We start from the raw sequence: 55,551 nt of genomic DNA, 5'->3' as shown, positions 1-55,551 counted from the left end.
GAGCACCAGTTCGCCTGGCTCCTCGCCCTTGCTCACGGTGACGCCGTGCAGTTCCAGCAGGCCGCGCACGACCCGTACGTCGCGGATCTCGGGGACGTTGCGCAGACGGCTCGGTTCGCTGCCGAGCAGTGCGGCGACCATGGCCTTGGGCACGAGGTTCTTCGCGCCGCGGACTCTGATCTCGCCCTCCAGCGGGGTGCCGCCGTGGACAAGGAGTACGTCGTCAGTGCCGGTCATGGGCCTCGCGTTCCAGGATGAAGAAGAGCAGGGGCACAGGGAATGGTAATGGCCGCTTACCCGCGTCGTATCCGTTCTCCCCCGGCGCGGACGGGCTCCGGCGCGCTCCGGGCGCCGCCCCGGCACGCACCGTCCCCGCGCCGTTCCGGAACGTCATGCGGGGTTCGACTCCCCTCCCGGGCCCCGGGTGCGGGATCATGGGGGGCATGACCGAGGTGTCCTCGCTCACCGGGCGGCTGCTCGTCGCGACGCCGGCGCTGACCGACCCGAACTTCGACCGTGCGGTGGTGCTTCTCCTCGACCACGACGAGGAGGGCTCGCTCGGCATCGTCCTGAACAGGCCGACCCCCGTCGACGTCGGCGACGTGCTGGAGCCATGGGCCGCGCTGGCGGGAGAGCCCGGCGTGGTCTTCCAGGGCGGGCCCGTCTCGCTGGACGCGGCGCTCGGCGTCGCCGTCATCCCCGGGGCCGAGGGGCCGTTGGGGTGGCGGCGGGTGCACGGCGCCATCGGCCTGGTGGACCTGGAGGCGCCGCCGGAGCTGCTCGCCGCCGAGCTGGGCTCGCTGCGGATCTTCGCCGGTTACGCCGGCTGGGGGCCGGGCCAGTTGGAGAACGAGCTGGAGGAGGGGGCCTGGTACGTGGTGGAGTCCGAGCCCGGCGACGTCTCCGCGCCCGACCCGGAGCGGCTGTGGCGGGACGTACTGCGCCGCCAGCGCAGCGAGCTGGCGATGGTGGCCACGTATCCCGACGACCCCTCGCTGAACTAGCCCCGCGCCGGTCCCCCGGACGTGCCGGGTCCCGGTGCCCCCGGGGGCGGTCGCAGTACCCTTGGGCCCCATGAGCACTCCTGAGCCCGAGCGCGGGACGGGCACCGGCACCCTCGTCGAGCCCACCCCGCAGGTGTCCCACGGCGATGGCGACCACGAGCGCTTCGCCCACTACGTCCAGAAGGACAAGATCATGGCCAGCGCGCTCGACGGGACCCCCGTCGTCGCGCTCTGCGGCAAGGTCTGGGTCCCGGGGCGCGATCCGAAGAAGTACCCGGTCTGCCCCATGTGCAAGGAGATCTACGAGTCCATGGGAGCCGGCGGCGGCGACAAGGGCAAGGACGGCGGCAAGAAGTGACGCCGCCCCCCGGCGGCCCCTCCCTTCCTCCCGTCTCGCCCTGACCCGCCCCGCACAGGGCCCGTTCACCTCCTCCGGCGGTCCCCGGAGCGCATCACGGTGCGCTCCGGGGACCGCCGCGTTGTCGGGGGTGTTCCGGCCGTCCTCCGGCCGTGTTCCGGGGCGAGCGGGCGCGTCGCGCGGTCCGGGGCGGGGGCCGCGGAGCGGCCGGAAGTGGTCGAGACCTCTTGTCGGCCGCCGCGGGTGCCCCTACTCTCCTGCGGAGTTGTGCGGAACGAAACGTGCGTTGCACGTCGTGCAACGACACTCTCCTGGGGGTCGCCCATGAAGTTCTCCGCCCGCGCCGCCGCCCTGACGGGGGCGCTCCTCCTCGCCGCCTCCGCCGCCACCGCCTGCGCCCCCGCCACCTCCGGCGGCGGGGGCGCGGGCGGGGACAGCAGGAGCGGCACGGTGCGCGTGTGGCTCTTCCGCGAGGTGAACAACGGGCCCAAGGAGCGGATCGTCGAGGACGTCGTCCGCGCCTTCACGAAGCGGCACGAGGGCGTCGAGGTCGACGTCCGGTACATCCCCGTCGACAGCCGCGCCGAGAGGATCAGGGCGGCCTTCAACGACCCCTCCTCCGCGCCCGATCTGATCGAGTACGGCAACACCGACACCGCCGGATACGTCGCCGACGGCGGACTGGCCGACATCACCGGGGAGTTCGGTGCCTGGGACGAGGCGGACGACACCGACCCGACCGCCCGCCGGTCGGTGACCGTGGACGGAAAGGTCTACGGCGCCCCCCTCTCCGTCGGCGTGCGCGCCCTCTACTACCGCACCGACGTCTTCGCCGACCTGGGACTGGAGCCGCCGCGGACGCTGGCGGAGGTCGCCGCCGCCGCGCGCCGCATCGCCGGGGAGCGGCCCGGGATGTACGGCCTGGCCGTCGGCGGCGCGTACACCTACGGCGCGCTGCCCTTCGTCTGGGCCCACGGCGGCGAGGTGGCCGAGCCCGAGGGGGACGCGTACACCGCCGCCATCGACTCCCCGGCCGCGCGCAGGGGCGTGGAGGCGTACACCGACCTCTTCGGCGAGCACAACTGCCCGCCCGCCAAGTGCGCCGGGATGGGCGGCAACGACACCGTCCAGGCGTTCGCGAGCGGCCGGGCCGGCATGGTCGTCGGCGGCGACTTCAGCCGCCGGGCGATGGAGGACGGCGCGGTGCGGGGGAAGTACGCCGTCGTCCCGCTGCCGGGGGTGCGCAGGGGCGAGATCGCCCCGGCCTTCGCCGGCGGCAACAACCTCGGCGTGCTGCGCGGCAGCGGCCACCGCACCCTCGCCGTGGAGCTGATGAAGTCCCTGGCGGGCAAGGAGACCCAGCGCGACCTCTTCGAGGCGATGGGCTTCCTGCCCACCTTCACCGACGTCCGCGAGGAGGCCGCCGCCTCCGAGCCGTTCTTCGAGCCCTTCGTGCGGACCCTGGAGGCCGGGACCCGGTTCGTGCCCGCCACCCCCGCCTGGACCGGGATCGACGCCTCCCAGGTGCTGCCCACCATGTTCCAGGAGATCGTCAGCGGCCGTAAGGACGTCGCCGCCGCGACGAGGGACGCGGCGGCGAGGATGGACGAGGCCTTCGGCGGGGCCGCGCGCTGACCATGGCCGCCAACACACCGCGGAGCGGCGGCCGTACGCCCTGGCTCTACCTCGCCCCCGCCCTCGTCGTCCTCGCCGGGCTGCTGGCCTACCCGATCTGGCAGCTCGGTCTGATATCCGTCCTGGAGTACACCCAGGCGCAGGTCAGCGGAGGCGAGCCCACCGTCTTCCGGGGCCTGGACAACTACGCCGAACTCCTGGGCGACGAGCGGTTCCGGAGCGTGCTGGCCACCACGGTGGTGTTCGCCGCCGCCTGCGTGGCGGGCACCCTGGCGGTCGGCTGCGCGCTGGCCGTCCTGCTCACCCGCGTCCGCGCGGTGCCGAGGCTGCTGCTGATGCTGGCGGCGCTCGGGGCGTGGGCGACTCCGGCGATCACCGGCTCGACGGTCTGGGTGTTCCTGTTCGACCCCGACTTCGGCCCGGTCAACAGGGTGCTGGGCCTGGACGGCTTCTCCTGGACGTACGGCCGCCACAGCGCGTTCGCCCTGGTGCTGTTCGAGGTGGTCTGGTGCTCCTTCCCGTTCGTCATGGTGACGGTGTACGCGGGGATCCGGGCCGTTCCGGGCGAGATCCTGGAGGCCGCGGCGCTGGACGGCGCGTCCTCCTGGCGGACCTGGCGCCATGTCACCGCCCCGATGCTGCGGCCGATCCTCACCGTCGTCACCATCCAGTCGGTCATCTGGGACTTCAAGGTCTTCACCCAGATCTACGTGATGACCGGCGGCGGTGGGATCGCCGGACAGAACCTGGTGCTCAACGTCTACGCCTACCAGACGGCCTTCGCCTCCTCGCAGTACAGCCTGGGCGCGGCCATCGGCGTGGTGATGCTGCTGATCCTGCTGGCCGTCACCCTCGTCCACCTGCGGCTGCTGCGCCGCACGGGGGAGGAGCTGTGAACCGGCCGCGCGTACGGCGCCCGTGGCGGCTGGCCGCCGAGACGACGGCCGTCGCGGTCGCGGCGGCGGTCGCCTTCCCGCTGTACTGGATGGTGCTGTCGGCGTTCAAACCCGCGGGCGAGGTGCGCTCCGACAGCCCGCGCCCCTGGACGCTGAACCCCTCGCTGGACGCCTTCCGCCGCGTCTTCGGGCAGCAGGACTTCGGCCGCTACTTCCTCAACAGCCTCCTCGTGGCGGGCGCCGTGGTCGTCGCGTCGGCGCTGATCGCCTTTCTCGCGGCGACCGCCGTGACGCGCTTCCGCTTCCGTTTCCGCACCACGCTCCTGGTGATGTTCCTGGTCGCCCAGATGGTGCCGGTCGAGGCGCTGACCATTCCGCTGTTCTTCCTGATGCGCGACCTGGGGCAGACGGTCCCCGGCATCGGCCTCAACACGCTCGGCTCGCTGATCCTGCCGCACATCGCCTTCTCGCTGCCGTTCGCGATCTGGATGCTGCGCGGCTTCGTCCGGGCGGTGCCCGACTCCCTGGAGGAGCAGGCCCTCGTCGACGGCGCGAGCCGTGCGCGCTTCCTGTGGCGGATCCTCTTCCCGCTGGTCTTCCCGGGACTCGTCGCGACGAGCGTCTTCTCCTTCATCTCCGCCTGGAACGACTTCCTGTTCGCCAAGTCGTTCATCGTCTCCGACACGGAGAACTCCACGCTGCCGATGGCGCTCCTGGTGTTCTTCGACACCGAGACCCCGGACTGGGGCGGGGTCATGGCCGCCTCGACCGTCATGACGATCCCCGTGCTGGTCTTCTTCGTCCTCGTCCAGCGCCGCCTGGTCTCCGGGCTCGGCGGCGCGGTGAAGGACTGACGGGGTGCGCGGGGTGCACGGCGTGCACGGCACACGAGCCCATGGAACACACGAGAGGAACGGGCATGGACGAGCCGGATCTGGTCCCCCTGCCGCGCTCCGTCGCGGACGGCGGCGGGCGGCTGGCACTGGACGCGCGGACGGCGCTGGACGCCGGCCCCGGCACCGAACGGGCCGCCCACTGGCTGCGCACCGCGCTCGGCGCGGCCACCGGGCTGCCGCTGCCGCCCGCGGCGGACGGCGGTGTTCACGGCGGTGACCACGGCGGCGGCCACGGCGGTGTTCACGGAGGTGCCGTCGTACGGCTGCGGGTGGACGAGGCGGTCGCCGCCGAACTCGGCCCCGAGGGCTACCGGCTGAGCGTGACCGGCGGCGGCGCGGAGATCCGCGGCGGCGCGGCCCCCGGCGTCTTCTGGGGCGCCCAGACGCTGCGGCAGCTCCTCGGCCCCGACGCGTACCGCCGCGCGCCGCTGCCCGGCCGCGGGTGGTCGCTGCCGTACGTCCGCGTGGCCGACGCCCCCCGCTTCGCCTGGCGCGGCTTCATGCTGGACACGGCACGGCACTTCACGCCCAGGGACGGCGTGCTGCGCTGGATCGACCTGCTCGCCGCGCACAAGCTCAACGTGCTCCACCTCCACCTCACCGACGACCAGGGCTGGCGCCTGGAGATCGAGCGCTTCCCCCGCCTCACGGAGGTCGGCGCCTGGCGCCGGCGGACCCGGCTGGGGCACCGGGACTCCCCGCTGTGGGACGAGCGCCCGCACGGCGGCTTCTACACCCACGACGACGTCCGCGAGATCGTCGCCTACGCCGCCGAGCGCCACATCACCGTCGTCCCCGAGATCGACGTGCCCGGCCACTCCCAGGCGGCCATCGCCGCCTACCCGGAGCTGGGCAACACGGACATCCACGGGGGCGCCGCGGACGCCGCGGCGCCGCAGGTGTGGGACGACTGGGGCGTCAGCCCCAACGTCCTGGCCCCCACCGAGGCCGTACTCCGCTTCTACGAGGGGGTGTTCGAGGAGGTCCTGGAGCTGTTCCCGGGGGAGTTCGTGCACATCGGCGGCGACGAGTGCCCCAGGGACCAGTGGCGGCGCTCCCCGGCCGCGCGGGCGCGGGCGGCGGAGCTGGGCCTGGACGGGGTGGACGCCCTCCAGGCGTGGTTCGTACGGCACTTCGACCGCTTCCTGGCCGAGCGGGGCCGCCGCCTCGTCGGCTGGGACGAGATCCTGGAGGGCACGGCGGTGGAGGAGGGCTCCCCGGACGGCGCGGCCCCGCGGCTGAGCCCGGGCGCCGTCGTCTCCTCCTGGCGCGGCTACGCGGGCGGGATCGCCGCCGCGCGGGCCGGGCACGACGTGGTGATGTGCCCCGAGCAGCAGGTCTACCTCGACCACCGGCAGGACGCCGGCGAGGACGAGCCGGTGCCCATCGGATACGTGCGCACCCTGCGCGACGTGTACGCCTTCGACCCCGTGCCGCCCCGGCTGGCGGGCACCGGCGCGGCGGCGCGCGTCATCGGCGCGCAGGCCAACCTGTGGACCGAGGTCGTGGAGGACCAACGGCGCGCCGACTACCAGGCGTTCCCGCGGCTGGCCGCCTTCGCCGAGGTGGTGTGGTCCGAGCCGGGGGCCCGCGACCGGGAGGGCTTCGAGGGCTTCGAACGGCGGATGACCGCCCACCGCGCCCGTCTCGACGCCCTGGGCGTGGCCTACCGACCGCCGTCGGGGCCGTACCCCTGGCAGCGCCGCCCCGGCATCCCGGGCCGGCCCTTCCAGGAGCCGCCCCCGGCGGTCTGAGAACGGCACCGGGCGCTTCCGGGCCGGTCCGGGTCGGTTCAGGCCGGCCCCGTCCGGCCCCGTCCGGCTCGGACCGGCTCAGTCCGGCTCGGTCCGGTCCGGCTCAGTCCGGTTCCGGAGCGGCCGCGGAACAGCCCCGCCCCGGTCCTGGAACGGCCCCCGCAACGGCCCGTATAAAGTAGTACAAGGTCTCCCAGGAGTGGCAAGGCGCTTCTGTCGGTGACAACTGCCGAAAGCGGGCCATCAGCCAGGTCAGGGACGGATGCTCCCTTCACGGACCCGGGCACCGGCGGCCCCTCGGAATGTGCCAGAGTTGCCACGTCCGGGTTCCCAGCACGTACGGTACGGCTGGGCAGCCGGGACGACCGGGGAAGGGGCGCTGGATTGAGCACGCACGCACCGCACGCACCACGGGCGGCGCAGCCGGTCATGCTGCCGGCCACGCTCGACGAGGCCGTGGCCGCTCTCGCCGCCACGCCTGCCGCCGTGCCCGTCGCGGGCGGCACCGATCTGATGACCGGGGTCAACTCCGGTCTGCTGAGGCCCGCCGCGCTGGTCGGACTGGGCCGGATCAGCGAGATCCGCGGCTGGGAGTACCAGGACGGCCACGCGCTGCTCGGCGCCGGCCTCACCCACGCCCGCATGGGCCGCCCCGACTTCGCCGCCCTCATCCCCGCCCTGGCCGCCGCCGCCCGCGCCGCCGGGCCGCCGCAGATCCGCAACGCCGGGACGCTCGGCGGCAACATCGTCACCGCCGCGCCCACCGGCGACTCCCTGCCCGTCCTGGCCGCGCTGGAGGCCGCGCTGCTGATCGCCGGGCCGGGCGGGGCGCGCCGCGAGATCCCGGTGAGCCACCTGCTGACCGGCATGGAGATGCTGCGGCCCGGCGAGATCGTCGGCTACGTGCGCGTGCCGCTGCTGCACGCCCCCCAGACCTTCCTCAAGGCCACCGGACGGACCGGCCCCGGACGCGCGCTGGCCTCGGTGGCCGTCGTGCTCGACCCCGCCCGGCGCGGAGTGCGCTGCGCGGTCGGCGCCGTCGCCCCGATGCCGCTGCGCCCGGTGGAGGCCGAGCAGTGGGTGGCCTCGCTCATCGACTGGGACGGACAACGGGCCTTGGCCCCCGAGGTGCTGGCCGCCTTCGGCGACTACGTCGCCATGGCCTGCATCCCCGATCCCCCCGCCCCGGAGGGCGGCGGGGAGGCCCCCGTGCTTCCGCCCGCGGCACTGCACGTACGGCGCACGGTGGCGACACTGGCCCGCCGGGGGCTCGGGAGGGCACTCGCATGAGCAACGACCAGCAGGAACCGTTCCGGCCGGACGGCCGGCCCGTACCGCCCCCGACGCCCGAGGGCGGCTGGGGCGGCGAGTACGACGGCGACTCCACCGCGTTCATACAGCTCCCCGAGAACCTGCCCGGGCCGTACCAGTACGGGTACGCCGACGGGACCGGCGGCCTGCCCGAGCCGCTCGCCGCACCGGGCACCGGGCACGGCTGGGAGCCGCCCGCCATCGACCCCCGGGCGTACCAGGCGCCGCCCGCCCAGACGCCGGTGACCCCGTCGGCCACCACCGACCCGGCGGCCCCGGGGCAGTGGACGATGCCGTTCGCCGGGGGCACGGCGGAGCCCGCCCCCGAGGAGCAGCCCCCGCCGCCGGGCACGGCCGCCGCCATGGGGCAGGGCGCCGCGGCGGCACTGGCGGGCTCGCACGAGGCCCGCGTGCGGCAGCAGCGCCGTCCGCTGGGCGAGGGCGCCGCGGAGACGCCGGACGGTACCGGCCCCGAGGCGCACGGCTCCGGGGACTCCGGACCCTCCGGAGGAGCGCCGGAGGGTCCGCAGCCCTCGGGAGCGGACTGGAGCGCGGTGCCCGCGCCCGGCGCGACCGGCCAGTGGTCGATCCCGTTCGCGGCGGCGGGCAGCCCGGACGACTCCGGCGAGTACCTGGCCGCGGCGGCGGCCGGAGGGGCCCCCGAGGTCCCGCCGGCCCGCGGGCCGCGGGAGCGGGAGGCCGCACCGGAGACCTCCGGCGTCCCCGGGGCCGGGGACGCCCCGGAGGCCCGCGAGACCCCGGAGGTCCCGGACGCCCGCGAGGCCCCGGAGGTTCCGGACGCTCCGGAGCCGCAGGGCGCCGGGGAGGCCGAGGATGTCGGGGAGGTCGGGCAGGTCGGGGAACCCGCCGGGCCGCCCGCCGCCGGGGAGCCCTCCGCGGAACCGGACCCGTCCGTCCCGCAGGCCGCCGCGGTCGACAGCGAGCACCCCCACGTCTCCTACGTCCTGCGCGTCAACGGGGCCGAGCGGCCCGTGACCGACGCCTGGATCGGCGAGTCCCTGCTCTACGTGCTGCGCGAGCGCCTCGGCCTGGCCGGGGCCAAGGACGGCTGCTCGCAGGGGGAGTGCGGGGCCTGCTCCGTCCAGGTCGACGGGCGCCTCGTCGCCTCCTGCCTGGTGCCCGCCGCCACCGCCGCCGGGTCCGAGGTCCGCACCGTCGAGGGGCTGGCCGAGAACGGCACGCCCTGCGACGTGCAGCGGGCGCTCGCCGCCTGCGGCGCCGTGCAGTGCGGCTTCTGCGTGCCCGGCATGGCGATGACCCTGCACGACCTGCTCGAGGGCAACCACGATCCGACGGAGCTGGAGACCCGCCAGGCCGTCAGCGGCAACCTCTGCCGCTGCTCCGGCTACCGGGGCGTGCTCGACGCCGTGCGCACGGTCGTCGGCGAGCGCGAGGCCGCGGCCGCCGCGCTGGCCGAGGCCCGGGAGGCGGAGGCCGGGGACCGCCGGGCCGGACCCGGCGGGGAGAACGGCGACGGCGGCTCCCGCGTCCGCATCCCGCACCAGGCCGGACCGGTCTCGGGCCGCCCCCACCACGACCACGACCTGCCGCAGGACGGAGGCGCGCAGTGACCAGCGACGCGGCGACCGCCACCCCGGCCGGGGGAGTACCCCTCCCCGGCGCCGCCCCGGGGACGGGGACCGAGGCCGCGCGGCACGGGCTCGGCTCCTCGCTCCAGCCCGCCGACGCGCTCGCCAAGGTCCAGGGGACCTTCCCGTACGCCGCCGACCTGTGGGCGGAGGGACTGCTGTGGGCCGCCGTGCTCCGCGCGCCCCACCCGCACGCGCGGATCCTGTCCGTCGACACCGGGCCGGCCGCCGAGATGCCCGGCGTGCGGGCCGTCGTCACCCACGAGGACGTGCCCGGCGACGCCACCCACGGCCGCCGGGTCGCCGACCGGCCCGCCTTCGCCCGCGACGTGGTGCGCCACTACGGCGAGCCCATCGCCGCCGTCGCCGCCGACCACCCCGACACCGCGCGGCTGGCCGCCGCCGCCATCGCGGTCGAGTACGAGGTGCTGGAGCCGGTCACCGACCCGGAGAAGGCGTTCGAGGCCGAGCCGATCCACCCCGACGGCAACCTGATCCGGCACATCCCCCTGCGCTACGGCGACGAGTCCGCCACCGGCGAGGTGATCGTCGAGGGCCTGTACCGCATCGGCCGCCAGGACCCGGCCCCCATCGGCGCCGAGGCCGGACTCGCCGTGCCGCGCACCGACGGCGGCGTGGAGATCTACACGGCCTCCACCGACCCGCACACCGACCGCGACCTGGCCGCCGCCTGCCTCGGGCTCCGCCCCGAGCAGGTCAAGGTCGTCGTCACCGGCGTCCCCGGCGCCATGGGCGACCGCGAGGACCTGAGCGTCCAGCTCCCGCTCGGCCTGCTGGCGATGAGGACGGGCTGCCCGGTCAAGCTCGCCGCCAGCCGCGAGGAGTCCTTCCTCGGCCACGCCCACCGCCACCCCACCCTGCTGCGCTACCGCCACCACGCCGACTCCGAGGGCCGCCTGGTCAAGGTCGAGGCGCAGATCCTGCTGGACGGCGGCGCCTACGCCGACGACTCCGCCGACGCGCTGGCCGCCGCCGTGTCCTTCGCCGCCGGCCCGTACGTGGTGCCGCACGCCGCGATCGACGGCTGGGCGGTGCGCACCAACAACCCGCCGTCGGGCCACGTGCGCGGCGAGGGCGCGATGCAGGTGTGCGCCGCGTACGAGGGCCAGATGGACAAGCTCGCCGCCAAACTGGGCATGGACCCGGTCGAGCTGCGGATGCGCAACGTCATGGCCACCGGCGACCTGCTGCCCACCGGCCAGACCGTCACCTGCCCGGCGCCCGTCGCCGAACTGCTGCGCGCGGTGCGGGAGGCGCCGCTGCCGTCGCTGCCCAAGGACAGCCCCGAGGAGGAGTGGCTGCTGCCGGGCGGCCCCGAGGGCGCGGGCGAGCCGGGCGCGGTGCGCCGCGGCGTCGGCTTCGCGCTCGGCATGGTCCACATGCTGGGGGCGGAGGGCGCCGACGAGGTGTCCACGGCCACGGTGAAGGTCAACGGCCCCGTCGCGACGGTGATGTGCGCGGCCGTGGAGACCGGCCAGGGCTTCTCCACCCTCGCCCGGCAGATCGTGCAGGAGGTGCTCGGCGTCGAGGAGGTGCACGTCGTCGCCGTCGACACCGACCAGCCCCCGGCCGGCCCCGGCGCGCGCGGACGCCACACCTGGGTGTCGGGCGGCGCGGTGGAGCGCGCCGCCAAGATGGTCCGCACCCAGCTCCTCCAGCCGCTGGCCGCGAAGTTCGGCATGTCCACCGAGCTGCTGACCATCGCCGACGGCAAGATCACCTCCTACGACGGGGTGCTCAGCACCACCGTCGCCGAGGCGCTGGAGGGCAAGGAGCTGTGGGCCACGGCCCAGTGCCGTCCCCACCCCACCGAACCGCTGGATGACACCGGCCAGGGCGACGCCTTCGTCAGCCTGGCCTTCGCCGCCGTGCGCGCCGTGGTGGACGTGGACGTGGAACTGGGCGCGATCCGGGTGGTGGAGATGGCCGTCGCCCAGGACGTGGGCCGCGTCCTCAACCCCCAGCAGCTGCGCGCCCGGATCGAGGCGGGCGTCACCCAGGGCGTGGGCGCGGCGCTCACCGAGCACCTGCGGGTCTCGCGCGGCGTGGTGCGCCACCCCGACCTGACCGCCTACCCGCTGCCGACCGCGCTGGACGCCCCGGACATCCGGGTCGTGAAGCTGGTCGAGGAGCGGGACGTGGTCGCGCCCTTCGGGGCGAAGTCGGTCAGCGCGGTGCCGGTGGTGGTCTCCCCGGCGGCGGTGGCGGCGGCGGTGCGCGCGGCGACCGGACGCCCGGTCAACCGGCTGCCGATCCGTCCGCAGGCCGCGGTGATGACGCCCTGACCACCCGGGCCGCCGGCCGCGCCTACAGGCCGTCGTCCCGCGCCGCGGCCCTCGGCCGCGGCGCGTGGACGGCGACGGCGAGGCCGGCCGCCACCAGCACGACGTTCTTGATCACGTACTGCCCGGCCAGGGTGGGGAAGGCGACGTTCCCGTCCCACATCTCGGCGGGCAGGACGGCCAGGGCCGTGAACGTCCCGGCCATGTGGACGAAGAAGGCCAGCAGGGTCAGGCGCAGCAGCAGCCCGGTGACCAGACCGGCCCCGATCAGCATCTCCACCCCGGCCAGCAGCGGCCGGGACAGGTCCGCCGGTACGCGGCCGGAGGTCAGCTCGTCCATCACGCGGGTGGCCAGGTCCTCGGCCGGGCTGGCGCCCGGCAGGAGCTTGAGCGTCCCGAACCACAGGAACAGCAGCCCGACGGACACCCTCAGCACCGTGAAGCTGTGCCGCCGGTAGAGGGCGGCCAGGGCGTGCGGGCCGCGCCGGGGGCGGACGTCCCGGCGGCCGGGCGCGGTCGCGGCCGTTCCCGCCGCCGGCCTTTCCGGCCCGGCGCGCCGGGGCTCCTGGCGCGGGGGCTCCTCGTGCGCGGGGGAACGCAGCTCGGAACTCATGTGTCGCCTCCGTGGGGGGATGCGGTGGCCGAGGCTGTGGGAGCGCTCCCACACACCGCTGCGCGGACTGTACGGGCGTGTTCGAGGGCATGGCAAGACACCCGGCACGACGGCTTTCGGCCTTTCCGGGAGGGCGCTGCGCCGTCCTGCCGTCCTGAGGGCCCCGCCGCCTCCGCCGATACGCCGCCCCCGCCGTCCGCCGGAGCCCCGGCGGCGGTCAGCCCCGGGAGAACGGGCGGAACGGGAGCGAGGCGGGGGAGGCCTGGGCGAGGCTGGCGCCGGTGTGGGCGTCGCGGCGCACCGGCTCGGGGCCGTACCAGTCCAGGCACATCACGGTGGCGTCGTCCTTGAGCTCGCCTCTGTTGGCGTCGAGGACGGCCATGGTCAGGACCTGGGTCGCCTCGCGCGGGTGGAGTCCCTGGGTGTCCTTGAGGAGGGCGGGCAGGTCGACGAGCCGGGAGCGGCGGTCCAGCATCCCGTCGGTGAGGATGACGAGCCGGTCGCCCGGCCGCAGCCCCATCTCCTGCACCTCGTACAGGCGCTGGTGCTGGACCCCGAAGGGGAGGTTGACCTTCAGTCCGATCTCCTCCACCTTGCCGTCCCGCAGCCGCAGGGGCCAGGGGTGGCCGGCGTTGACGAGCGTGATCCGGCCGTCGCGCAGGCACACGCGCAGCAGCAGCCCGGTCGCCATCGCGCCCCCGCTGTGGTCGACCATGGCCTCGTGGGCCCGCCGGGCCTGCTCCGCCAGGTCGCAGCCCGCGCGGCGCGCGCCCCGCAGGGCGCCGACCAGCAGGGTGGCGAGCATGGCGGCGTTCACCTCGTGGCCCATGGCGTCGGTGACGGAGAGGTGGAGGGTGTCGCGGTCCAGGGCGTAGTCGAAGGTGTCGCCGCCGACGTTGCCCGCCGGCTCCAGGGCTCCGGCCACCGCGAACTGCGCGGCCTCGCACGACAGCGAGGAGGGCAGCAGGTTGTGCTGGATCTCGGCGGCCAGGGTGAGCGGGGCGGTGCGCTGCCCCCACTGGTAGTGGTCGGTGAAGCGCTGGTTGGCGATGACGATGTAGGCCAGGGTGTGGGCGGCCCGGCTGATCTCCCGCAGCGTCCTGCGGTCCGGACCGGCCGGAACCCGCACCTCCAGCACTCCGATGGAGTCCCCGCGGTTGGTGACCGGAGCGATCACCCGCTGCCCGCCGTCCCCGTCGATGGAGTCCGCCAGCCGCAGCCGCTGCGTACGGATCACGTCGCCGTAGGCGCTCCCGAACAGCGGGATGGTCTCCATGCTCTCGCCGGTCCCCACCTCGCCCGCGGTGCTCAACCGCACCACCGACTGCCGTGCCAGGTCGGTGATGAGGAACGACACCGAAGTCGCGCCGAAACGCTGCCTGAGCTCACGGGCCACCACGTCGACGGACTCCACCGGCGACGCGGCCTCCGCCGCCGCGAGGATCCCGGTATGGGTACCCCGCTCGGTGTCGTACTCGACCGCCATCGTCAACTCCCCTCGCCGGAACTCGTCTGTTCCGGGCCGTCGTTGGCGCGATCCGGACCTCCACCCCGGTCGCCGCGTTCCCCGTGAACGCTGCCGTTCTCCTGTCGTCCGTATGCCCCGGCAATCCGTTTCAGTGCGTGCCGCCAATCAACGGAGTCGCGAAGCGACGCTGTGGGCGCCCCCGGCGGGTAGTACACTCCCCCGCCGCCGGCATCGGCGCCCGAGCGCCGGAGCCGCCGCACCGGGACGGGCGGGGCGGGTCCCCGGCCCGCGTTCGACGGCGTACCGGTGGTCCGGCGGACGGCGCGGTCCGGCGCGGTCCGGTCGGGGGGGCCTACGGATCGGTCCCGGCCGCATCGCCCCGCTGCCGGACCCCGGACCCCGGACCCCGGACCCCGGCCCCTCGTCGCCGAGCGGCGGCGGGGAACCTCCCCTCGGTCACACACCCCGGCGCGCGGGCGGGCCGGGGCGCGGAGGCCGTTGCGGCGGTGGCGCGGGGGCTGTCGGAGCCCCGCGCCACACTTGCCCGGCGGAGCCGCACGGGCCCCGCCGGACGGAGGAGCCACATGGCCGAGGTACTGCTGTTCCACCACGCGCACGGACTGACGCCCGGGGTCCGCGAGTTCGCCGCGGAGCTGCGGAGGGCCGGCCACACCGTCCACCTGCCGGACCTGTACGAGGGGCGGGTCTTCGGCGACCTGGAGGAAGGGGCCGCCCATGCGCGCGAGACCGGGTTCGACACGCTCATCGAGCGCGGACGGGCCGCCGCCGAAGGACTGCCCGGCGGACTCGTCTACGCCGGGTTCTCGCTCGGCGTCCTGCCGGCGCAGATGCTGGCCCAGACGCGCGCCGGGGCGAAGGGAGCGCTGCTGTTCCACGCGTGCGCCCCCGTCTCCGAGTTCGGCGGCGCATGGCCCGAGGGGGTGCCGGTCCAGGTGCACGGCATGGACGCCGACGCGTTCTTCGCCGGGGAGGGCGATCTCGAAGCGGCCCGCGCCCTGGCCCGGACGGCCGCCGGCGCCGAGGTGTTCCTCTACCCCGGCGACCGGCACCTGTTCGCCGACAGCAGCCTGCCGTCGTACGACGGGGCCGCCGCCGCGCTGCTCGGGGAACGCGTCCTCGGCTTCCTCGACGGCGTCGGGTAGCCGCGCGCGGCGCGGCCCGCCGGAGTCGGCCGGAGGGCCGCGGGCCGCCGCCCGGACCCGTCCCCCGCCCGGCTCGCGCCCGTCCCCGCCCGGCTCGCGCGGGGCGGAACGCGAGCGGGGAACCGCCCGGAAGCGCGCTGCGCGCTGCTCCGGTCCACCGCGGCGCTCCGCCTGCGGACCCAGGCCGAACGGCCTACCCGGCCACCGCCCCCCGACAGGTGCCAGTGTCGGCGACGGGCCTTACTCTGAGCCGCATGACCGCACTCGACGACGAGCTCGACGGTTCCCTGGACGGGGACCTCGGCAAAGTGGCCCCCATCAGCCCCGTCCTCACCCCGGTGCCCGCGCCGGAGGCGGACGGCGGGGTGCTTGGCCGCACCTACCGGGCGCTGACCCTGGGGATCGTCTCCGTCGTCCTCCTCATCGCCTTCGAGGCGACGGCCGTCGGCACGGCCATGCCCGTCGCCGCGGACCGGCTCGACGGGATCCCGCTGTACGCGTTCGCCTTCTCCGCGTACTTCACCACCAGCCTGCTGGGCATGGTCGCCTCCGGCCAGTGGTGCGACCGCAGCGGGCCGCTGGCGTCGCTGGCCACCGGGATCGGGGCCTTCGCCGCCGGGCTGCTGCTGTCGGGGACGGCGACGGAGATGTGGGTCTTCGTCCTCGGCCGGGCGGTGCAGGGCGTCGGCGGCGGCCTGGTGATCGTCGCGCTGTACGTCACCGTCGGCCGCGCGTATCCCGAGCGGCTGCGGCCCACGGTGATGGCCGCCTTCGCGGCCTCCTGGGTGGTCCCCTCCGTCGTCGGACCGCTGATCGCCGGGACGGTCACCGAGCAGCTCGGCTGGCGCTGGGTGTTCCTGGGCATCCCCGCCCTGGTCGTCCTGCCCATCGCCGCCATGCTCCCGCCCCTGCGGCGGGCCGCCGCAGGGCCGCCGCCCGGCGAGGTGCGGCCGCTGGACCGGCGGCTGATGCGGCTGGCGGTGGCGGTGTCGCTGGGAGCCGGTCTGCTCCAGTACGCCGGGCAGGACCTGCGCTGGATCTCCCTGGTCCCCGCCGTGCTCGGCGCGGCCCTGATGGTCCCGGCCGCGCGCGGGCTGCTGCCGCGCGGCACGTTCCGCGCCGCGCGCGGGCTGCCGGCGGTGGTGCTGCTGCGCGGCATGGCGGCGGGGGCGTTCATCGTCGCCGAGAGCTTCGTGCCGCTGATGCTGGTGACCCAGCGCGGGCTGTCGGTGACCATGGCCGGACTCTCGCTCGCGGCGGGCGGGGCGACCTGGGCGCTGGGGTCCTTCCTCCAGTCCCGCACCTTCGCGGAGGCGCACCGGGAGTGGCTGGTCCGGTCCTGCATGGTGCTGGTGACGGCGGCGATCGCGGCCACGCCGCTGGTGCTGCTGGAGTCCGTGCCGGTGTGGACCGCGGCGGTCGCCCAGGCGGCGGGCTGCTTCGGCATGGGCGTGGTGATCTCGTCCACGAGCGTGCTGCTGCTGAAGCTGTCGAAGCCGGAGGAGGCGGGCGCCAACTCCGCGGCCCTCCAGCTCTGCGACGGACTGTCCAACATCGTGCTGCTCGCCGCCTGCGGCGCGCTCTTCGCCGCCCTGGGCGGCGGCGCGGTGTCGGTGGGGCACGGCGCGGGGGAGGCGGCGGGCGCCGCCTCGGCCTCCCACCCGGCGGCGTTCGTGGTGGTCTACCTCCCGGCGGCGGCGGTCGCCCTGGTGGGCGCCCTGGTGGCGGGGCGGCTGCGGGTGGAGAAGTAGCCGGCACCACGATGGGGTCACTGGCGATACCGGCCTGGTACGGCCATGAACCCGCGCATGTCCGATGAGCTCCAGGAGGCCCTCGAGCGGCGTGCCGAGGAGGAGGGGAGGAGCGTGCACGCCATGGCGATCCAGGCCATCGAGCGCTATCCGGTGGGGGAGGCGGACCGGGCGACGGTCCGCAAGCCGGGGGCCAAGCACGCGGTCAAGTACGCGGCCAAGCACGCGGTCGAGTACGCAGCCGAGCACGCGGACCTGCTGCGAAGGCTGGGGGAGTGAGTGAGGTACCTGTCGGTCCGGTTCGCACCGGACCTGGCCGAGCTCGCCTGCGGGGGCAGGAGATCGCGGTCCGCGACCCAGGACTGCTCGACACCGCTCTGCTCCGTCCCCGGCCGCGGATGTTCGGCATCGAGGCGTACCCCGGTCTCCTCGAGAAGGCGGCCGCGCTGCCGCGCCCGCCGGTCCCGAACTGCCCGCTGGTGGACGGCAGCAAGCGCCTGGCACGGATGTGCACCGCCGTCTTCCCCGACCTGAACGGGGTGGACATGACGGACGTCGACCAGGACCGCGCGTACGGCATCGTGGTCGGCATCGTGGTCGACATCGCCGCGGGCAAGCCGGAGGACGTGTCGCTCATCGCGGGTTCCCTGCGGGCGCTGCGCGGCGATCTGTGACATGGACCGCACCCCGGCCCGCCGACCGGGGCGTCACCCGGATGGCGGGCCGAGGGCCCCGGTAGTCTGACGCGGTTGCCGATCGCCGACCCAGTTCAGCGGAGACCGTGACTACCACGACCACGTCCCACCACCTCTCGCCCGCGTTCCCCGGCCGCGCCCCCTGGGGCACGGCGGGCAAGCTGCGCGCCTGGCAGCAGGCCGCGATGGACCTGTACGTCGAGAAGCAGCCGCGGGACTTCCTCGCCGTCGCCACCCCGGGCGCGGGAAAGACGACCTTCGCGCTCACCCTGGCCTCCTGGCTGCTGCACCACCACGTCGTGCAGCAGGTGACCGTCGTCGCGCCGACCGAGCACCTGAAGAAGCAGTGGGCCGAGGCGGCGGCGAGAGTGGGCATCAAGCTGGACCCCGAGTACAGCGCGGGCCCCCTGGGCCGGGAGTACCACGGGGTCGCGGTGACGTACGCGGGCGTCGGCGTACGGCCGATGCTGCACCGCAACCGCTGCGAGCAGCGCAAGACGCTGGTCATCCTGGACGAGATCCACCACGCCGGCGACACCCGCTCCTGGGGCGAGGCGTGCTTCGAGGCGTTCGAGCCGGCCACGCGCCGTCTCGCCCTGACCGGTACGCCCTTCCGCTCGGACACCAACCCCATCCCGTTCGTCACCTACGCCGAGGACGGCGAGGGCGTCCGCCGCTCGGTGGCCGACTACACCTACGGCTACGGCAAGGCGCTGGCCGACGGCGTCGTCCGCCCGGTGATCTTCCTGTCCTACAGCGGCAACATGCGCTGGCGCAGCAAGGCGGGCGACGAGCTGGAGGCGAAGCTCGGCGAGCCGATGACCAAGGACGCGATCTCCCAGGCGTGGCGCACCGCGCTCGACCCGCGCGGCGACTGGATGCCCAGCGTGCTGCGCGCGGCCGACACCCGGCTGACGGAGGTCCGCAAGGCGATCCCGGACGCGGGCGGCCTGGTGATCGCCACCGACCAGGACTCGGCGCGGGCGTACGCCAAGCTGATCCGCGAGATCACCGGCACCGCCGCGACCGTCGTGCTCTCCGACGACGCCGGCGCGTCCGGGCGGATCGAGGAGTTCAGCGGCTCCGACGACCGCTGGATGGTGGCGGTGCGCATGGTGTCGGAGGGCGTGGACGTCCCCCGCCTGGCGGTCGGGGTCTACGCCACGACCATCTCCACGCCGCTGTTCTTCGCCCAGGCCGTCGGCCGCTTCGTGCGGTCCAGACGCCGCGGCGAGACCGCGTCCGTCTTCCTGCCGACCATCCCCATGCTGCTGGGCTTCGCCCACGAGATGGAGGTCGAGCGCGACCACGTCCTGGACAGGCCCAAGAAGGGCGGGGACGCCGAGGAGGACCCGTACGCGGAGGAGGCCGACCTCCTCAAGGAGGCCGAGAGGCAGCAGGACGAGGACACCGGCGACCAGGACCAGCTGCCCTTCGAGGCGCTGGAGTCGGACGCGGTCTTCGACCGGGTGATGTACGACGGCGCCGAGTTCGGCATGCAGGCCCACCCCGGCAGCGAGGAGGAGCAGGACTACCTGGGCATCCCCGGCCTGCTGGAACCGGACCAGGTGCAATTGCTGCTCCAGAAGCGCCAGGCGCGGCAGATCGCGCACAGCCGCCGCAGGCCGGACGCCGAGGCCGACCTGCTGGAGACGCCCGCCGAGAAGCGTCCGGTGGTCACGCACAAGGAGATGCTGGAGATGCGGCGGCAGCTCAACTCGCTGGTCGGCGCGTACTCCCACCAGAGCGGCAAGCCGCACGGTGTGATCCACACCGAGCTGCGCCGGGTCTGCGGCGGCCCGCCGACCGCGGAGGCGACGGCCGGGCAGCTCCAGCAGAGGATCGCCAAGGTGCGGGAGTGGGCCACCCGGATGCGGTGACCGGGACGCACCCGGACGTGGAGACGGGAACGGGGACGGGGACGGAGGGCGCGGACGCGGTGGCGTCCGCGCCCTCCGCCGTCCCGTACCGCCCGGTAAGCGCCACGAGCGCCGTTACGTGCGACTGTGCGCTATGCGCGTAGATCTGGGAACGTGCCCAGGGCGTGGGCCGGACCGCCGTGACCTGCGGCTGTACGCAATGCGGATAAACCATGCCAGTGATGCCCGGATTCTGGACAGAGTCTTCCGGTCGGCGGATGGGGTCGCTAGGTTTCGCGTCACGCACACGCACCGTGGCAGCGTCGCCTCGGAGTGCAGCCGGTGCGGCCCGCCAACGCGACCGGCGGCTTTCCGGGAACAGCACGCGCGTCCGCCGACGGGACCGGCGGCGCACCTTCCGGAGCGGAGCCGTCGGCACACACCCGAGGAGGGGGGCGTCGTGACCGCGGAGACATCTCAGACGCTCGACCGGGGACTGCGTGTCCTCAAACTGCTCGCCGACACCGACCACGGCCTGACCGTCACCGAACTCTCCAACAAGCTCGGGGTCAACCGCACGGTCGTCTACCGGCTGCTCGCGACCCTGGAGCAGCACTCCCTCGTACGCCGGGACCTGGGCGGCCGGGCCCGCGTCGGGCTCGGGGTGCTGAGGCTGGGACGGCAGGTGCACCCGCTGGTGCGGGAGGCGGCCCTGCCGGCGCTGCGGGCGCTCGCCGAGGACGTGGGCGCCACCGCCCACCTCACCCTGGTGGACGGCAACGAGGCGCTGGCCGTCGCCGTCGTCGAGCCGAGCTGGACCGACTACCACGTGGCCTACCGCACCGGCTTCCGCCACCCGCTCGACAAGGGCGCGGCGGGGCGCGCGATCCTCGCCGGGCGCCGCCCGGACCGCGAGCTGGAGGACGGCTACGTCCTCACCCACGGCGAACTGGAGGCGGGCGCCTGCGGCGCCGCCGCCCCGCTGATGGGCGTGAACGGCATCGAGGGCAGCGTCGGCGTGGTGATGCTGTCGGAGTCGGTGCCCCAGAAGGTGGGGCCCCGCGTGGTGCAGGCGGCCCAGGAGGTCGCCGACTTCCTGCGGTGACGGACGCCGGTCCCGGACGCCGGGCGGCGCGGTGCCCGGCGGCGCGTGCGCGGCCGCGGTGAACTAGATTCACTCCCATGCCAGCTCTGACCTCCCGCACCCGCGCCCTCGCGATCTGCGGGACGCTCGTCGCCGCGCTGCTCGCGGTCGCCGCGCTCGTCCCGCTGCCGTTCTCGGTCGCCCAGCCCGGGATCACCGCGGACGTCCTGGGCGAGTACCAGGGCAGGCAGGTCATCACCGTCACCGGCGCCGGGGATCCCGGGGCCGGCGACCCGGGGGCGGACGGGACGGAGGAGACGGAGGGGCGGCTGCTCGCGACCACCATCGCGGCGACGGCGCCGGACACGACGGTGCGGCTGGCCGACGTGGTGGACGCCTGGTTCGACACCGACCGCGCGGTGATGCCGCGCGACTCGGTCTACCCGGTCGGCGACGACGCCGAGGAGATCGAGGAGCACACCACCGCCCAGATGGAGGAGTCGCAGGAGGAGGCCGTGACGGCCGCGCTGCGCCGGCTGGGACTGTCCGGTGACGAGGTGGAGGTGGAGCTGCGCCTCGCGGACGTCGGCGGTCCCAGCGCCGGGCTGATGTTCGCCCTCGGCATCGTCGACGAGATCGACGACGGCGACCTCACCGGCGGCCGTACGGTCGCGGGCACCGGGACCATCACCGCGCGCGGCGAGGTCGGACCGGTCGGCGGCGTCCCGCTCAAGACCCAGGCGGCGGCGCGCGACGGCGCCACCGTCTTCCTGGTCCCCGAGGCGGAGTGCGGCGACGCGCGGGCCGAACTCCCCGAGGGCCTGCGCCTGGTCCCCGTCACCACGCTGGAGGGCGCGCTGAGCGCGCTGCGGGCACTGCGCGACGGCGGCCACGTACCGAGCTGCTAGCCCCCGGAGGCGCACCCCGGCGGCCGTCCCGGCCCCCGCCCGGCCACCGGTCCGCCCGGCCGCCTCTCCGGTGCGGCGACAGCGATTCGGCGGCGGTTTGGCGGCCCGGGCGGACACTGCTTGGATACCGCACATGAGCCACCCGATGTCCCCGCCGCCCACCACGCCCCCGCCCTACACGCCGCCGCCCGGCTACCCCGCGCCCCCGCCGTACGCGTACGCGCCGCCCCCGCTGCCGGGCCCGCCGCCGGAGCTGGTGGCCCCGCTGGGCAGGCGGTTCCTGGCGAAGCTGGTGGACGGGCTCGTCATGGCGGCGATCATCGCGGGGATCACCGTGCCGTGCTCCCTGTACCTGGAGGGCGACCCCGAGGGCGTGACGGAGGGGCTGGCGGTCACCGGCATCGTCTTCTCGCTGCTCTTCGCGATCTTCCTCTACGACCCGGTCCTCACGGCCACCGGCGGCACCGTCGGCAAGCGGCTGTGCGGGCTGAAGGTGGCGCGCATCGAGACCGGCGCGCCGGTGGGCTTCGGCGCGGCGATGGGACGGCACCTGATGGCGTGGCTCATCAACAACGCCGTCTGCGTACCGCTCGCCTACCTGTGGTGCACCTGGGACAAGCCCTTCCGGCAGGGGCTGCACGACAAGATCGTGCGCACCGTGGTGGTCCGCACCAGGTGACGGGCTTCCCGGGCGGGCCGTTCACAGCGGCTTGCCCGGGTTGAGCAGGCCCAGCGGGTCGAAGACCCGCTTGATGCCGCGCTGCATCTCCATGGCCACCGGGCCCAGCTCGCGGGCCATCCACTCCCTCTTGAGCACGCCCACCCCGTGCTCCCCGGTGATCGTGCCGCCCAGGTCCAGGCCGAGCGCCATGATCTCGTCGAACGACGCCCGCGCCCGGCGCGCCTCGTCCTCGTCGCGGCCGTCGAAGCAGACGGTGGGGTGGGTGTTGCCGTCGCCCGCGTGGGCGCAGACGCCGATGGTCAGACCGTGCTTCTCCGCTATGGCGGCGACCCCCTCCACCATGTCGGCCAGCCGGCCGCGGGGCACGCACACGTCGTCGATCATCGTCGTGCCGCGGACCGCCTCCAGGGCCACCAGCGCCGAACGCCGGGCCCGCAGCAGCATCTCCGACTCGGCCGCGTCCTCGGCCGGGACGACCTCGCCGGCGCCGGCCGCCGAGCACAGCGCGCCGACGGCGGCCAGGTCGGCGGCCGGATCGGGGGTGTCGAAGGCGGCCAGCAGCAGCGCCTCGGTGGTCTCCGGAAGGCCCATCCCCGTCAGGTCGTTGACCGCGCGCAGCGTGGTGCGGTCCATCAGCTCCAGCAGCGAGGGGGTGTGCCCCTCCGCCATGATCCGGCAGACCGCGTCGCACGCCGCGGCGGCCGAGGGGAACTCCGCGGCGAGCGCCAACTGCCGCGGCGGACGGGGCCGCAGGGCCAGGGTGGCGCCGACGACGACGCCCAGGGATCCCTCGGAGCCCACGAACAGCCGGGTCAGGTCGTAGCCCGTCACGCCCTTGGCGGTGCGGCGGCCGGTGGACATCAGCCGCCCGTCGGCCAGCACCACGTCCAGGCCCAGGACGTACTCGGCGGTGACGCCGTACTTCACGCAGCACAGGCCGCCGGAGGCCGTGCCGATGTTGCCGCCGATCGTGCACTGCTCCCAACTGGAGGGATCGGGCGGGTAGTACAGGCCCAGCTCGGCCACGGCCCGCGACAGGCGCGCGTTGACCACGCCCGGCTCGACGACCGCGATCCGCTCCACCGGGTCGATCTCCAGGATGCGGTCCATCCTCACCAGCGACAGCACGACGCAGCCGTCGACGGCGTTGGCCGCGCCGGACAGCCCGGTGCGGGCGCCCTGCGGGACGACGGGCACCCGGAACCGTGTCGCGGTGCGCATCACGTGCCGCACCTGCTCGACCGTGCGCGGCAGGACGACGGCCGCGGGCGTACCGGCCTCGCAGAAGCTCGCCATGTCGTGGGAGTAGGAGGCCGTCACATCGGGATCGGTGAGGACGGCCTGCGCCGGCAGGCCGTCACGCAGCCGTTCGATCAGCGCGCTCATGGCGCCAGCGTGACACCGGCGGCCCGCCCGGGCAACGCCGCCGGACGGGCCGGGGACGGGCCGCGGCCCCGCCGTCAGGGGAGCGGGGCCGCGGTGCGCACGCGGTGCGCGGGAGGGGCGGGACGGAAGGTCCGGGGCGGGGGTCAGAGGTTGCCGCGCCGCTCCTGCTCGCGCTCGATCGCCTCGAACAGGGCCTTGAAGTTGCCCTTGCCGAATCCCATCGAGCCGTGGCGCTCGATCATCTCGAAGAACACCGTCGGACGGTCCTGGACCGGCTTGGTGAAGATCTGCAGCAGGTAGCCGTCCTCGTCGCGGTCGGCGAGGATCTTCAGCTCGCGCAGCTCCTCGATCGGCACCCGGGTCTCGCCCACCCACTCGCCGAGGGTGTCGTAGTACGAGTCGGGGGTGTCCAGGAACTGCACGCCGGCGGCGCGCATGGCCCGCACGGTGGCGACGATGTCGTTGGTGGCGAGCGCGATGTGCTGCACGCCCGGGCCGCCGTAGAACTCCAGGTACTCGTCGATCTGCGACTTCTTCCGGGCGATCGCCGGCTCGTTGAGCGGGAACTTCACCTTGCGCCTGCCGTCGGCCACGACCTTCGACATCAGCGCGGAGTACTCGGTGGCGATGTCGTCGCCCACGAACTCCTTCATGTTGGTGAAGCCCATGACCTTGTTGTAGAAGGTCACCCACTCGTCCATCCTGCCGAGCTCGACGTTGCCGACGCAGTGGTCGATGGCCTGGAAGAACCGCTTCTCCGGCGGCGCGACGACCGGGTCGGCCGCGGTGAAGCCGGGCAGGTAGGGGCCGTCGTAGCCGGAGCGTTCCACCAGGGTGTGGCGGGTCTCGCCGTAGGTGGCGATGGCGGCGAGGACGACGGTGCCGTGCTCGTCCTTGAGCTCGTGGGGCTCCTCCAGGCCGGTGGCGCCGTGCTCGATCGCGTAGGCGTACGCGGCCCGGGCGTCGGGGACCTCGATGGCCAGGTCCACCACGCCGTCGCCGTGCGCGGCGACGTGGTCGGCGAGGAACCGGCCGCGCTCGGTGGCCGGCTTGATGACTGACGTCAGGACGAAGCGGGCGGAGCCCGACTCCAGGACGTAGGAGGCGGTCTCGCGGCTGCCGTTCTCGGGGCCGGAGTAGGCCACGAGCTTCATGCCGAAGGCCGTGGAGTAGTAGTGCGCGGCCTGCTTGGCGTTGCCCACGGCGAAGACGACCGCGTCCATCCCCTTCACCGGGAAGGGATCGGCCTGCCGGGCGGTGCTGGGGGTGTTGTGCATGGTCTCAGTCATGGCCGCAGGCTCCCGCTGTTCCACAAGATGCGCAATAGTTCCCGTGACGGCTGAGCAATTTGTACAGCATCAACGCCATCACTCCGGGCGATCTGTACAGTATGACTACCGGGAGGTAGGCCATGGGCATCGACGAGCTGGACGGCCGGCTGCTGGAGCTGCTGGCGGCCGAGCCGCGCATCGGCGTGCTGGAGGCGTCCCGCCGCCTGGGCGTGGCCCGCGGCACCGTGCAGGCGCGGCTGGACCGGCTGCAGAGCGGCGGGGTGATCCGCGGCTTCGGCCCCGACGTCGATCCCGCGGCCATCGGCTACCCGGTCACCGCCTTCGCCACGCTGGAGATCCGGCAGGGGCAGGGCCGCGATGTGCGGGCGCATCTGGCGACCGTCCCCGAGGTGCTGGAACTGCACACCATCACCGGGCGCGGCGACATGCTCTGCCGGCTGGTGGCCCGCTCCAACGCCGACCTCCAGCGGGTGATCGACAAGGTGGTGGGGTTCGAGGGCATCGTGCGGGCCTCCACCGCCATCGTCATGGAGAACCCGGTGCCGCTGCGGATCGTCCCGCTGGTGCGCCAGGCCGCCAGGGACGCGGAACGGCCGGCGCCCTGACGCGCCGCCTCGGTCCCGAGCCGCCGGCGAGGGCGCCCCGCCCCGCGGAGGACCGCTCCCGGAGGACCTAGACCCCCGCCTCGTCGGAGCCGTCCAGGGGAGCCAGCAGCCTCTCCAACCCGCCCTCCAGGTCGAGCAGTTCGCGCTCGCTCCCGGGCGGCACCGCCCGCAGGGTGCGCTCCAGCCAGGCCGTGACGGCCGCGGCCGGGGCCCGCAGCAGCGCGTCGCCGCCGGGCGAGGAGAGCGCGACGCAGACCGCGCCGCGACCGCCGACCGTGGCCGGCCAGACCTTCACGTCCCCCTGCCCGCACGGCCTTAACACCCCTTCCACCAGCAGCTCCCGGGCGAAGCTCCAGCGCACGGGGTGCTCGGAGAGGGTGTCGAAGGTGAGGTGCACGGCGTACGGGTCGTGCACGTGGTAGCTGAGCCGTGCCGGGACGGTGGTGCTGTGCTCGGGGGACAGGACCAGGTCCAGCGTCAGTTCGCGTTCGATCGGAGTGTCCATGCGGTGCGCCCTTTCGTGTGCGGCTCTTCCGGGAGTTGCCGGGGATTCTCCTGGCCCCGCGGGGAGGGGGAGGGCGCAGGCCGTACGTCGTGGTGCGTTCCGTTCGGCGGGCCGGCGGGTTCCGCTGTCGCTGGATGGGGGTCGGGTCGCCGGTGGCCGGGGCGAGGGGCGTCCTCTCTCTGGTAGATGTGGACCCAGGGCTCCCCGGTTGCGCCGCCGGACGGGGAGCGACACACGCCACATCAACGGCCGAGCAGATACGGGACCGGACACATGAGCGCCCCTCCGTCAGCATCCGCCAACGGCAGCCCGGGCCCGGGCTACTACCCCGATCCCTCCATCCCGGGGTACATCCGCTACTGGAACGGCGCCGCATGGGTGCCCGGGACCAGCCGCCCCGAGCCCCGCGAGGGCGAGCCGATGCCCGCGGCGCCCCCCGGGGTGGCGGTGCGGGTCCCGCAGCCGTCCCCGTCGCCCGTGTCACCCGCGTCGCCCGCGTCGTCCGTATCGCCCCCGTCACCCGCGTCACCAGCGCCGTCCGTGCCGGAGGAGTCCGCGCGGGAGGAGACGGGCCCGGTCTTCCTGGACGAGGAGGAGCCCGGCGACGGCGCGGGCCCGTCCGCGCCGCCGGCGCCCGGCCCGGGCGGCTCGCTGCCGGAGGTGCGCGGGCGCGGAGAGGTGGAGGTCCGCCCCGGCGACCGGATGACCACCTGGGACGACCCCTCCCGGCTGCACGGCAACCGGCCCGAGCCCGCGTCCGCGTGGCAGGCCGACGCCGCCCGGCAGGCCGGATTCGACGGGGAGCGCGACGCCCGCGTCTCCTGGGGCGCGGGCGGCGGGGGAGCGGCAGGCCCCGCCCCCGCGCTGGGCGCGGGCCGCACCCCGCAGGCGCTGGGTCCGGGCTCCGACCCCCGCGGCGGCCGGGACCGCGCCGACGCCGGGCCGGCGGACGGCGAGGGCGTGCCGCCGCGTACGGAGGGCACCGTGCGGATGCGGCCCGTACGCCCCGAGGGCACCGCCCCGGCCGCGGGCGGACGGCCCGTCAGACGCGAGGACACCGTCGGGCTGCGCCGGGCCGAGGCCCCCGCCCCCGCACCCGCACCCGCACCCGCGCCGAGCGCCCCCGTGCCGGCCCCCGCTCCCGTCAGCCCGGCCTCCGTCAACCCCGCCCCCGTCGGCCCCGTGCCCGAGCAGCCCTCGTGGACGCGGCAGGTGCACGACCTGGCCCAGCGCGCCCCCGCGCCCGCCCCCGCGCCGAGCGCCCCCGTGCCCGCCTCCGCCGTGCCGCAGCAGCACCTCCCGGCCGGGCAGCCCGGCGGCCCCGAGCAGATCGTGCCCTGGCGCCCCCCGGTCAGCGACCCCTTCCTGCTGGCCGCCCAGCGGCAGGCCCGCCCCGCCGGGCTCGGACGCCGGCTGGGCGCCCGCCTGGTGGACGGCGTCCTCACCGCGGCGGTGGCCGCCGCGGTGGCCCTCCCGTTCGCCGGTCCCAGCGCCGACCACTTCCGGGCGCAGGTGGAGGCCGCCGAACAGGCGGGCGAGACGCGGCAGATCTGGCTGGTCGACGGTACGACCGGTGTCTACCTGGGGATCGTGCTCGGCGCCCTGCTGCTGTTCGGCCTCCTCTACGAGGTGCTGCCCACCGCCCGCTGGGGACGCACGCTCGGCAAGAAGCTGTTCGGCGTCACGGTGCTCGACATCGAGGAGCAGGATCCTCCGTCCTTCGGCGCCGCGCTGCGCCGCTGGCTGGTGTACGGACTGCTGTCGCTGGTGGGGATCGGCCTGGTGAACGTCCTGTGGTGCCTGTTCGACCGGCCGTGGCGGCAGTGCTGGCACGACAAGGCGGCGGGCACCTTCGTGGCGCGCGGCACGCAGGAGTCCGGTCCGGCCGGCTGACGCCCCGTGGGGAGTCCCCCGAACGGCCCACCCCTGATGCGCGGTACGCCCCGGCGCGGTCGACTCGGAGCATGAGGACGCGACGGACCCGACGGCCGCGCCGCCCCGCCGACGGGGGCGGTGGTGGAAGAGCGGGCGGGAGAGGTGGGAGAAGGGGCGGGGGGAGGGACGGCGGAAGGAGCGGCCGTACCGCCGGGGCGTTTCGCGCCCCGGCCCGCGCCCCGGCCGGGTCAGCGGCGCGACGAGGTCTGCGCCAGCCGCCGTTCGTCCCCGGTGCGTTCGGCCCCGCGCTGAACGGGCACCGCACCGGTCGCCGGACGCGGGGAGCGCCCGGCGGGCGCCTTGACCGCGACGAGCAGTCCGAGCGCGAGCGCCGCACAGGCGACGACCGCGACCCCGGCCCCCGAACGCGCCTGCGACACCAGCAGCATCACGAGGGCCGAGAGGATGACGGTGGCCGAACCGTAGGCGAGCTGTGCGGGATTCGGACGCGGCATGACGGAATCCGTCCTCCGGGATCGGGGGTGGAGGTCGCCGGACGGCGAACGTGGTCCGTCGAACGACTCTACGATGCCGGATGCCCGTACGGGGCCGCGGGTAAGCGTGACCTAACCCATCGTCGCGGACACGCCGATGCACAAGGGGCGCACGGAATCACACCTCGGACCCGTGGCCCGCCGACCGTTACTGTCCGGTCTCCGGACTCCGCAACTGGGTGGTCGGACACCGTACTTGCGTGGCGTGTTCAAATCAAGGACTGTTTTTTCGGCCGCCGCTCATGTCGAATGCCTCCACACGTGTGCACACGCGTGCCATGGCCATGCATGGGGAGGGCAATACCTAGTGAAGAGCCAACGGAGGACGATCAGATCCGCCGCACTGGCCACGACGGTCGCCGTCATAGGGGCGACCCTTCTGACCGCCGGCACCGCCTACGCCAGCGAGGGCACCGCACCCGACGGCCGCGACCCGGCCGCCGCGGAGCACGGGGACCACGCCCACGGTGACCACGCCAAGGACGGCCACAAGCACGGGAAGGCCAAGGACGGCAAGCACGTCGACCACGACCTGCCCGGCCCGCTCACCAAGAAGCAGCGTTCCCAGCGCCTTGCGGCCCTCGAGCGGCTGGCTTCCGGCCAGAAGCCCGTGACCAAGAACGGCTCCAAGGTCATGAAGCTCGGCGACGACAAGTACGTCGAGATGGAGCAGACGAAGACCGACAAGATCTTCACCATCCTCCTCGAGTTCGGCGACAAGGTCGATCCCCGGTTCGGCGGCACCCCCGGTCCGCTGCACAACCAGATCGCCGAGCCCGACCGCGAGCAGGACAACACCACGCTGTGGAAGGAGGACTTCAGCCAGGAGCACTTCCAGGAGATCTACTTCGGGGAGGGCAAGGGCTCGCTCAAGACGTACTACGAGACCCAGTCCTCGGGTAAGTACTCCGTCGACGGCATGGTCTCCGACTGGGTCAAGGTCGAGTACAACGAGGCCCGTTACGGCAACAACGCCTGCGGCCAGAGCACCTGCAACACCGTCTGGGACGCCGTCCGCGACGGCGTGAACCAGTGGACCGCCGACCAGAAGGCCGCCGGCCGCACCACCGAGGAGATCAAGGCCCAGCTGGCCGAGTACGACCAGTGGGACCGCTACGACTTCGACGGTGACGGCGACTTCAACGAGCCCGACGGCTACCTCGACCACTTCCAGTTCGTCCACGCGGGCGAGGACGAGTCGGCCGGCGGCGGCGCGCAGGGCGAGGACGCCATCTGGGCGCACCGCTGGTACGCCTACGGCACCGACTACGGCAGGACCGGCCCGGAGTTCAACAGGGCCGGCGGCACCGAGATCGGCGACACCGGCATCTGGGTCGGCGACTACACCGTGCAGCCCGAGAACGGCGGCCTGGGCGTCTTCGCCCACGAGTACGGCCACGACCTCGGCCTGCCGGACCTGTACGACACCAACGGCGGCGAGAACTCCACCGGTTTCTGGACCCTGATGTCCTCCGGTTCCTGGCTGAACAACGGCAAGGACGCCATCGGCGACTGGGCCGGCGAGATGACCGCCTGGGACAAGCTGTCCCTGGGCTGGCTGGACTACGAGACGGCCAAGGCCGCCACCAAGTCCACGCACAAGCTGGGCGTCTCGGCCCACCAGGGCAAGAACCCGCAGGCGCTGATCGTGGAACTCCCCGAGAAGGAGGTCACGACCACCGTCGTCAAGCCCGCCGCGGGCAGCAAGCAGTGGTGGAGCGGCAGCGGTGACGACCTGCGCAACTCCCTGACCCGCAGCGTCGACCTGACCGGGGCCTCCTCCGCGTCGCTCGACCTCAAGGGCTGGTGGGAGATCGAGGCCGGTTACGACTACCTCTACACCCAGGTCTCCACCGACGGCGGCGCCACCTGGACCGCCCTGGGCGGCACCAGCAACGGCCGACCGATCGGCGAGGACGCCAGCGGCGCCCCCGCCCTGGACGGCACCTCCGGCGGCTGGGCGGACCTGTCCTTCCCGCTGGACGCCTACGCCGGCAAGAAGATCGACCTCCGCTTCCACTACCGCACCGACGGCGGTGTGGCGGAGAAGGGCTTCACCGCCGACGAGATCACCATCACCGCCGACGGCCGGGCCGTCGTCACCGATGGCGCCGAGGGCGACGACAACGGCTGGACGACGGAGGGCTTCTCCCGCATCGGGGAGTCGTTCTCCAACTCCTACCCGCAGTTCTACATCGCCGAGAACCGCCAGTACGTCTCGTACGACAAGACCCTGAAGACCGGGCCGTACAACTTCGGCTGGGCGAACACCCGCCCCGACTGGGTCGAGCGCTACCCCTACCAGAACGGTCTGCTGATCTGGCTGTGGGACACCTCGCAGCTCGACAACAACACCAGCGTCCACCCGGGCGAGGGTCTGGTGCTGCCGATCGACGCGCACCCCAAGGCCGAGAAGTGGGCCGACGGGACGCTGATGCGCAACCGCATCCAGTCGTACGACTCCACCTTCAGCTGGTACCCGACGCGCGGCATGACCCTGCACAAGAACGGCGTGGCCACCAAGGTCAGCTGGAAGGCGGGCAAGCCGTACTTCGACGACCGAAAGGGTACGTACTGGGACGAGTCCAACCCGACCGCCGGTGTGAAGGTGCCCGACACCAACACCCGCATCTCGATCGTCAACCAGCCGCTGAACGGCTCGACGATCACCGTCCGGGTCGGACCCTCCACCCGGTGACACCCGGATGACGCCGCGTTTCCCCAGGTCATCGCGGTGAGATAGGCAACGGTCGGCCGTCGCCCCCTAGCGGGCGGCGGCCGATCGTGCTGAGAATGCGCGTACCGTCCGCGGGGCGCCCGCGGGGCCTCCACGGGCCGGACCTGTTGTTGACGTGATGTATAACGGGGGAGTGGTGAAGATGGCGGGTGGTGGCTGGACCAGGCTGCCGGACGGCAGCGTGGTCGTGGCGCTCTCGGTGCCCCGGCCGGGGCCCGGTGAGCGGCGTGCCCGCTTCCTGGTCCACGCGGCCAACCGCTCCCGCGCCCTGACCCGGCTGCGCAACCTGGGTCTGCGCGCGGTCTACCTGCGCGGCAACACCGAGCCGCCCACCCCCGACGAGATCAGCGCCGTGCTGCACCACCCCGACGGCCTGGTCTGGCGCCCCGCGCCGCAGGACGCGCCCGGCGGGCCGGACGGCGGGACGCGCGCCGAGACGGGCTTCTGGAGGCCCATAGGGGCCCTGCGCCGCGCCGCCGCCGGCTAGCGGCCGGCGCGGCGCGGCGCACCCGGCCGGGTGGGCCCCGGCCCGGTCCCCCGGGTCCCTCAGGCCCCGCGCACCACCGGCTCGCCCGACAGCTCGACGCCCGCCCGGCGCATCTCCTCCAGCGCCGGCCCGGTGGTCTCCGCCGAGACCCCGGCCGTCATGCCGAGCAGCACCCGCGTGCGGAAGCCCTCGCGGGCCGCGTCCAGCGCGGTGGCGCGCACGCAGTGGTCGGTGGCGATGCCCACCACGTCCACCTCCGTGACGCCGTGGGAGCGCAGCCAGTCGGCGAGCGGGACGCCGTTCTCGTCCCTCCCCTCGAAGCCGCTGTAGGCGGCGGCGTACGCGCCCTTGTCGAAGACCGCGTCGATCGAGCCGGAGGCGACGGCCGGGGCGAAGTTCGGGTGGAAGCCCACGCCCTCGGTCCCGGCCACGCAGTGCGCGGGCCAGGAGCGGCGGAAGTCGGGGTGGTCGGAGAAGTGGTCGCCGGGGGAGACGTGGTGGTCGCGGGTCGCCACCACGTGGCGGTACCCGGCGGTCGTCTGCCCGACGAGGTCGGTGATGGCCGCGGCCACGTCGGCACCCCCCGCCACCGCGAGGCTGCCGCCCTCACAGAAGTCGTTCTGGACGTCTACGACGATCAGGGCCCGGTGCATGGTGCACACCTTTCGGCTGGAGTGGCTGGAGTGGGCAGTGTGGCTGGAGTGGTCAGTGTGGTCGGAGGGGGCGGGCCGACCGGAGCGGATGACGCGGACGGAGGCGGGGTCGTGTCCGACCTTAGACACTCGGCGTCCGCCGCGGGAGTGCGCGGGCGCGCGGCGCGCCTCATCCCCCGGCGTACTCGGTGGGCAGGACCGGCTCGCCGCGCGAGAGCTGGGTCGCCGACAGCGGCAGCCCGTCGCGGGCCCGTACGTGCCGCTCGCGGGCCGCCTCCAGCCGCTCGCGCGCCACGATCTCGCCGCCGCGGACCAGGTCCACCGTCAGCAGGTGGTCCGCCAGCTCCCCGGGCACCTCCCCGGTGCCGACGACCTCGGCCTCGGCCACGCCGTCCGCGTCCCGCCGCCGGGCGGCCCACTTCACGCCCCCCGCCGACGCCTTCCCGCCCATCGACTTCTTCGCCACCGGCCGCAGCGGCACGCCGGGGTCGGAGGAGTCGGCGCGGGCCACCAGCTTGTAGACCATCGAGGCCGTGGGGTGCCCGCTGCCGGTCACGAGCTGGGTGCCCACCCCGTAGGCGTCCACCGGGGCGGCGGCGAGGGAGGCGATGGCGTACTCGTCCAGGTCGCTGGTCACGATGATCCTGGTGTCCCGCGCCCCCAGGTCGTCGAGCTGCTGCCGCACCCGGTGGGCGAGCAGCAGCAGGTCGCCGGAGTCGATGCGCACCGCGCCCAGGCCCGGACCGGCCACCTCCACGGCGGTGCGCACGGCCTCGGCCACGTCGTAGGTGTCCACCAGGAGCGTGGTGCCGCCGCCCAGGGCCTCCACCTGGGCGGTGAAGGCGTCCCGCTCGGTGTCGTGCAGCAGCGTGAAGGCGTGGGCGCTGGTGCCGACGGTGGGGATGCCGTAGCGGAAGCCCGCGGCCAGGTCGGAGGTGGTGGAGAAGCCGCCGACGTACGCCGCCCGCGCCGCGGCCACGGCCGACAGCTCGTGGGTGCGCCGCGCGCCCATCTCGATCAGCGGCCGCCCGCGCGCGGCGACGGCCATCCGGGACGCGGCGGCGGCGACGGCCGAGTCGTGGTTGAGGATCGACAGGATCACCGTCTCCAGCAGCACGCACTCGGCGAAGGTGCCCTCCACGCGCATGATCGGCGAGCCGGGGAAGTACACCTCGCCCTCGGGGTAGCCGCTGATGTCGCCGCGGAAGCGGTAGCCGGCCAGCCACTCCAGGGTCGGCCCGTCGACGACGCCCCGCTCGCGCAGGAAGTCCAGGATCTCCGGCTCGAAGCGGAAGTTCGCCACCGCGTCCAGCACTCTGCCGGTGCCCGCCACCACGCCGTAGCGGCGGCCCTCGGGCAGGCGGCGGGTGAAGACCTCGAAGACGGAGCGCCGGTCGGCGGTCCCGCCGCGCAACGCCGCCTGCACCATGGTGAGTTCGTAGTGGTCGGTGAAGAGGGCGGTGGACGGCACGGCGACCGGCAGGCCCAGGTCTGCTGTGTTCATGGGACGGATGGTACCCCTAATCTCGTCACTTTGACGATATCGGGGCGCCGACGTGCGCGGCCGCCCGCCGGAGCCCCGTTTGCGCCACCACCCGGTCCGGGTGGCAGCATGGGACCCGTGAGCGACGACACACGCCGGACGACGACCCCTGCCGGCGCGGCCGTGGGGCCGCGCGCCGCGAGCCGCGTACCCGGTCCGGGCGCCGCCCATGTGGCGCGGCTGTCGGTCGCGCCCACCGAGACCACCCGCCCCGAGTCGGACCGGGTCCCCGAGGCGGTGTCCGAACCGGACGTCCCGTGGGTGACGGTCGTCCACAACGACCCGGTGAACCTGATGAGTTACGTGACCTACGTGTTCCAGACCTACTTCGGGTATCCGAAGGAGAAGGCCAGGAAGCTGATGATGGACGTCCACCACAAGGGCCGCGCGGTCGTCTCCAGCGGCAGCCGCGAGGAGATGGAGCGCGACGTGCAGGCCATGCACGGCTACGGCCTGTGGGCGACCCTCCAGCAGGACCGCTGATGGCCGGGCTCTTCCAGCCCGCGGCCGACGTGCCCGGAGGCGCCGCCGCCGCGCTCGACGAGGTGGAGATCTCCATCCTGCGCAGCCTCGCCGTCCAGCTCCTGGAGCTCATCGGGCCCGGCCCGGGTGCCGACGAGGCCGGCGGCGAGCAGGACCCGCTCGCCGCGCTGATGGCCGACGGCCCCACCGAGCCGCCGTCCGATCCGGCGCTGGCCCGGCTCTTCCCCGACGCCTACGGCGGTCCCGGCGCCGAGCGGGACCGGAGGACGCGCGAGGCGGCCGCGGAGTTCCGGCGCTTCACCGAGAACGAGCTGCGCGCCCGCAAGCGCGAGGACGGCCTCGCCGTCGTGCGCACCCTGGACGCGCTCACCCCCGGCGGCGACGGGGGAGCGGTGCTCACCCTCACCCCCGAGCAGTCGCGGCAGTGGCTCGGCACGCTCAACGACCTGCGGCTGACGATCGGCTCGCGGCTGGAGATCACCGACGACGAGGACGCCGACGAGCTGTACGGGCTGCCGGACGGCGACCCGCGCAAGCCGATGGTGATGGCGTACCTGTGGCTGGGTGCGCTCCAGGAGTCGCTCGTGGAGACCCTGATGCCCGACGCCTGACGTCGGGCGCCCGGCGCCGGCGCCCGACGGGGTGGTGCGGGGCGGTGTCGGCGCCCGACGGGGCGGGCCGGTGCGGTGCGGATCCGGCCCCGGCGGACCGGAATGTTTGTGCCATACATGAAAAGGCCGCTACGAGCCCGTCGAGTCACCCAGGGTGAGGAAAACTCTCCGGTAATCGGATGCGCCGCGCTTTTGGGCATGACGGTTGCCCGATTTCTCCCTGGATTCCCTTGTGTGACCCGACCGTAATGTGAGCATGTGATCCAGGTCACACCTTCACAGTCGCGCAGCGTGATAGGAACTCCCAACCCGATTTTTATCCGTGTCTTACAACTCGGAGAACATCGGAGGAAACTGCGCTCGAGACCGGACGACGAGGTTGGTCCGTCCGCCGTACCACCGGCAACCACCGTTGCACCCACCCCCACACGTCCCCGCAGCCGCGACAGCCAGAGGGAACCCATGGCAAACGAATCCTGGACGACCCAGATCGACAAGTCCATCAGCGACTTCGTCGACCCGGCCGCCACGTATCTCAGCGACATCGTCTTCTACACCATTCCGCTCGGAGACACCGAGTTCCCCTGGATCGTCGGCTGGCTCGTGGTCGCCGGACTGGTCTTCACCGGATACTTCGGCTTCGCCCAGGTCCGTCACCTGCCCAAGGCGCTCAAGCTGGTGCGCGGCAAGTACGACCAAAAGGACGCTCCCGGTGAGGTGAACCACTTCCAGGCCCTCACCTCGGCCGTCTCCGGCACCGTCGGCCTCGGCAACATCGCCGGTGTCGCCATCGCGGTCACCATCGGCGGCCCCGGCGCCACCTTCTGGATGATCATCTGCGGCCTCCTCGGCATGGCCACCAAGTTCGTCGAGTGCACCCTCGGCGTGAAGTACCGCGAGGTGCACGCCGACGGCACCGTCTCCGGCGGCCCCATGCACTACCTGCGCAGGGGCATGGACGAGCGCGGCCTCGGCGGCCTGGGCAAGGTGCTCGCCCTCGGCGCCGCCGTCGCGCTGCTGTTCTTCACCTTCTTCGGCGGCAACCTCTTCCAGGTCAACCAGAGCCTGGAGCAGCTCCAGTCCGTCACCGGCGGCGACGACAGCGTCTTCAGCACCTCCGGCGGCGCCCTCTTCTTCGGCATCCTGATCGCCGCCCTGGTCGCCCTGGTCCTCATCGGCGGCATGCGCTCCATCGGCGCCGTCACCAGCCGGCTGGTCCCCGCGATGGCGATCATCTACATCGTCGCCTGCCTCTTCGTCATCCTGACCAACATCACCGCCGTGCCCGACGCCATCTCGGACATCATCGTGGGCGCCTTCGCCCCCGAGGGCGTGGCCGGCGGCCTCATCGGCGCCCTGATCGTCGGCTTCCAGCGCGCCGCCTTCTCCAACGAGGCGGGCATCGGCTCGGCTCCGATCGCCCACTCGGCGGTCAAGACCAAGCGCCCCGCCACCGAGGGCCTGGTCGCGATGATCGAGCCGTTCATCGACACCGTCGTCATCTGCACCATGACCGCGCTGACCATCGTCATCGCCCGCACCCCGAGCTGGGAGGCGGCCCGCGAGGCCAACGCCAACGGCGAGCCGATCGCCTCCGGCGTCTCGCTCACCTCGGACGCCTTCGAGACCGCCATCTCCTGGTTCCCTTACATCCTGGCCGTCGCGGTCCTGCTGTTCGCCTTCTCCACGGTCATCACCTGGAGCTACTACGGCCTGAAGGCGTGGACCTACCTCTTCGGCCGCAGCAAGGCCAGTGAGACCGCCTACAAGGTGCTCTTCAGCCTCATCGTCGTCGCCGGCGCGCTGATGTCGCTGTCCTCCCTGGTCTCCATGGCCGACTCCTTCCTCTTCATGGCCGCGGTGTTCAACATCATCGGCCTCTACCTGATGGCGCCCGTCGTCAAGCGGGAGCTGGGCCGCGTCATCGAGTACATCCGCCGCCGCGACGCCGGCGAGAGCGACGAGCAGATCGAGGCCTCCGAGGCCGCCGGCGCCGCCGGGCCCGGCGGCGCCGGCGAGGCCCCCTCGCTCGCCAAGTGACACCGGCCGCCCCCGGGCGGCACGGCACCGCGCGGGGCCCCGCCCGTACCGCACACCGGTACGGGCGGGGCCCCGTCCGTGCGTCCTGCCTATGCTGTCGCCCATGCTGACCATCACCCAGGAACTGCACGACAAGATCGTGGCCCACGCCCGCCAGGACCACCCCGACGAGGCGTGCGGCGTCATCGCGGGCCCGGCCGGCAGCGGACGCCCCGAGCGCTTCATCCCCATGCTGAACGCCGCCCGCTCGCCCACGTTCTACGAGTTCGACTCCACGGACCTGCTGAAGCTCTACCGCGAGATGGACGACCGCGACGAGGAGCCGGTGGTCATCTACCACTCGCACACCGCCACCGAGGCCTACCCCTCGCGCACCGACGTCACCTACGCCAACGAGCCCGGCGCCCACTACGTGCTGGTCTCCACCGCCGAGTGCGGCAACGACGAGGGCCCCTTCTCCTTCCGCTCCTTCCGCATCGTCGACGGCGAGATCACGGAGGAGGAGGTCAGGGTCGTCCCCGCCTACGAGGGCTGATCCCGGATCCTGCCACCATGTGAGACGACGGGGTCCGCATGATGGAACAGGTATCCGAATCCGGAGGCGGGAATCGTTACGATGAGCCCATGGTTAACCACGACGTGAGCGATACCCGCCGGGGTACGTCCCCGGGCACGCTGCTCGTGGCACGCCTGCACGTCGATCTGTGCCGCCTCGCCAGCGCCGCGTGTCGGTGCTGTGCCGCCGCCCGCGACTGACCCGGACGGCCACTCCCGTGCGGCCCGCCGGCCGCACCCCGCGCACACGTACGGCCCGCACGCTTCCCGCTTCCGGCCTTCTCCCAGAGGAGCACACCCATGGCCATCGAGGTCCGCATCCCGACCATCCTCCGCACCTACACCGACGGCCAGAAGGCCGTCGAGGGCAACGGCGGCACCCTCGCCGAGCTCATCGAGGACCTGGAGAGCCGCCACAGCGGCATCCGGGAGCGGCTGGTCGAGGGCGACGAGCTGCGCCGCTTCGTCAACGTCTACCTCAACGACGAGGACGTCCGCTTCCTGGACGGCATCTCCACCAAGCTGAGCGACGGCGACAACGTGACCATCCTCCCCGCGGTGGCCGGGGGCATGCGCTGATGCGCTACGACTCGCCGATCGCCGCGGTGGGCAACACCCCCCTGGTGTGCCTGCCGCGGCTGTCGCCGTCCGAGGACGTCCGCATCTGGGCCAAGCTGGAGGACCGCAACCCCACCGGCTCGATCAAGGACCGCCCGGCCCTGCACATGATCGAGCAGGCCGAGAAGGACGGCCGGCTCACCCCCGGCTGCACCATCCTGGAGCCCACCTCCGGCAACACCGGCATCTCGCTGGCCATGGCGGCCAGGCTCAAGGGCTACCGCATGGTCTGCGTCATGCCGGAGAACACCAGCGAGGAGCGCCGCCAGCTGCTGGGCATGTGGGGCGCCGAGATCATCTCCTCCCCGGCCGCCGGCGGCTCCAACACCGCCGTGCGCGTCGCCAAGGAGATCGCCGCCGAGCACCCCGACTGGGTCATGCTCTACCAGTACGGCAACCCCGACAACGCCGGCGCCCACTACACCGGCACCGGCCCCGAGATCTACGCCGACCTGCCCTCGATCACCCACTTCGTCGCGGGACTCGGCACCACCGGCACCCTGATGGGCGCCGGCCGCTACCTGCGCGAGAAGGTCCCCGGCATCCAGATCGTCGCCGCCGAACCGCGCTACGACGACCTCGTCTACGGCCTGCGCAACCTCGACGAGGGCTTCGTCCCCGAACTGTACGACGAGACCGTCCTCACCACCCGCTTCTCCGTCGGCTCCGAGGACGCCGTCACCCGCACCCGCGAACTCCTCGCCCAGGAGGGCATCTTCGCCGGCGTCTCCACCGGCGCCGCCCTCCACGCGGCCATCGGCGTCGGCCGCAAGGCCGTCAAGGCGGGCCAGAGCGCCGACATCGTCTTCATCGTCGCCGACGGCGGCTGGAAGTACCTGTCCACCGGCATCTACACCGCGCCCACCACCGAGGCCGCGGTCGAGGCCCTCCAGGGACAGCTCTGGGCCTGACCCGGCCCGTCAGGCCCGCGCGGCCCGCTCCCCGCCGCCCCCGTACGGCCCGTTCCCGGCCGTACGGGGGCGCTCGCACCCCGCGGCCCCGCGCCGCGTGATCCCCGCCTCACCACCCCCCCGCCCTGGTGATTCCGCCCACAACGGAGCACCGTGGAGGAGCCACCGGCCCCCATGCGCCTTACGCTCAGGTAACCCCTCTTCCGGGCCACGGAGGTTCCTTCCCCTATGAAGCTCACCGTCGTCGGCTGCTCGGGATCGTTCCCGTCCGCGGAATCGGCCTGCTCCAGCTACCTCGTCGAGGCCGACGGCTACCGGCTCCTGCTCGACATGGGCAACGGCGCCCTGGGCGAGCTGCAGCGCCACTGCGGTCTCTACGACCTCGACGCCATCGTGCTCAGCCACCTCCACGCGGACCACTGCATCGACATGTGCGCGTACTTCGTGGCCCGGTACTACCGGCACGAGGGAGGGCGCTGCGAGGCCATCCCGGTCTACGGCCCCAAGGGCACCGAGCAGCGGCTGACCACGGCCTACGCCGACACCCCGTCCGACACCTCCATGAGCGAGGTCTTCGACTTCCGCGACCTCGCCCCCCGGAGCACCTTCCGCCTCGGCCCCCTGACCGTCACCGCCGACCAGGTGCGGCACCCGGTCGAGACCTACGGCTTCCGCGTCGAGCACGACGGGAAGGCCCTCGTCTACTCCGGCGACACCGGCCCCTGCGACGCCCTGTGCGGCCTGGCCGAGAACGCCGACCTCTTCCTGTGCGAGGCGTCCTTCACCGACGGCAAGGAGGACATCCCCGAGCTCCACCTCAACGGACGGCAGGCCGGGGAGTGCGCCGAGGAGGCCCGGGTCGGACGGCTGGTCCTCACCCACATCCCGCCGTGGACCGACCCCCGGCACAACCTGCGCGACGCGCGGGCGGCCTTCGGCGGGCCGGTGGAGATGGCCCGTCCCGGAGCCGTCTACGAGCTCTGACCGCACCCCGGCCGCACCCCGCCGGTCCGTGGCGGGTCCGTGGCCGGTCCACGGCGGCGCGGCCTACGCCCTGTACCGGTCCGGCTGGTCGTACCGGGTCGCCTCCTGCTCGGGGACCTCCTCGTCGGACTCCCGGCCCGGTGTCGGCAGGTCGAAGCGGACGATCGCGAACCGGAAGACGGCGTAGTACACCGCCGCGAAGCACAGGCCGAGCACCACCAGCAGCCACGGCCTGGACGCGATCCCCAGGTTCAGCAGGAAGTCGATCGCCCCGGCCGAGAAGCCGAAGCCGTCCCGCGCCCCCAGCGCCCAGCTCAGCGCCATCGAGACCCCGGTCAGCACCGCGTGGACCGCGTACAGCGCCGGCGCGACGAACATGAACGTGAACTCGATCGGCTCGGTCACCCCCGTGACGAAGGCGGTCAGCGCGATGGAGAGCATCATGCCGCCCACCACCTTGCGGCGCTCGGGCCGGGCGCAGTGGTACATCGCCAGGCAGGCGGCCGGAAGGGCGAACATCATGATGGGGAAGAAGCCGGTCATGAACTGCCCGGCCGTCGGGTCCCCGTGCAGGAAGCGCGCGATGTCCCCCTCGTAGCGGACCCCGCCGTCCTCGTGGGAACCGGCCTGGAACCACGGGAACGAGTTCAGCAGGTGGTGCATGCCCACCGGGATCAGCGCCCGGTTGGCCGTCCCGAAGACGCCCGCCCCCAGCGCGCCGGAGCCCACCAGCCACTCGCCGAAGCCGTGGATGGCCGCCCCCAGCACCGGCCAGGCGTAGCCGAAGACGACGCCCAGGCCCAGCCCCGCGAACGACGCCAGGATCGGCACCAGTCGGCGGCCGCCGAAGAAGCCCAGCCAGTCCGGCAGCTTCCTGCGGTGGTAGCGCTGGTAGAGCAGGGCGGTGACGACGCCCATCACCACACCGCCCAGGACGCCGGCGTCCGCCGGCCGGGCGACGCCCTCCTCCGGCGGCAGATTGGGGTCGGTGAAGGTGGCCATCACCTGCTGGAAGACCAGATAGCCCACGACGGCCGCCAGCCCCGTCGAGCCGTCCGCCCGCCGGGCGAAGCCGATCGCGATGCCGACGGCGAACAGCAGCGGCAGGTTGTCCAGCAGCGCCCCGCCGCCCGCCGCCAGGAACTCGGCGGTCCGGTTGACGGCGTCGGGGAAGCCCTCCCGGCCGAGCATGTCCTCGTACCCCAGACGGACCATCAGGGCCGCCGCGGGCAGCACGGCGATCGGCAGCATCAGACTGCGCCCGATGCGCTGGGCCACCGCCATCGCGCCCGAGCCGCGGCCCCTCCCGCGCCCGTCGCCCCCTCCGCCGCCGCGCCCGTCGTCGGATGCCTGAGCAGTGGCCGTGGTCATCGGCTTCCTCCCGTGGGGCCGTGCGGTCCGCGCCGCACCTCCGCAGCGCAAGCATCACAGGTGTCGCAAAATGCTGTAGGCAGGTTGTAACACGATCAAACGCCGCGAAGGGGACCAGGCGGGCGAGGATGCCGGCGGCGGCGGGGAGAGTGCCGGAATGCAGTACTCCGGACGCGGTTCGCCCCGCCCGGTCTTCCCGGCGGGGCGGGGAAGCGGTATGGAGCCCTTGAAGGCCCTCTCGCGAGGTGCGCATGACGTAGGTTAATGTGCCAATCAGGTCCATAGGGGACATAGGACGCGAGACGGGTCGATGCGAGTCGAGACGGCCGACGGCGGTCGGCGGGAAGGCGGAGGACATGGCCGGCAAAGCGGAGAACATCGTCGCCGGGCTCGGCGGCATCGACAACATCGTCGAGATCGAGGGCTGCGTCACCCGTCTGCGCACCGAGGTCGAGGACCCCTCCCTCATCGACGAGACCGCCCTCAAGGCCGCCGGCGCCCACGGCGTCGTCAGGATGGGATCCGCCGTCCAGGTCGTCATCGGCACCGACGCCGACCCCATCGCCGCCGAGATCGAGGACATGATGTGACCGCCTGACCCGGACCGGCCCGGACCGGATCCGGGCGGCCCCGCCCACCGGACCGCCCCGGCCGTTCCCCGAACCGGCCGTTCCGCCCGTGGCACTAGGCTCGCACCCATGTCACGCATCGACGGCCGCACAGCCGAACAACTCCGCCCCGTCACCATCGAACGCGGCTGGAGCAAGCACGCCGAGGGCTCCGTCCTCGTCTCCTTCGGCGACACCCGGGTCCTCTGCACCGCCAGCGTCACCGAGGGCGTACCCCGCTGGCGCAAGGGCAGCGGCGAGGGCTGGATCACCGCCGAGTACGCCATGCTGCCCCGCTCCACCAACACCCGGGGCGACCGCGAGTCCGTCCGCGGCCGCATCGGCGGACGCACCCACGAGATCTCCCGCCTCATCGGCCGCTCCCTGCGCGCCGTCGTCGACCTCAAGGCCCTCGGCGAGAACACCGTCGTCCTCGACTGCGACGTCCTCCAGGCCGACGGCGGCACCCGCACCGCCGCCATCACCGGCTCCTACGTCGCCCTCGCCGACGCCCTCGCCTGGGCCCGCGACAACAAACTCGTCCGCGCCAAGGCCCAGCCGCTGACCGGCACCGTCTCCGCCGTCAGCGTCGGTATCGTCGACGGCACCCCCCTCCTCGACCTCTGCTACGAGGAGGACGTCCGCGCCGAGACCGACATGAACGTCGTCTGCACCGGCGACGGCCGCTTCGTCGAAGTCCAGGGCACCGCCGAGGGAGTCCCCTTCGCCCGCACCGAACTCGACGCCCTCCTCGACCTCGCCGTCGCCGGCTGCGCCCGGCTCGACGACGCCCAGCGCCGGGCGCTGGACACGGGATCGCTGCCCGCGGCGTGAACACCGCCGCCCCGCCGTCCGGGTGACACCGAATGAGAAAGCGGCCGGGAACGCGGCGGGGCGCGGAACTTTGCGAGCGCTTTACGCGTCCTACAGGGCACGGGCCGTACGGGTCGAGCCGTGCGGCCCGTCCAGACAGAGAGGACCCCATGCGTCGCCGGACCACCCTCGCCGCACTCGCTCCCGTCGTCCTCGCCCTCCCCCTGGTGGGGTGCAGCGCCGTCCAGAACGCGCTGGACTGCGCCAACACCGCCGTCGTCATCGTCGACAGCGCCAACGCCCTCCAGCAGGCCGCCGCCGACGGGATCGAGAACCCCGCCGAGATCAACGAGTCCCTCAACCGCATCGACGAGAACCTCGACAAGATCACCGGAAGCACGGACAACGCCGACATCGGCAAGGTCGCCGAGGACCTCCAGAAGTCCGTCGACAACGTCCGCGAGTCCGTGGAGCAGGGCAAGGCCCCCGACGTCGGCCCCGTCGTCGACGCCGCCGACGAACTGACCCAGGTCTGCACCCCCGGCTGACGGGAGCGGCCCGGCGCCGGCCGGCCCGGTGATTCCGGCGGCCGGACGGGGATAATCGGTCCCCATGAGCCAGCGCCTGATCCTCGCCACCCGCAACGCCCACAAGGTCCGAGAACTGGAGGCCATCCTCTCCGCCGCCGGACTGGACCTCGCCCTGGTCGGAGCCGACGCCTACCCCGAAGTCCCGGACGTGAAGGAGACCGGCACCACCTTCGCCGAGAACGCGCTCCTCAAGGCGCGCACCCTGGCCCAGGCCACCGGCGTACCCGCCGTCGCCGACGACTCCGGCCTGTGCGTCGACGTGCTCGGCGGAGCCCCCGGCATCTTCTCCGCCCGCTGGTCCGGACGCCACGGCGACGACAAGGCCAACCTCGACCTGCTCCTCGCCCAGCTCTCCGACATCGACGACGCCCACCGCGCCGCGCACTTCGCCTGTGCCGCGGCCCTGGCCCTCCCCGACGGCACCGAACGCGTCGTCGAGGGCCGTCTGCCCGGCACCCTGCGCCGCGAACCCGCCGGCACCGGCGGCTTCGGCTACGACCCCATCCTCCAGCCCGACGGCGAGACGCGCACCTGCGCCGAGCTCACCCCGGACGAGAAGAACGCCATCAGCCACCGCGGCCAGGCGTTCCGCGCCCTGGCCCCGGTGATCCGGGAACTGCTGGCCTGACGGCCGCCCCGTCGGGCCGGTCGCCCCGACAACGCCGAAGGCCCGGCTCTCCGAGCCGGGCCTTCGAATCCAAGGTCTGTGCGGCCGGAGGGACTCGAACCCTCAAGGGATTTCTCCCACAGCATCCTAAGTGCTGCGCGTAGGCCAATTCCGCCACGGCCGCTGGTCGTACGCCATCGTATCGGCCCAAGGGCACCCCGCGCAGGCGGGCGCGAGTCAGCCGGTGACAGGGCGTCCCCTCCGCCTCCGGCCCCCGCGGCACCAGGTCGCGGTGATCGCGTGGCAGTTCGGGCAGAGGAGCCGGAGGTTGCCGGGACGGTCGTCGCTCCAGTCGCCGTTGACGTGATCGACTTCGAGTGTCATCGGCCGCCCGTGCCATACGGGGCCCGTACCGCACTCGGCGCACCGCTCGGCGACACCGATCTCGCGCAGTGCCCGGCGGAGTACGGCCGTCCTCGTGCGCCGTTCCCCGTTGTGCCTCACCAGGACCTCGTCAGGCCGTCCGGCCGGTGCCGTGCCGCTCCTGCCGCGTTGATGCGCCTGGCCGAGGAAGTGCGAGACGTCAATTCCGTTCTGTGAGATCCACCGGCGGAGCGCGGCACGGGAGCGGGCGTTGTCCGGCCGCCCCAGCCGTCTCAGGACGGCGGCGATGGACCTGGACTCCGCCACGGCGTCGCGCAGTTCGCCGATCGGCGGACACGGCACGATCCGTTGCCCCGGCCGTCGGGGTGCGGGGAAGTGCGACACGTCGATGCCGAAGTGGGCGAAGCGCCGGAGGAGGTGGCGGCGGAGCTGGTGGTAGGGCCGGATGCCGAGGTAGGCGATGACCTCGTCGATGTCGGCGCATGTCCCGGCCGCTTCGGCCAGCACCTCCCGCGTGTAGCGCGTACCGCTCATCGCGCCGTCTCCGCGCGGCGCTTGCCGCGGCCACGGTAGCTCCCCGTCGTGGAATGGCAGTTGGGGCAGAGCAGCCGCAGATTGCCGATGCGGTTGTCCCGCCAGTCACCGTTGAGGTGGTCCACTTCGAGCGGCAGCGGGCGGCCTCGCCAGACGGGCGGGACCCCGCACAGCGCACAGACGTCGGAGACGCCGAACTCCAGCATGTGCCGCTTGAGGCGGCTGCCGGGAACGCGCCGGGCACGAGGGCCGTCCGCCTTGACCAGTACCTCCCGCGCCGTACGGCGTCTTCCGCGGCCGCGGGAGTCGGGCCGGGTGACGAAGTGCGAGGTGTCGATGCCGAGAGCCCTGATCTTCCGGCCGATGTGCGTGTGGTGGCCGCCGACGACGTCGAGGCCGAGGTGACGCAGGACGCCGCACACACTCGTCGAGGCCCCGACGGCCTCCTCCAGGACCTCTCTGGTCCAGCGCTCCCCCTCGCGCCGGAAGTGCGAGACGTCGATCCCCATGGACTTCATGCGAGCGTGGACGTAGCGTCGCGTTCCGCTCCTCGGATCGACTCCGAGTTCGACCAGTGCCCCGGTGAGCGTCGTCGACGACGCCGCGGCCCGGGCGAGGCGCTCGCGTGTGTACGGGCTTGCCACGGCCCCTCCCCCTCGCTTCCCCGTCCGCGCGGTGTTCGTTCGGTCGTCCGTCGCGGACTCGCACTGGTCAACGAACGGCGCGCCGGGTGGTTACGCCGGGTGGGGGAGGGGGCGGGGCAGAGGGCGGCCGGAAGGCGGACGGAGGGCGTTCAGAGGGCGGACGGAGGGCGCTCGGAGGGCAGTCAGAGAGCGAGGTCCCGGATGAGCTTGGCGACGTGGCCCGTGGCCTTGACGTTGTACAGCGCCCGCTCGACCTTCCCCTCCTCGTCGACGATCACCGTGGAGCGGATGACGCCCGTGACGGTCCTGCCGTAGAGCTTCTTCTCGCCGAAGGCGCCGTACGCCTCCAGGACCTTCTTCTCCGGGTCGCCGACGAGGGTGACCCGCAGGCTCTCCTTCTCCCGGAACCTGGCGAGCTTCTCCGGCTTGTCGGGGGAGACGCCGATCACGTCGTAGCCCGCGCCGGCGAGGAGCTCGAGGTTGTCGGTGAAGTCGCAGGCCTGCTTGGTGCAGCCCGGGGTGAGGGCGGCGGGGTAGAAGTAGACGATGACCTTGCGCCCGGCGTGGTCGGCGAGCGAGACGGGGTTGCCGTCGGCGTCGGGCAGGGTGAAGGCCGGTGCGGTGTCGCCGGGTTGCAGTCGCTCGCTCATCCGTACTCCTCGGGCGGGGCTCTCCGGTCCCCGGGGCCGGGGTCCGTTATCGGTTCGAAAGCCTAGCCACGGGGTGTGACGGGGGTGGCGCGGGGCATCGGACGGGAGGGAACTGCCACACTGTCCGGTGGCCGGAAGCCCGGTACACGGCAGCCCGGGTGGGGCAGACGAGACGGACGAGACGACGGAGGCAGTGCGGTGTCGGAAGCCAGGACCCCCGCGGAGATCGAGGCGGAGATCGTCCGCAGGCGGCAGGAGCTCGCCGAGACGCTGGACGAACTGGCGGTGAGGGTGCACCCGAAGACGATCGCCGGCGACGTGCGGGCGCGGGCGGCGTCGGCCGTCGACCGCACGGCGGGCCGGGCGTACGTCGCGGTGAACCACGCGCTGTCGGACGTGCGGGACCGGTTCACGGACGAGGACGGGCGGCCGCGGGCGGCCCGGATCGTGCCGGTGGCGCTGGTGGTGGTCGGGGTGGCCGGGCTGCTGGTGGTGTCGTCCCGGCGCAGGCGCCGCTGAGCGGCGGCGAGGCGGGCTGAGATACGGTTTCGCCGTGAGCTCCAAGACGTCCCACCACGACAAGCTGCCCATCCGGATGCTGCACGACCGGGTGCTGGTGCGTACCGACATCCCCGAGGGCGAGCGCCGTTCCTCCGGCGGCATCGTCATCCCGGCGACGGCCGCGGTCGGCCGCAGGCTGAACTGGGCCGAGGTGGTCGCCGTCGGGCAGAACGTGCGCACGGTGGAGCCCGGTGACCGCGTGCTGTTCGACCCGGCCGACCGGGCCGAGGTGGAGGTGCGCGGGGTCGCGTACGTGCTGATGCGCGAGCGCGACCTGCACGCGGTGGCGGCCGAGCGGCTGCAGGGGTCCGAGGACTCCACCGGCCTGTACCTGTAGGTCCACCGGTTCCGTACGCGCGGGCCCCGCGGTCTTCCGCGGGGCCCGTCGGTCCGCCCGGCCTACGGCCGGGGGGTGCGGGAGGCGCCGGAGGACGCCTCCGGGCGCGGCCCGGGGGAGTTCCCCGCCGAGGGGGGCGGGGAGGACCCGGCCGGGTTCCTGCCGTCTCCTCGCTCGGCGGGGGGCCTCGCCGTCCGGTCCGCGGGCTTCCCCGCGGGTTTCTCCGTCGATTTCTGCGCCGACTTCTGCGTCGGCCTCTCCGCCGTCTTCTCCCGGGCCTTCCCGTCGGACTTCCCGTGCTCTCCGGACTTCCCGTCGGACTTCCCGGGTGCGCCGGACTCCTGGGGCGCCTTCCGGGTCTCCCCGGGGCCGGGCCTGCCGTTGGCCCCGTCGTCCGGCGTGTCCTCGCCGTCCGCGGCGTTCCCGGCGTCGTCCCTTCCGGGGCCGGGGGAGCCGGAGGCGTCCGGGGCGTCCCCGCGGTCGCCGACCTGGGTGGGGTCCTCGTCCGGGGCGTCCGAGGCGTCCGGGGAGGCGCTGCCGGAGGGGTCGGGGGAGGCCTTGGGAACGCGGTCCTTCCCGCCGGGCTTGAGTTCGAAGTCCTTGACGGGGGTGTCGCGCAGCGCCTGGGCGGTGTAGGCGGCCCAGATCCGGGCGGGGATGCCGCCGCCGTTGACGCGGGCCAGTCCGGCGGCGCCGTAGAGGGACTTGTGGACGCCGGTCTCGGGGTCCTGGCCCATGACGGCGACGACGGTGGCGAGGTCGGGGGTGTAGCCGGCGAACCAGGCGGCCCGGTCCTCCTCCGCGGTGCCGGTCTTGCCGGCGGCGGGGCGTCCGGCGGCCTGGGCGGCGGTGGCGGTGCCGTTCCTGACCACGCCGCGCAGGACGGCGGTGGTGGCGTCGGCGGTGGCGCGGGAGACGGCCCGCAGGGTGGCGGACTCGGGGATCCGGACGCGCTCGCCGCCGTGCCTGATCTCCTTGACGAGGGTGTGGTCGACGCGCTCGCCGTGGTTGGCGAGGGAGGCGTACGCCTGGGCCATGTCGAGGGTGCTGGGGGTGGAGGTGCCCAGGGAGACCGAACCCTGGGCCTCGGCCATGCCGGGGGTGGTGTCGGGGAGGCCGAGGCGGATGGCGGTCTCCTTGACCTTCGCGGGGCCGACGTCCACGCCCATCTGGGCGAAGACGGCGTTGACGGACTTGTCCATGGCCTTGCTGACGGTGATGTCGCCGTAGTCGACCTGGTCCTCGTTCTCGGGTTTCCAGGTGGTGGGGCCGTCGGGGCCGATGACGGTGCGCCCGCTGTCGCCCTCGTAGGTGGTGTTGGGGCCGATGAGGTCGCCGCCGCGGGTCCTGGCGCGGTGCTCCAGGGCGGCCGCGTAGACGAAGGGCTTGAAGGTGGAGCCGGGCTGGTAGTCGCGGCGGGTGGCGTTGTTGACGAACTGCCGGGTGTAGTCGACGCCGCCGTACATGGCGACGACCTCGCCGGTGTCGGGGTCGATGGAGGTGCCGCCGGCGCGGACGTGGCGGTCGACCTCGCGCTCCTCGCTGAGCTGGGAGATCAGTTCGCGTTCGACGGCCTCGACCAGGGCCTCCTGTTTGCGGCGGTCGATGGTGGTGGTGATGCGGAAGCCGCCCTGGGCCAGGCGTTCCTCGCTGAGGACGTCCCGGGCGACGAGGTGGTGTTTGACGGCCTCGACGAGGTAGCCGCGCTGGCCGGACAGGCCGGTGGGGGGCTTGGCGGGGTCGGGCTCGGGGAATTCGGCGGCGGCGCGTTCGCGGGGGGTGAGCCAGCCTTCCTTGACCATGCCGCCGAGGACGTAGTTCCAGCGGGCGACGGCGCGCTCCCGGTTCTCGGGGTGGGCGGCGACGTCGTAGAGGTTGGGGGAGTTGAGGAGGGCCGCGAGGTAGGCGCCCTCGGCGGTGGTCAGGTCGCCGGCGTCCTTGCCGTAGTAGGCCTGGGCGGCGGCCTGGACGCCGTAGGCGTGGCGGCCGAAGTAGCTGGTGTTGAGGTAGCCGGCGAGGATCTCGTCCTTGCCCACCTCGCGGTCCAGCTTGAGGGCGATGAAGAACTCCTTGGTCTTGCGGGTGAGGGTCTGCTCCTGGCCGAGGTAGTAGTTCTTGACGTACTGCTGGGTGATGGTGGAGCCGGACTGCTTGCCCTCGCCCCGCAGCATGTTCCAGCCGGCGCGGATCATGGCCTTCACGTCGACGGCGGGCTGGTGGTAGAAGTCCCGGTCCTCGGCGGCGAGCACGGCCCGCCGGACGCTCTCGGGGACGTCGTCGAGCTCGACGTTCTGGCGGTTGATGTCGCCGTCGCGGGCGAGCTGGGTGCCGTCGGAGTAGAGGTAGACGTTGTTCTGGGCGGCGGCCGTGGAGTTGGGTTCGGGGATCTCCACGAGCGCGTAGCCGGCGATCAGCGTTCCGGCGCCCGCCAGGAGGACCACGGCGGTGGCGCCCAGGAGGGTCCGCCCGGTGGGCAGCAGCCGCCGTGGACCGGTGCGCCGCGGCGGGGGTTTCTCGTCGCCGTTGAGCTCCTCGGGATCCTCGCTCATGACCGCAGGGCTCCTTGTCGGTATGGGTCTTTCGTACCGTTTTCTTGCGGATCACCCCGTAGGACACTCTTGCATCATCCGCGCCGATGGGCGAGGCAGGGTCACACCGGTGGCGGTGCGGGGCGGTCTCTCGGCGGCCTCCGGACGGGTGAACGGGCGTGCGGGCGGGCCGCCGGACGGTCCGTTAATCGCTGGCCGCCGGCGGCGCAGGGTGGCTAAGCTCTCACGCTCCGCCATCACCCGGGAGGCCGTCCGGCGGCCGCCGGGAGTCCGTCACGGAAGACACCGGGGGCCAGGGTGCACGCGTCCCGTCTCTACCTCGCCGTCGCGGGCGGCGGGTTCCGCCGCCACGTCGCCTACCGGGCGGCCACCGCGGCGGGCGTGTTCACCAACACCGTCTTCGGCTTCATCCTCTCCTACACGTTCATCGCCCTGTGGAGCGAGCGCCCGCACCTGGGCGGCTACGACCGGGCGCAGGCGCTGACGTTCGTGTGGACCGGGCAGGCGCTGCTGGCCGCGATGGCGCTGCTGGGCGGCGGGTTCCAGGAGGAGCTGCAGGAGCGCATCCGCTCGGGGGACGTGGTGGTGGACCTGTACCGGCCCGTGGACCTCCAACTGTGGTGGCTGGCCTCCGACCTGGGGCGGGCCGCGTTCCAGCTGCTGGGCAGGGGCGCGGTGCCGATGGCCGTCGGCGCGCTGGCCTTCCCGCTGGCGCTGCCGGCCGATCCGCTGGTGTGGGCGGCGTTCGCGCTGTCGGTGGCGCTGGGGCTGCTGGTGGGCTTCGCGGTGCGCTACCTGGTGGCGCTGAGCGCGTTCTGGCTGCTGGACGGTGCGGGGGTGAACATGCTCAGTTCCCTGCTGTGCGTGTTCTTCTCCGGGCAGCTGCTGCCGCTGACGGTCTTCCCCGGGGGGTTCGGCGAGGTGGTGCGCCTCCTGCCGTGGGCGGCGATGCTCCAGGTGCCCGCCGACGTCCTGCTGGGCGAGCACCGGGGCGCGGGGCTGGCGGCCGCGCTGGCGTTCCAGGGCTGCTGGGCGGTGCTGCTGCTGGCGGCGGGGCGCGCGGTGCAGTCGGCGGCCACCCGCAAGGTGGTGGTGCAGGGTGGCTGAGACCGGGGCGGGCGCGGGTGCGGGCGCGGCTGCGGCTGCGGCTGTGGCTGTGGAGAGGGAGGACTTCGAGGGACGGCTCGCGCTGCTGTGGCAGGGGCTGCGGGCGTACGTCCTGATCACGGCGATGTGGGTGCGCTCGACGCTGGCCTACCGCACGTCGTTCGTGATGATGGCGATCGGGAACCTGCTGGTGAGCGGGCTGGAGTTCGCCAGCATCGCGATCATGTTCTCGCACGTCGGCGTGCTCGGCGGGTTCACGCTGCCCGAGGTGGCGTTCCTGTACGGGACGACGGGTGCCGCCTTCGGGATCACCGAGCTGCTGATGGGCTCCACGCAGCGGCTGGGCGCCCGGGTGAGGGACGGGACGCTGGACACGCTGCTGGTCCGCCCCGTGCCGGTGCTGGCCCAGGTGGCCGCCGACCGCTTCGCGCTGCGGCGGGTGGGGCGGATCGTGCAGTCGCTGGCGGTGCTGGGCTGGTCGCTGACGCTTGTCGAGGTGGACTGGACGCTCTGGCGGGTGGCGCTGGTGGCGGTGATGGTGCCGAGCGGGGCGGCGATCTTCGGTGCGCTGCTGGTGGCGGGGGCGGCCTTCCAGTTCTGGGCGCTGGACGCCGCCGAGGTGCAGAACGCGTTCACCTACGGCGGCAACACCCTGCTGCAGTACCCGCCGACGGTCTTCGCCGGGGAACTGGTGCGCGGGGTGACGTTCGTCGTCCCGCTGGCCTTCGTCAACTGGCTGCCCGCGCTGCGGGTGCTGGGCCGGGACGATCCGCTGGGGCTGCCGGGGTGGGCGGACTTCGCCTCGCCGGCGGTGGCGCTGGTGTGCTGCGCGCTGGCCGGGCTGGCGTGGCGGGCGGGGCTGCGGGGTTATCGGAGCACGGGGAGCTAGGCGGCGGGAGGCCGGACGGGATGGGCGACGGCGGCGGGAACGGGCTCGGCGAGGACGGGTTCATCGAGCTGGACGGTGTGGAGAAGGTCTTCCGGGTGCGGCGGAAGGCCGGGCGCTGGCGCCGCGAGGTGCACGGGGTGCGGGCCGTGGACGGGATCTCCTTCCGGGTGCCGCGCGGCCGGATGGTCGGCTACATCGGCCCGAACGGGGCGGGGAAGTCGACCACGATCAAGATGCTGACGGGCGTGCTGACGCCCAGCGGCGGCCGGATCCGGGTGGCGGGCGTGGACCCGTCCCGGGAGCGCGTCCGGCTGGCCCGGCGCATCGGCGTGGTCTTCGGGCAGCGCACCACGCTGTGGTGGGACCTGCCGCTGCGGGACTCCTACGCGCTGGTGCGGCGGATCTACCGGGTGCCGCAGGCGCGCTGGCGCGCCAACCTGGACCGCTGCGTGGAACTGCTGGAACTGGGCGGCCTGCTGGACGTGCCGGTGCGGCAGCTGTCGCTGGGGCAGCGGATGCGCGGCGACATCGCCGCGGCCCTGCTGCACGACCCGGAGGTGCTGTACCTGGACGAGCCGACCATCGGGCTCGACGTGGTCAGCAAGGCCCGGGTGCGCGGCTTCCTGCGCGAGGTCAACGCCGAGCGCGGGGTGACGGTGCTGCTGACCACCCACGACCTGACGGACATCGAGCAGCTGTGCGACCGGGTGATGGTCATCGACCACGGCCGCCTGGTGTACGACGGCGCGCTGGAGGGCCTGCACCGGGTGGGCGGCAGCGAGCGCACGCTGGTGGTGGACCTGGCGCGGGAGGCGCCGCCGATCCGGGTCGGGGGCGCGCGGACGGTGCGGGTGGAGGGCCCGCGCCAGTGGCTGGCCTTCCCGGCGGACGCGTCCGCGGCGCCGCTGGTGGCGCGGATCGCCGCGGAGCACCCGCTGGTGGACCTGTCGGTGCGCGAGCCGGACATCGAGGACGTCATCGCCCGGATGTACGCGCGGGACGCCGCGGGGCCCGCCGGTCCCGCGGCGTCCGTCCCGGCCTCCCGGGGCCCTGTGGAACGCCCTGCGGAGCCCGGCCGGTCGGAACCCGGCCGGTCGGAGCCCGGCCGGTCAGAGCCTGGCCGGTGAGGCGCCCCTGAGCAGGTTCGGGTCGAGCGCCTCCGCCATCGCGCGGAAGCCGCTGTCGCTGGGGTGGAGGTGGTCGCCCGAGTCGTAGACGGGGAGCAGCCGCTCCGGGTGCGCGGGGTCGCGCAGGGCCGCGTCGAAGTCGACGACCGCGTCGAAGACGCCGCCGCGGCGGATCTGCTCGTTGACCTGCTGCCGTACGGCCTCCAGGCGCGCGGTGTGCTTGCGGTGCCCGCCGAACGGCATCAGCGTCGCCCCGATCACCCGCAGCCCGCGCCGGTGGGCGCGCTGGGTGAGCTCCTCCAGGCCGTCCACGATCCTGCCGGGATCGGTCTGGTGGGGCGACTTGAGGATGTCGTTGATGCCGAGCTGGATCACCAGGACCCGCGCGCCGGTGCGCGAGAGCGCGTCCCGCTCCAGCCGGGACAGTCCGCTGGGCCCGCTGCCGGGGGAGTTGGCGGGGGCGTCCAGGAGGATCCGGTTCCCGCTGATGCCCTGGTTGAGGACGCTGTAGGCGGGGGCGCCGCGCTCGGTGCGCAGCCGGTCGGCGAGGAAGTCGGTCCAGCGGTGGTTGGCGCCGACGCTGGAGGTGATGCCGTCGGTGATGGAGTCGCCGAACGCGACGACGGCGCCCTCGGCCTCGTGCGTCCACACGTCCACGGCGGTCAGGTGGCGCCAGTACGTGGTCTGCTCGGTGTAGGCGGTGCCCTCGGTGTCGGCGGCCCGGTCGCCCCGGGCCAGGTAGCTGGTCTGGCGCGCGGAGGGGTGGTGGGTGACGGCGCCGGAGCCGGTGGGGGAGTAGAGGGTGACCAGCAGGTCGGCGGCGGCGGGCACGTTCAGCCGTACCGCGTCGCTGGTGACGGCGTCCCCGACGGGGACGGTCACCTCCGTCCGGCCGCCGAAGGTGAGCCGGCGCATGCTGCCGGGCGCGGCGTCGGGCGCGCTGGGCGCGGCGGCCAGGGCGAGGGTGGCGTGGGTGACGGTCAGCGGACGGGTGCCGAAGAGGTTCGAGATCTGGATCCGGGCGGCGCTCCCCCCGACGGAGGTGTGCACCACGTTCCGCAGGGAGGCGTCCGGGTGGCCGTCGGGTGCGTTCGGTTCGGCGGCGGCCGGGGAGGCGGACCAGGTGCCCACCCAGGCGCCGGAGGACGCGGGCGCGGCGTTCTCGCCGCCCCGCGGGGCCGCGGTGTCCGGGGCGCCGCCCCGGACACCGAAACCGACGAAGACGGCGCTGGAGACCAGGACCACGACGGCCGCGAGCCCTGCCAGCAGGGCGTATCCCATGTTCCTGCTCACGGGCGGCAGCCTCGCTCGTACACGGAAGAGTCCCCCCTCGGGCGGCGAAGGCCCAGGCGTGCGAAGTGATCGGCGGTTTCCCCATGATCCCACGGCAGTTGGGGTGCCCCGGCGGGGAGTCCCCACCTGTTACGTGATCGATGGACGGACGCGGGCGGCGCCGTTTCCGTTCCACCGGCGGCTCCTTGCGACAATTGCGGACGGGGACGGTGGGAACGGGTGGAGTTGATGGAACGGACGACGGACGAGAAGACCTCCGGGGACGCCGCGCCCGGGACCGGCACACGGGCCGGCACCCGGGCGCCGGCCAGGCCCGCCTTCGACCCGGCCGCCTTCACGGCGGCCGACGAGGAGAAACGGCGCGGAGTGCGCCGGATGAAGGCCATCGCGACGGGCGCGCTGCTGGTGGCGGCGGTGGTGTTCGCGCTGGCCACCTGGGCGGAGAACGCGGGGGCGGGCGCCTGGGCGGGCTACGTGGCGGCGGCGGCCGAGGCGGGCATGGTGGGCGCGCTGGCCGACTGGTTCGCGGTGACCGCGCTGTTCAAGCGGCCGATGGGGCTGCCGATCCCGCACACCGCGATCATCCCGACCAAGAAGGACCAGCTGGGCCGCAGCCTCGGCGACTTCGTCGGCGACAACTTCCTGGCCGAGGAGGTGGTGCGGCGGCGGCTGCGCTCGGTGGGCATCGGCGGCCGGCTGGGCGCCTGGCTCGCCCAGCCCGCCAACGCCGACCGGGTGACGGCCGAACTGTCCACCGCGCTGCGCGGGGCGCTGACCGTGCTGCGGGACAACGACGTGCAGGCGGTGGTGGGCGAGGCGATCACCCGCCGCGCCCACGCCCGGGAGATCGCGCCGAGCCTGGGCCGGGTGCTGGAGCGGCTCGTCGCCGGCGGCGGCCACGCCCGGATCGTGGACCTGGTGGTCTCCCGGGGCCACGACTGGCTGGTGTGGCACAGCGACTCGGTGATGGACGCGGTGGCCGGCGGGGCGCCGGGGTGGACGCCGCGCTTCGTGGACCGCAAGGTCGGCGAGCGCGTCTACAAGGAGCTGCTGCGCTTCGTCGGCGAGATGCGGGACATGCCCGACCACCCGGCGCGCGAGGCGCTGGACCGCTTCCTGCGGGACTTCGCCGGCGACCTGCAGTCCGACGACGGCACCCGGGCGCGGGTGGAGCGGCTGAAGTCGGAGATCCTGGACCGCGACGAGGTGCAGGACCTGATCGCCTCGGCGTGGTCGTCGGTGCGGGCCATGATCGTGGCGGCGGCGGAGGACGAGCGCAGCCAGCTGCGGCTGCGGGTGCGCACCTCGGTGCTCTCGCTGGGCGCGAGGCTCTCGGCGGACGGAGGGCTGCAGGGCAAGGTCGACGGCTGGATCGAGGGGGCGGCGGCGCATGTCGTCACCACCTACCGGCATGAGATCACGTCCCTGATCACCGAGACGGTCGAGAGCTGGGACGCCGAGCACACCTCCCGCAAGATCGAGGCGAACATCGGCCGCGACCTGCAGTTCATCCGCATCAACGGCACGGTGGTGGGCGCGCTGGCGGGCCTGGCCATCCACACGGTCGCCCACGCGCTGGGCGGCTGAGGCGCGCCCGGGAAGCGGGGCGGGGGCCCCGGCGGGCCGCCGCCCCGCGCCCGCCCGGGCCCCGGCGGCGG

54 protein-coding genes and 1 tRNA gene (1 of these 55 only partly in view) are annotated in these 55,551 nt (G+C 73.7%); 39 read left to right on the top strand and 16 right to left on the bottom strand.

What is annotated here, in order from left to right; all coding sequences use genetic code 11:
* A protein-coding gene (murA, locus tag QC029_RS19000; RefSeq protein ID WP_279556897.1) for a UDP-N-acetylglucosamine 1-carboxyvinyltransferase crosses the window boundary here: on the bottom strand, positions 1-237 show its beginning. The gene continues 1,092 nt to the left of window position 1, outside the view; the window shows 237 of its 1,329 coding nt (coding positions 1-237); it begins with the start codon at positions 235-237; the stop codon falls past the left edge of the window.
* Positions 238-443: 206 nt separating this feature from the next.
* Between murA and QC029_RS18995 the strand changes: the two genes are divergently transcribed.
* From QC029_RS18995 to QC029_RS18955, 9 genes are all read left to right on the top strand, one after another.
* On the top strand, positions 444-1,004 hold the full coding sequence (locus QC029_RS18995; protein WP_279556896.1) for a YqgE/AlgH family protein: 561 nt from the start codon (positions 444-446) through the stop codon (positions 1,002-1,004).
* Between the two features lie 70 nt (positions 1,005-1,074).
* Positions 1,075-1,362 carry a DUF3039 domain-containing protein gene (locus tag QC029_RS18990; RefSeq protein ID WP_279556895.1) on the top strand — a complete coding sequence of 96 codons (288 nt, stop codon included), beginning with the start codon at positions 1,075-1,077 and terminating at the stop codon, positions 1,360-1,362.
* Positions 1,363-1,686: 324 nt separating this feature from the next.
* A complete protein-coding gene (locus tag QC029_RS18985) occupies positions 1,687-2,997 on the top strand; it encodes an extracellular solute-binding protein (protein WP_279556894.1) in 1,311 nt (436 codons plus the stop codon).
* A gap of 2 nt (positions 2,998-2,999) precedes the next feature.
* Complete coding sequence (locus QC029_RS18980) at positions 3,000-3,893, top strand: carbohydrate ABC transporter permease (protein WP_279556893.1); 894 nt, start codon at positions 3,000-3,002, stop codon at positions 3,891-3,893.
* Positions 3,890-4,747, top strand: coding sequence for a carbohydrate ABC transporter permease (locus QC029_RS18975; protein WP_279556892.1), 858 nt, complete (start codon positions 3,890-3,892; stop codon positions 4,745-4,747). Before QC029_RS18980 ends, QC029_RS18975 begins: the two co-directional genes overlap by 4 nt.
* 65 nt (positions 4,748-4,812) lie before the next feature.
* Positions 4,813-6,543, top strand: a complete 1,731-nt coding sequence (locus tag QC029_RS18970; protein WP_279556891.1) for a beta-N-acetylhexosaminidase — start codon at positions 4,813-4,815, stop codon at positions 6,541-6,543.
* Positions 6,544-6,972: 429 nt separating this feature from the next.
* Positions 6,973-7,833 (top strand): FAD binding domain-containing protein, encoded by an 861-nt coding sequence (locus QC029_RS18965; protein ID WP_279556904.1) that lies wholly within the window; start codon positions 6,973-6,975, stop codon positions 7,831-7,833.
* A complete protein-coding gene (locus QC029_RS18960) occupies positions 7,830-9,446 on the top strand; it encodes a 2Fe-2S iron-sulfur cluster-binding protein (protein WP_279556890.1) in 1,617 nt (538 codons plus the stop codon). Before QC029_RS18965 ends, QC029_RS18960 begins: the two co-directional genes overlap by 4 nt.
* On the top strand, positions 9,443-11,770 hold the full coding sequence (locus QC029_RS18955) for a xanthine dehydrogenase family protein molybdopterin-binding subunit (RefSeq protein WP_279556889.1): 2,328 nt from the start codon (positions 9,443-9,445) through the stop codon (positions 11,768-11,770). The genes QC029_RS18960 and QC029_RS18955 overlap by 4 nt, the downstream gene beginning before the upstream one ends.
* 22 nt (positions 11,771-11,792) lie before the next feature.
* On the opposite strand, the gene QC029_RS18950 is transcribed toward QC029_RS18955, so the two are convergent.
* On the bottom strand, positions 11,793-12,380 hold the full coding sequence (locus tag QC029_RS18950; RefSeq protein ID WP_279556888.1) for a DoxX family protein: 588 nt from the start codon (positions 12,378-12,380) through the stop codon (positions 11,793-11,795).
* Between the two features lie 217 nt (positions 12,381-12,597).
* Positions 12,598-13,866, bottom strand: coding sequence for a PP2C family protein-serine/threonine phosphatase (locus QC029_RS18945; protein WP_279556887.1), 1,269 nt, complete (start codon positions 13,864-13,866; stop codon positions 12,598-12,600).
* A 566-nt stretch (positions 13,867-14,432) separates the two neighbouring features.
* On the opposite strand from QC029_RS18945, the gene QC029_RS18940 reads away from it, so the two are divergent.
* The 8 genes from QC029_RS18940 to QC029_RS18905 all read left to right on the top strand — a co-directional run bounded on the left by QC029_RS18940 (position 14,433) and on the right by QC029_RS18905 (position 21,987).
* Complete coding sequence (locus tag QC029_RS18940; protein ID WP_279556886.1) at positions 14,433-15,011, top strand: dienelactone hydrolase family protein; 579 nt, start codon at positions 14,433-14,435, stop codon at positions 15,009-15,011.
* Positions 15,012-15,265: 254 nt separating this feature from the next.
* Positions 15,266-16,762, top strand: a complete 1,497-nt coding sequence (locus QC029_RS18935) for an MFS transporter (RefSeq protein WP_279556885.1) — start codon at positions 15,266-15,268, stop codon at positions 16,760-16,762.
* Positions 16,763-16,819: 57 nt separating this feature from the next.
* Complete coding sequence (locus QC029_RS18930) at positions 16,820-17,041, top strand: CopG family transcriptional regulator (protein WP_279556884.1); 222 nt, start codon at positions 16,820-16,822, stop codon at positions 17,039-17,041.
* A complete protein-coding gene (locus tag QC029_RS18925) occupies positions 17,038-17,436 on the top strand; it encodes a Fic family protein (protein ID WP_336621600.1) in 399 nt (132 codons plus the stop codon). The genes QC029_RS18930 and QC029_RS18925 overlap by 4 nt, the downstream gene beginning before the upstream one ends.
* Before the next feature lie 107 nt (positions 17,437-17,543).
* Entirely contained in the window at positions 17,544-19,337 is a 1,794-nt protein-coding gene (locus QC029_RS18920) for a DEAD/DEAH box helicase (protein ID WP_279556883.1), read from the top strand.
* Between the two features lie 439 nt (positions 19,338-19,776).
* Positions 19,777-20,421: a helix-turn-helix domain-containing protein gene (locus QC029_RS18915; RefSeq protein ID WP_279556882.1), complete on the top strand. Its 645-nt coding sequence runs from the start codon at positions 19,777-19,779 to the stop codon at positions 20,419-20,421.
* Between the two features lie 77 nt (positions 20,422-20,498).
* On the top strand, positions 20,499-21,308 hold the full coding sequence (locus QC029_RS18910) for a S16 family serine protease (RefSeq protein ID WP_279556881.1): 810 nt from the start codon (positions 20,499-20,501) through the stop codon (positions 21,306-21,308).
* Positions 21,309-21,441: 133 nt separating this feature from the next.
* Positions 21,442-21,987 (top strand): RDD family protein, encoded by a 546-nt coding sequence (locus QC029_RS18905; protein WP_279556880.1) that lies wholly within the window; start codon positions 21,442-21,444, stop codon positions 21,985-21,987.
* 21 nt (positions 21,988-22,008) lie between these two features.
* On the opposite strand, the gene QC029_RS18900 is transcribed toward QC029_RS18905, so the two are convergent.
* Entirely contained in the window at positions 22,009-23,376 is a 1,368-nt protein-coding gene (locus tag QC029_RS18900) for an FAD-linked oxidase C-terminal domain-containing protein (protein ID WP_279556879.1), read from the bottom strand.
* 143 nt (positions 23,377-23,519) lie between these two features.
* Entirely contained in the window at positions 23,520-24,665 is a 1,146-nt protein-coding gene (gene hppD / locus QC029_RS18895) for a 4-hydroxyphenylpyruvate dioxygenase (RefSeq protein ID WP_279556878.1), read from the bottom strand.
* 122 nt (positions 24,666-24,787) lie between these two features.
* Here hppD and QC029_RS18890 point away from each other — a divergent pair, with 122 nt between their 5' ends.
* Entirely contained in the window at positions 24,788-25,273 is a 486-nt protein-coding gene (locus QC029_RS18890; protein WP_279556877.1) for an Lrp/AsnC family transcriptional regulator, read from the top strand.
* Positions 25,274-25,340: 67 nt separating this feature from the next.
* On the opposite strand, the gene QC029_RS18885 is transcribed toward QC029_RS18890, so the two are convergent.
* A complete protein-coding gene (locus QC029_RS18885) occupies positions 25,341-25,778 on the bottom strand; it encodes an SsgA family sporulation/cell division regulator (RefSeq protein WP_279556876.1) in 438 nt (145 codons plus the stop codon).
* Between the two features lie 273 nt (positions 25,779-26,051).
* Between QC029_RS18885 and QC029_RS18880 the strand changes: the two genes are divergently transcribed.
* The gene (locus tag QC029_RS18880; protein ID WP_279556875.1) at positions 26,052-27,671 is read left to right on the top strand and encodes an RDD family protein; all 1,620 of its coding nucleotides are present in this window, start codon (positions 26,052-26,054) and stop codon (positions 27,669-27,671) included.
* Between the two features lie 230 nt (positions 27,672-27,901).
* Here QC029_RS18880 and QC029_RS18875 read toward each other — a convergent pair whose 3' ends face one another.
* Positions 27,902-28,168 carry a hypothetical protein gene (locus QC029_RS18875; protein ID WP_279556874.1) on the bottom strand — a complete coding sequence of 89 codons (267 nt, stop codon included), beginning with the start codon at positions 28,166-28,168 and terminating at the stop codon, positions 27,902-27,904.
* A 346-nt stretch (positions 28,169-28,514) separates the two neighbouring features.
* On the opposite strand from QC029_RS18875, the gene QC029_RS18870 reads away from it, so the two are divergent.
* The gene (locus tag QC029_RS18870; RefSeq protein WP_279556873.1) at positions 28,515-30,905 is read left to right on the top strand and encodes an immune inhibitor A domain-containing protein; all 2,391 of its coding nucleotides are present in this window, start codon (positions 28,515-28,517) and stop codon (positions 30,903-30,905) included.
* 181 nt (positions 30,906-31,086) lie between these two features.
* The gene (locus QC029_RS18865; RefSeq protein ID WP_279556903.1) at positions 31,087-31,431 is read left to right on the top strand and encodes a hypothetical protein; all 345 of its coding nucleotides are present in this window, start codon (positions 31,087-31,089) and stop codon (positions 31,429-31,431) included.
* Between the two features lie 59 nt (positions 31,432-31,490).
* Here the strand turns inward: QC029_RS18865 and QC029_RS18860 are convergent, their stop codons facing one another.
* Positions 31,491-32,084, bottom strand: a complete 594-nt coding sequence (locus QC029_RS18860; protein ID WP_279556872.1) for an isochorismatase family protein — start codon at positions 32,082-32,084, stop codon at positions 31,491-31,493.
* A 169-nt stretch (positions 32,085-32,253) separates the two neighbouring features.
* Complete coding sequence (locus QC029_RS18855) at positions 32,254-33,588, bottom strand: nicotinate phosphoribosyltransferase (RefSeq protein WP_279556871.1); 1,335 nt, start codon at positions 33,586-33,588, stop codon at positions 32,254-32,256.
* A gap of 210 nt (positions 33,589-33,798) precedes the next feature.
* Between QC029_RS18855 and clpS the strand changes: the two genes are divergently transcribed.
* From clpS to QC029_RS18815, 8 genes are all read left to right on the top strand, one after another.
* Entirely contained in the window at positions 33,799-34,110 is a 312-nt protein-coding gene (gene clpS / locus QC029_RS18850) for an ATP-dependent Clp protease adapter ClpS (RefSeq protein WP_279556902.1), read from the top strand.
* On the top strand, positions 34,110-34,721 hold the full coding sequence (locus QC029_RS18845) for a DUF2017 domain-containing protein (protein ID WP_279556870.1): 612 nt from the start codon (positions 34,110-34,112) through the stop codon (positions 34,719-34,721). Before clpS ends, QC029_RS18845 begins: the two co-directional genes overlap by 1 nt.
* Positions 34,722-35,183: 462 nt before the next feature.
* A complete protein-coding gene (locus tag QC029_RS18840) occupies positions 35,184-36,761 on the top strand; it encodes a sodium:alanine symporter family protein (RefSeq protein WP_279556869.1) in 1,578 nt (525 codons plus the stop codon).
* A gap of 103 nt (positions 36,762-36,864) precedes the next feature.
* Positions 36,865-37,296 (top strand): M67 family metallopeptidase, encoded by a 432-nt coding sequence (locus tag QC029_RS18835; RefSeq protein ID WP_279556868.1) that lies wholly within the window; start codon positions 36,865-36,867, stop codon positions 37,294-37,296.
* 89 nt (positions 37,297-37,385) lie between these two features.
* Positions 37,386-37,517 carry a putative leader peptide gene (locus tag QC029_RS18830; RefSeq protein WP_336621599.1) on the top strand — a complete coding sequence of 44 codons (132 nt, stop codon included), beginning with the start codon at positions 37,386-37,388 and terminating at the stop codon, positions 37,515-37,517.
* 99 nt (positions 37,518-37,616) lie between these two features.
* On the top strand, positions 37,617-37,895 hold the full coding sequence (locus QC029_RS18825; protein ID WP_279556867.1) for a MoaD/ThiS family protein: 279 nt from the start codon (positions 37,617-37,619) through the stop codon (positions 37,893-37,895).
* Positions 37,895-38,845 (top strand): PLP-dependent cysteine synthase family protein, encoded by a 951-nt coding sequence (locus tag QC029_RS18820; protein WP_279556866.1) that lies wholly within the window; start codon positions 37,895-37,897, stop codon positions 38,843-38,845. Before QC029_RS18825 ends, QC029_RS18820 begins: the two co-directional genes overlap by 1 nt.
* A 228-nt stretch (positions 38,846-39,073) precedes the next feature.
* Positions 39,074-39,829, top strand: coding sequence for an MBL fold metallo-hydrolase (locus QC029_RS18815; protein WP_279556865.1), 756 nt, complete (start codon positions 39,074-39,076; stop codon positions 39,827-39,829).
* Between the two features lie 63 nt (positions 39,830-39,892).
* On the opposite strand, the gene QC029_RS18810 is transcribed toward QC029_RS18815, so the two are convergent.
* On the bottom strand, positions 39,893-41,200 hold the full coding sequence (locus QC029_RS18810) for a PTS transporter subunit EIIC (protein WP_279556864.1): 1,308 nt from the start codon (positions 41,198-41,200) through the stop codon (positions 39,893-39,895).
* A gap of 266 nt (positions 41,201-41,466) precedes the next feature.
* Between QC029_RS18810 and QC029_RS18805 the strand changes: the two genes are divergently transcribed.
* The 4 genes from QC029_RS18805 to rdgB all read left to right on the top strand — a co-directional run bounded on the left by QC029_RS18805 (position 41,467) and on the right by rdgB (position 43,839).
* On the top strand, positions 41,467-41,790 hold the full coding sequence (locus tag QC029_RS18805) for a PTS glucose/sucrose transporter subunit IIB (protein WP_279556863.1): 324 nt from the start codon (positions 41,467-41,469) through the stop codon (positions 41,788-41,790).
* A 108-nt stretch (positions 41,791-41,898) separates the two neighbouring features.
* The gene (rph, locus tag QC029_RS18800; RefSeq protein WP_279556862.1) at positions 41,899-42,642 is read left to right on the top strand and encodes a ribonuclease PH; all 744 of its coding nucleotides are present in this window, start codon (positions 41,899-41,901) and stop codon (positions 42,640-42,642) included.
* A 149-nt stretch (positions 42,643-42,791) separates the two neighbouring features.
* On the top strand, positions 42,792-43,169 hold the full coding sequence (locus QC029_RS18795) for a hypothetical protein (RefSeq protein WP_279556861.1): 378 nt from the start codon (positions 42,792-42,794) through the stop codon (positions 43,167-43,169).
* A 64-nt stretch (positions 43,170-43,233) separates the two neighbouring features.
* Positions 43,234-43,839, top strand: coding sequence for an RdgB/HAM1 family non-canonical purine NTP pyrophosphatase (rdgB, locus tag QC029_RS18790; RefSeq protein ID WP_279556860.1), 606 nt, complete (start codon positions 43,234-43,236; stop codon positions 43,837-43,839).
* A 79-nt stretch (positions 43,840-43,918) separates the two neighbouring features.
* Here the strand turns inward: rdgB and QC029_RS18785 are convergent.
* From QC029_RS18785 to bcp, 4 genes are all read right to left on the bottom strand, one after another.
* Positions 43,919-44,002 (bottom strand) — tRNA-Leu (locus QC029_RS18785).
* Positions 44,003-44,055: 53 nt separating this feature from the next.
* Positions 44,056-44,736, bottom strand: coding sequence for an HNH endonuclease (locus QC029_RS18780; RefSeq protein WP_279556859.1), 681 nt, complete (start codon positions 44,734-44,736; stop codon positions 44,056-44,058).
* The gene (locus QC029_RS18775) at positions 44,733-45,380 is read right to left on the bottom strand and encodes an HNH endonuclease (protein ID WP_279556858.1); all 648 of its coding nucleotides are present in this window, start codon (positions 45,378-45,380) and stop codon (positions 44,733-44,735) included. The genes QC029_RS18780 and QC029_RS18775 overlap by 4 nt, the downstream gene beginning before the upstream one ends.
* A 182-nt stretch (positions 45,381-45,562) precedes the next feature.
* A complete protein-coding gene (gene bcp / locus QC029_RS18770; protein WP_279556857.1) occupies positions 45,563-46,030 on the bottom strand; it encodes a thioredoxin-dependent thiol peroxidase in 468 nt (155 codons plus the stop codon).
* A gap of 198 nt (positions 46,031-46,228) precedes the next feature.
* Between bcp and QC029_RS18765 the strand changes: the two genes are divergently transcribed.
* Together QC029_RS18765 and QC029_RS18760 are read left to right on the top strand one after the other, a co-directional pair.
* Positions 46,229-46,549 (top strand): DUF3618 domain-containing protein, encoded by a 321-nt coding sequence (locus QC029_RS18765; RefSeq protein WP_279556856.1) that lies wholly within the window; start codon positions 46,229-46,231, stop codon positions 46,547-46,549.
* A 76-nt stretch (positions 46,550-46,625) separates the two neighbouring features.
* Complete coding sequence (locus QC029_RS18760; protein WP_093655608.1) at positions 46,626-46,928, top strand: co-chaperone GroES; 303 nt, start codon at positions 46,626-46,628, stop codon at positions 46,926-46,928.
* A 62-nt stretch (positions 46,929-46,990) separates the two neighbouring features.
* On the opposite strand, the gene QC029_RS18755 is transcribed toward QC029_RS18760, so the two are convergent.
* The gene (locus tag QC029_RS18755) at positions 46,991-49,477 is read right to left on the bottom strand and encodes a transglycosylase domain-containing protein (protein ID WP_279556855.1); all 2,487 of its coding nucleotides are present in this window, start codon (positions 49,475-49,477) and stop codon (positions 46,991-46,993) included.
* Between the two features lie 297 nt (positions 49,478-49,774).
* On the opposite strand from QC029_RS18755, the gene QC029_RS18750 reads away from it, so the two are divergent.
* The 3 genes from QC029_RS18750 (at position 49,775) to QC029_RS18740 (ending at position 52,600) form a co-directional block, all read left to right on the top strand.
* Positions 49,775-50,584 carry an ABC-2 family transporter protein gene (locus QC029_RS18750; protein ID WP_279556854.1) on the top strand — a complete coding sequence of 270 codons (810 nt, stop codon included), beginning with the start codon at positions 49,775-49,777 and terminating at the stop codon, positions 50,582-50,584.
* Positions 50,585-50,708: 124 nt separating this feature from the next.
* Positions 50,709-51,473 carry an ABC transporter permease gene (locus QC029_RS18745; protein WP_279556900.1) on the top strand — a complete coding sequence of 255 codons (765 nt, stop codon included), beginning with the start codon at positions 50,709-50,711 and terminating at the stop codon, positions 51,471-51,473.
* Between the two features lie 20 nt (positions 51,474-51,493).
* Entirely contained in the window at positions 51,494-52,600 is a 1,107-nt protein-coding gene (locus tag QC029_RS18740; protein ID WP_279556853.1) for an ATP-binding cassette domain-containing protein, read from the top strand.
* Here QC029_RS18740 and QC029_RS18735 read toward each other — a convergent pair.
* A complete protein-coding gene (locus tag QC029_RS18735; protein ID WP_279556899.1) occupies positions 52,583-53,881 on the bottom strand; it encodes an SGNH/GDSL hydrolase family protein in 1,299 nt (432 codons plus the stop codon). The genes QC029_RS18740 and QC029_RS18735 overlap by 18 nt on opposite strands.
* Before the next feature lie 240 nt (positions 53,882-54,121).
* Here QC029_RS18735 and QC029_RS18730 point away from each other — a divergent pair, with 240 nt between their 5' ends.
* Entirely contained in the window at positions 54,122-55,480 is a 1,359-nt protein-coding gene (locus tag QC029_RS18730) for a DUF445 domain-containing protein (RefSeq protein ID WP_279556852.1), read from the top strand.
* The last annotated feature ends 71 nt before the right edge of the window (positions 55,481-55,551 follow it).

Source organism: Streptomyces sp. DH37, from assembly GCF_029813835.1.
GTDB lineage: Bacteria > Actinomycetota > Actinomycetes > Streptomycetales > Streptomycetaceae > Streptomyces.
Note: the sequence above shows the minus strand (reverse complement) of the source record. Positions and strands in the feature narration are given on the sequence as shown.

What these genes read in the sequence shown, in the direction of transcription:
- QC029_RS18995 (WP_279556896.1), top strand. Translation starts at nt 444, where the DNA reads ATGACCGAGGTGTCCTCGCTCACCGGGCGGCTGCTCGTCGCGACGCCG.
- QC029_RS18990 (WP_279556895.1), top strand. Translation starts at nt 1,075, where the DNA reads ATGAGCACTCCTGAGCCCGAGCGCGGGACGGGCACCGGCACCCTCGTC.
- QC029_RS18985 (WP_279556894.1), top strand. Translation starts at nt 1,687, where the DNA reads ATGAAGTTCTCCGCCCGCGCCGCCGCCCTGACGGGGGCGCTCCTCCTC.
- QC029_RS18980 (WP_279556893.1), top strand. Translation starts at nt 3,000, where the DNA reads ATGGCCGCCAACACACCGCGGAGCGGCGGCCGTACGCCCTGGCTCTAC.
- QC029_RS18970 (WP_279556891.1), top strand. Translation starts at nt 4,813, where the DNA reads ATGGACGAGCCGGATCTGGTCCCCCTGCCGCGCTCCGTCGCGGACGGC.
- QC029_RS18965 (WP_279556904.1), top strand. Translation starts at nt 6,973, where the DNA reads ATGCTGCCGGCCACGCTCGACGAGGCCGTGGCCGCTCTCGCCGCCACG.
- QC029_RS18960 (WP_279556890.1), top strand. Translation starts at nt 7,830, where the DNA reads ATGAGCAACGACCAGCAGGAACCGTTCCGGCCGGACGGCCGGCCCGTA.
- QC029_RS18950 (WP_279556888.1), bottom strand. Translation starts at nt 12,380, where the DNA reads ATGAGTTCCGAGCTGCGTTCCCCCGCGCACGAGGAGCCCCCGCGCCAG.
- QC029_RS18945 (WP_279556887.1), bottom strand. Translation starts at nt 13,866, where the DNA reads ATGGCGGTCGAGTACGACACCGAGCGGGGTACCCATACCGGGATCCTC.
- QC029_RS18940 (WP_279556886.1), top strand. Translation starts at nt 14,433, where the DNA reads ATGGCCGAGGTACTGCTGTTCCACCACGCGCACGGACTGACGCCCGGG.
- QC029_RS18935 (WP_279556885.1), top strand. Translation starts at nt 15,266, where the DNA reads ATGACCGCACTCGACGACGAGCTCGACGGTTCCCTGGACGGGGACCTC.
- QC029_RS18930 (WP_279556884.1), top strand. Translation starts at nt 16,820, where the DNA reads ATGTCCGATGAGCTCCAGGAGGCCCTCGAGCGGCGTGCCGAGGAGGAG.
- QC029_RS18910 (WP_279556881.1), top strand. Translation starts at nt 20,499, where the DNA reads ATGCCAGCTCTGACCTCCCGCACCCGCGCCCTCGCGATCTGCGGGACG.
- QC029_RS18905 (WP_279556880.1), top strand. Translation starts at nt 21,442, where the DNA reads ATGAGCCACCCGATGTCCCCGCCGCCCACCACGCCCCCGCCCTACACG.
- QC029_RS18900 (WP_279556879.1), bottom strand. Translation starts at nt 23,376, where the DNA reads ATGAGCGCGCTGATCGAACGGCTGCGTGACGGCCTGCCGGCGCAGGCC.
- hppD (WP_279556878.1), bottom strand. Translation starts at nt 24,665, where the DNA reads ATGACTGAGACCATGCACAACACCCCCAGCACCGCCCGGCAGGCCGAT.
- QC029_RS18890 (WP_279556877.1), top strand. Translation starts at nt 24,788, where the DNA reads ATGGGCATCGACGAGCTGGACGGCCGGCTGCTGGAGCTGCTGGCGGCC.
- QC029_RS18885 (WP_279556876.1), bottom strand. Translation starts at nt 25,778, where the DNA reads ATGGACACTCCGATCGAACGCGAACTGACGCTGGACCTGGTCCTGTCC.
- QC029_RS18880 (WP_279556875.1), top strand. Translation starts at nt 26,052, where the DNA reads ATGAGCGCCCCTCCGTCAGCATCCGCCAACGGCAGCCCGGGCCCGGGC.
- QC029_RS18875 (WP_279556874.1), bottom strand. Translation starts at nt 28,168, where the DNA reads ATGCCGCGTCCGAATCCCGCACAGCTCGCCTACGGTTCGGCCACCGTC.
- QC029_RS18865 (WP_279556903.1), top strand. Translation starts at nt 31,087, where the DNA reads ATGGCGGGTGGTGGCTGGACCAGGCTGCCGGACGGCAGCGTGGTCGTG.
- QC029_RS18860 (WP_279556872.1), bottom strand. Translation starts at nt 32,084, where the DNA reads ATGCACCGGGCCCTGATCGTCGTAGACGTCCAGAACGACTTCTGTGAG.
- QC029_RS18855 (WP_279556871.1), bottom strand. Translation starts at nt 33,588, where the DNA reads ATGAACACAGCAGACCTGGGCCTGCCGGTCGCCGTGCCGTCCACCGCC.
- QC029_RS18845 (WP_279556870.1), top strand. Translation starts at nt 34,110, where the DNA reads ATGGCCGGGCTCTTCCAGCCCGCGGCCGACGTGCCCGGAGGCGCCGCC.
- QC029_RS18840 (WP_279556869.1), top strand. Translation starts at nt 35,184, where the DNA reads ATGGCAAACGAATCCTGGACGACCCAGATCGACAAGTCCATCAGCGAC.
- QC029_RS18835 (WP_279556868.1), top strand. Translation starts at nt 36,865, where the DNA reads ATGCTGACCATCACCCAGGAACTGCACGACAAGATCGTGGCCCACGCC.
- QC029_RS18830 (WP_336621599.1), top strand. Translation starts at nt 37,386, where the DNA reads ATGGTTAACCACGACGTGAGCGATACCCGCCGGGGTACGTCCCCGGGC.
- QC029_RS18825 (WP_279556867.1), top strand. Translation starts at nt 37,617, where the DNA reads ATGGCCATCGAGGTCCGCATCCCGACCATCCTCCGCACCTACACCGAC.
- QC029_RS18820 (WP_279556866.1), top strand. Translation starts at nt 37,895, where the DNA reads ATGCGCTACGACTCGCCGATCGCCGCGGTGGGCAACACCCCCCTGGTG.
- QC029_RS18815 (WP_279556865.1), top strand. Translation starts at nt 39,074, where the DNA reads ATGAAGCTCACCGTCGTCGGCTGCTCGGGATCGTTCCCGTCCGCGGAA.
- QC029_RS18810 (WP_279556864.1), bottom strand. Translation starts at nt 41,200, where the DNA reads ATGACCACGGCCACTGCTCAGGCATCCGACGACGGGCGCGGCGGCGGA.
- rph (WP_279556862.1), top strand. Translation starts at nt 41,899, where the DNA reads ATGTCACGCATCGACGGCCGCACAGCCGAACAACTCCGCCCCGTCACC.
- QC029_RS18795 (WP_279556861.1), top strand. Translation starts at nt 42,792, where the DNA reads ATGCGTCGCCGGACCACCCTCGCCGCACTCGCTCCCGTCGTCCTCGCC.
- rdgB (WP_279556860.1), top strand. Translation starts at nt 43,234, where the DNA reads ATGAGCCAGCGCCTGATCCTCGCCACCCGCAACGCCCACAAGGTCCGA.
- QC029_RS18780 (WP_279556859.1), bottom strand. Translation starts at nt 44,736, where the DNA reads ATGAGCGGTACGCGCTACACGCGGGAGGTGCTGGCCGAAGCGGCCGGG.
- bcp (WP_279556857.1), bottom strand. Translation starts at nt 46,030, where the DNA reads ATGAGCGAGCGACTGCAACCCGGCGACACCGCACCGGCCTTCACCCTG.
- QC029_RS18760 (WP_093655608.1), top strand. Translation starts at nt 46,626, where the DNA reads ATGCTGCACGACCGGGTGCTGGTGCGTACCGACATCCCCGAGGGCGAG.
- QC029_RS18755 (WP_279556855.1), bottom strand. Translation starts at nt 49,477, where the DNA reads ATGAGCGAGGATCCCGAGGAGCTCAACGGCGACGAGAAACCCCCGCCG.
- QC029_RS18745 (WP_279556900.1), top strand. Translation starts at nt 50,709, where the DNA reads ATGTGGGTGCGCTCGACGCTGGCCTACCGCACGTCGTTCGTGATGATG.
- QC029_RS18740 (WP_279556853.1), top strand. Translation starts at nt 51,494, where the DNA reads ATGGGCGACGGCGGCGGGAACGGGCTCGGCGAGGACGGGTTCATCGAG.
- QC029_RS18735 (WP_279556899.1), bottom strand. Translation starts at nt 53,881, where the DNA reads ATGGGATACGCCCTGCTGGCAGGGCTCGCGGCCGTCGTGGTCCTGGTC.
- QC029_RS18730 (WP_279556852.1), top strand. Translation starts at nt 54,122, where the DNA reads ATGGAACGGACGACGGACGAGAAGACCTCCGGGGACGCCGCGCCCGGG.